The sequence below is a fragment of the Flavobacterium sp. Root186 genome (assembly GCF_001428525.1).
Classification (GTDB): Bacteria; Bacteroidota; Bacteroidia; order Flavobacteriales; family Flavobacteriaceae; genus Flavobacterium.
The window spans coordinates 461,371-519,041 of sequence record NZ_LMHW01000001.1 but is presented as its reverse complement, the minus strand read 5'-3'; the positions used below and the strand labels follow the sequence as shown (position 1 = coordinate 519,041).

49 protein-coding genes (1 of these 49 running past the window's edge) are annotated in these 57,671 nt (G+C 33.9%); 20 read left to right on the top strand and 29 right to left on the bottom strand.

Annotated elements, in window-relative coordinates:
* From ASD98_RS01885 to ASD98_RS01865, 5 genes are all read left to right on the top strand, one after another.
* Positions 1-1,298: the 3' portion of an AAA family ATPase gene (locus ASD98_RS01885; protein ID WP_056199354.1), read on the top strand. Its footprint begins 166 nt before the window's first position; 1,298 of the gene's 1,464 nt are visible here — the last part of the coding sequence; its start codon lies beyond the left edge, outside the window; its stop codon occupies positions 1,296-1,298.
* 155 nt (positions 1,299-1,453) lie between these two features.
* Positions 1,454-2,047, top strand: coding sequence for a 2OG-Fe(II) oxygenase family protein (locus ASD98_RS01880; RefSeq protein WP_056199352.1), 594 nt, complete (start codon positions 1,454-1,456; stop codon positions 2,045-2,047).
* 65 nt (positions 2,048-2,112) lie between these two features.
* The gene (locus ASD98_RS01875; RefSeq protein ID WP_056199350.1) at positions 2,113-2,964 is read left to right on the top strand and encodes a DMT family transporter; all 852 of its coding nucleotides are present in this window, start codon (positions 2,113-2,115) and stop codon (positions 2,962-2,964) included.
* Between the two features lie 439 nt (positions 2,965-3,403).
* Positions 3,404-4,690, top strand: coding sequence for a Glu/Leu/Phe/Val dehydrogenase (locus tag ASD98_RS01870; protein ID WP_242412054.1), 1,287 nt, complete (start codon positions 3,404-3,406; stop codon positions 4,688-4,690).
* Between the two features lie 142 nt (positions 4,691-4,832).
* On the top strand, positions 4,833-6,056 hold the full coding sequence (locus tag ASD98_RS01865; RefSeq protein WP_056199346.1) for a sterol desaturase family protein: 1,224 nt from the start codon (positions 4,833-4,835) through the stop codon (positions 6,054-6,056).
* A 244-nt stretch (positions 6,057-6,300) separates the two neighbouring features.
* On the opposite strand, the gene ASD98_RS01860 is transcribed toward ASD98_RS01865, so the two are convergent.
* A complete protein-coding gene (locus tag ASD98_RS01860) occupies positions 6,301-7,899 on the bottom strand; it encodes a DUF6377 domain-containing protein (RefSeq protein WP_056199344.1) in 1,599 nt (532 codons plus the stop codon).
* A 473-nt stretch (positions 7,900-8,372) separates the two neighbouring features.
* Here ASD98_RS01860 and ASD98_RS01855 point away from each other — a divergent pair, with 473 nt between their 5' ends.
* The 6 genes from ASD98_RS01855 (at position 8,373) to ASD98_RS01830 (ending at position 18,236) form a co-directional block, all read left to right on the top strand.
* On the top strand, positions 8,373-8,894 hold the full coding sequence (locus tag ASD98_RS01855) for a DUF5004 domain-containing protein (protein WP_056199341.1): 522 nt from the start codon (positions 8,373-8,375) through the stop codon (positions 8,892-8,894).
* A 7-nt stretch (positions 8,895-8,901) separates the two neighbouring features.
* Entirely contained in the window at positions 8,902-9,984 is a 1,083-nt protein-coding gene (locus ASD98_RS01850) for a hypothetical protein (protein ID WP_056199651.1), read from the top strand.
* 120 nt (positions 9,985-10,104) lie between these two features.
* Complete coding sequence (locus tag ASD98_RS01845) at positions 10,105-13,104, top strand: TonB-dependent receptor (RefSeq protein WP_082577768.1); 3,000 nt, start codon at positions 10,105-10,107, stop codon at positions 13,102-13,104.
* Positions 13,105-13,128: 24 nt separating this feature from the next.
* On the top strand, positions 13,129-14,643 hold the full coding sequence (locus tag ASD98_RS01840; protein WP_056199336.1) for a RagB/SusD family nutrient uptake outer membrane protein: 1,515 nt from the start codon (positions 13,129-13,131) through the stop codon (positions 14,641-14,643).
* A 298-nt stretch (positions 14,644-14,941) separates the two neighbouring features.
* On the top strand, positions 14,942-16,186 hold the full coding sequence (locus ASD98_RS01835; protein WP_056199649.1) for a glycoside hydrolase family 71/99-like protein: 1,245 nt from the start codon (positions 14,942-14,944) through the stop codon (positions 16,184-16,186).
* 25 nt (positions 16,187-16,211) lie between these two features.
* The gene (locus ASD98_RS01830; protein WP_056199333.1) at positions 16,212-18,236 is read left to right on the top strand and encodes a glycoside hydrolase family 97 protein; all 2,025 of its coding nucleotides are present in this window, start codon (positions 16,212-16,214) and stop codon (positions 18,234-18,236) included.
* Positions 18,237-18,556: 320 nt separating this feature from the next.
* Here ASD98_RS01830 and ASD98_RS01825 read toward each other — a convergent pair whose 3' ends face one another.
* Positions 18,557-19,471, bottom strand: a complete 915-nt coding sequence (locus ASD98_RS01825; protein WP_056199330.1) for a hypothetical protein — start codon at positions 19,469-19,471, stop codon at positions 18,557-18,559.
* 235 nt (positions 19,472-19,706) lie between these two features.
* Between ASD98_RS01825 and ASD98_RS01820 the strand changes: the two genes are divergently transcribed.
* Positions 19,707-20,885, top strand: coding sequence for a hypothetical protein (locus ASD98_RS01820; protein WP_056199328.1), 1,179 nt, complete (start codon positions 19,707-19,709; stop codon positions 20,883-20,885).
* A gap of 122 nt (positions 20,886-21,007) precedes the next feature.
* On the opposite strand, the gene ASD98_RS01815 is transcribed toward ASD98_RS01820, so the two are convergent.
* Together ASD98_RS01815 and ASD98_RS01810 are read right to left on the bottom strand one after the other, a co-directional pair.
* Positions 21,008-21,442 (bottom strand): DUF6526 family protein, encoded by a 435-nt coding sequence (locus ASD98_RS01815; protein ID WP_056199327.1) that lies wholly within the window; start codon positions 21,440-21,442, stop codon positions 21,008-21,010.
* 398 nt (positions 21,443-21,840) lie between these two features.
* On the bottom strand, positions 21,841-22,323 hold the full coding sequence (locus ASD98_RS01810; RefSeq protein WP_056199646.1) for a DNA-deoxyinosine glycosylase: 483 nt from the start codon (positions 22,321-22,323) through the stop codon (positions 21,841-21,843).
* A 183-nt stretch (positions 22,324-22,506) separates the two neighbouring features.
* Here ASD98_RS01810 and ASD98_RS01805 point away from each other — a divergent pair, with 183 nt between their 5' ends.
* The 3 genes from ASD98_RS01805 (at position 22,507) to ASD98_RS01795 (ending at position 25,259) form a co-directional block, all read left to right on the top strand.
* The gene (locus tag ASD98_RS01805) at positions 22,507-23,529 is read left to right on the top strand and encodes an AraC family transcriptional regulator (RefSeq protein WP_056199325.1); all 1,023 of its coding nucleotides are present in this window, start codon (positions 22,507-22,509) and stop codon (positions 23,527-23,529) included.
* A 452-nt stretch (positions 23,530-23,981) separates the two neighbouring features.
* Positions 23,982-24,935 carry a bifunctional helix-turn-helix transcriptional regulator/GNAT family N-acetyltransferase gene (locus ASD98_RS01800; RefSeq protein ID WP_056199323.1) on the top strand — a complete coding sequence of 318 codons (954 nt, stop codon included), beginning with the start codon at positions 23,982-23,984 and terminating at the stop codon, positions 24,933-24,935.
* Positions 24,936-25,259 (top strand): cupin domain-containing protein, encoded by a 324-nt coding sequence (locus ASD98_RS01795; RefSeq protein ID WP_056199320.1) that lies wholly within the window; start codon positions 24,936-24,938, stop codon positions 25,257-25,259.
* 81 nt (positions 25,260-25,340) lie between these two features.
* Here ASD98_RS01795 and ASD98_RS01790 read toward each other — a convergent pair whose 3' ends face one another.
* The 9 genes from ASD98_RS01790 to ASD98_RS01750 all read right to left on the bottom strand — a co-directional run bounded on the left by ASD98_RS01790 (position 25,341) and on the right by ASD98_RS01750 (position 37,118).
* Complete coding sequence (locus ASD98_RS01790) at positions 25,341-26,540, bottom strand: FAD-binding oxidoreductase (RefSeq protein ID WP_056199317.1); 1,200 nt, start codon at positions 26,538-26,540, stop codon at positions 25,341-25,343.
* Positions 26,537-27,028: a low affinity iron permease family protein gene (locus tag ASD98_RS01785; protein ID WP_056199313.1), complete on the bottom strand. Its 492-nt coding sequence runs from the start codon at positions 27,026-27,028 to the stop codon at positions 26,537-26,539. The genes ASD98_RS01790 and ASD98_RS01785 overlap by 4 nt, the downstream gene beginning before the upstream one ends.
* Positions 27,029-27,038: 10 nt before the next feature.
* The gene (locus ASD98_RS01780) at positions 27,039-29,858 is read right to left on the bottom strand and encodes an AsmA family protein (RefSeq protein WP_056199312.1); all 2,820 of its coding nucleotides are present in this window, start codon (positions 29,856-29,858) and stop codon (positions 27,039-27,041) included.
* 15 nt (positions 29,859-29,873) lie between these two features.
* The gene (locus ASD98_RS01775) at positions 29,874-30,737 is read right to left on the bottom strand and encodes an MlaD family protein (protein WP_056199309.1); all 864 of its coding nucleotides are present in this window, start codon (positions 30,735-30,737) and stop codon (positions 29,874-29,876) included.
* A gap of 24 nt (positions 30,738-30,761) precedes the next feature.
* Positions 30,762-31,541: an ABC transporter ATP-binding protein gene (locus tag ASD98_RS01770; RefSeq protein ID WP_056199306.1), complete on the bottom strand. Its 780-nt coding sequence runs from the start codon at positions 31,539-31,541 to the stop codon at positions 30,762-30,764.
* Positions 31,538-32,302 carry an ABC transporter permease gene (locus ASD98_RS01765; protein WP_056199303.1) on the bottom strand — a complete coding sequence of 255 codons (765 nt, stop codon included), beginning with the start codon at positions 32,300-32,302 and terminating at the stop codon, positions 31,538-31,540. Before ASD98_RS01765 ends, ASD98_RS01770 begins: the two co-directional genes overlap by 4 nt.
* 496 nt (positions 32,303-32,798) lie before the next feature.
* On the bottom strand, positions 32,799-34,043 hold the full coding sequence (gene fabF, locus ASD98_RS01760; RefSeq protein WP_056199300.1) for a beta-ketoacyl-ACP synthase II: 1,245 nt from the start codon (positions 34,041-34,043) through the stop codon (positions 32,799-32,801).
* On the bottom strand, positions 34,043-34,600 hold the full coding sequence (locus tag ASD98_RS01755; RefSeq protein ID WP_056199297.1) for a TetR/AcrR family transcriptional regulator: 558 nt from the start codon (positions 34,598-34,600) through the stop codon (positions 34,043-34,045). The genes fabF and ASD98_RS01755 overlap by 1 nt, the downstream gene beginning before the upstream one ends.
* A gap of 247 nt (positions 34,601-34,847) precedes the next feature.
* Entirely contained in the window at positions 34,848-37,118 is a 2,271-nt protein-coding gene (locus ASD98_RS01750) for a glycosyltransferase (RefSeq protein ID WP_056199642.1), read from the bottom strand.
* Between the two features lie 441 nt (positions 37,119-37,559).
* On the opposite strand from ASD98_RS01750, the gene ASD98_RS01745 reads away from it, so the two are divergent.
* Positions 37,560-37,721 carry a DUF1328 domain-containing protein gene (locus tag ASD98_RS01745; RefSeq protein ID WP_073417710.1) on the top strand — a complete coding sequence of 54 codons (162 nt, stop codon included), beginning with the start codon at positions 37,560-37,562 and terminating at the stop codon, positions 37,719-37,721.
* Between the two features lie 170 nt (positions 37,722-37,891).
* On the opposite strand, the gene ASD98_RS01740 is transcribed toward ASD98_RS01745, so the two are convergent.
* From ASD98_RS01740 to ASD98_RS01695, 10 genes are all read right to left on the bottom strand, one after another.
* Positions 37,892-38,359, bottom strand: a complete 468-nt coding sequence (locus ASD98_RS01740; protein WP_056199290.1) for a hypothetical protein — start codon at positions 38,357-38,359, stop codon at positions 37,892-37,894.
* A 4-nt stretch (positions 38,360-38,363) separates the two neighbouring features.
* Positions 38,364-38,873 (bottom strand): DinB family protein, encoded by a 510-nt coding sequence (locus ASD98_RS01735; RefSeq protein WP_056199286.1) that lies wholly within the window; start codon positions 38,871-38,873, stop codon positions 38,364-38,366.
* A gap of 21 nt (positions 38,874-38,894) precedes the next feature.
* The gene (locus tag ASD98_RS01730; protein ID WP_056199281.1) at positions 38,895-39,269 is read right to left on the bottom strand and encodes a VOC family protein; all 375 of its coding nucleotides are present in this window, start codon (positions 39,267-39,269) and stop codon (positions 38,895-38,897) included.
* Positions 39,270-39,345: 76 nt separating this feature from the next.
* Complete coding sequence (locus tag ASD98_RS01725; protein ID WP_056199278.1) at positions 39,346-39,555, bottom strand: hypothetical protein; 210 nt, start codon at positions 39,553-39,555, stop codon at positions 39,346-39,348.
* Positions 39,556-39,567: 12 nt separating this feature from the next.
* The gene (locus ASD98_RS01720) at positions 39,568-39,948 is read right to left on the bottom strand and encodes a DoxX family protein (protein ID WP_056199275.1); all 381 of its coding nucleotides are present in this window, start codon (positions 39,946-39,948) and stop codon (positions 39,568-39,570) included.
* A 521-nt stretch (positions 39,949-40,469) separates the two neighbouring features.
* The gene (locus ASD98_RS01715) at positions 40,470-41,888 is read right to left on the bottom strand and encodes a TolC family protein (RefSeq protein ID WP_056199271.1); all 1,419 of its coding nucleotides are present in this window, start codon (positions 41,886-41,888) and stop codon (positions 40,470-40,472) included.
* 125 nt (positions 41,889-42,013) lie between these two features.
* Positions 42,014-45,187: an efflux RND transporter permease subunit gene (locus ASD98_RS01710; RefSeq protein ID WP_056199268.1), complete on the bottom strand. Its 3,174-nt coding sequence runs from the start codon at positions 45,185-45,187 to the stop codon at positions 42,014-42,016.
* Positions 45,188-45,199: 12 nt separating this feature from the next.
* Complete coding sequence (locus ASD98_RS01705) at positions 45,200-46,420, bottom strand: efflux RND transporter periplasmic adaptor subunit (protein WP_056199266.1); 1,221 nt, start codon at positions 46,418-46,420, stop codon at positions 45,200-45,202.
* Between the two features lie 247 nt (positions 46,421-46,667).
* Complete coding sequence (locus ASD98_RS01700; protein WP_056199262.1) at positions 46,668-47,261, bottom strand: TetR/AcrR family transcriptional regulator; 594 nt, start codon at positions 47,259-47,261, stop codon at positions 46,668-46,670.
* Positions 47,262-47,711: 450 nt separating this feature from the next.
* Entirely contained in the window at positions 47,712-48,629 is a 918-nt protein-coding gene (locus ASD98_RS01695; protein ID WP_056199258.1) for an SMP-30/gluconolactonase/LRE family protein, read from the bottom strand.
* 358 nt (positions 48,630-48,987) lie between these two features.
* On the opposite strand from ASD98_RS01695, the gene ASD98_RS01690 reads away from it, so the two are divergent.
* The 3 genes from ASD98_RS01690 to ASD98_RS01675 all read left to right on the top strand — a co-directional run bounded on the left by ASD98_RS01690 (position 48,988) and on the right by ASD98_RS01675 (position 52,424).
* A complete protein-coding gene (locus tag ASD98_RS01690) occupies positions 48,988-50,307 on the top strand; it encodes a gluconate:H+ symporter (protein ID WP_056199254.1) in 1,320 nt (439 codons plus the stop codon).
* Positions 50,295-51,731, top strand: a complete 1,437-nt coding sequence (locus tag ASD98_RS01685) for a gluconokinase (protein WP_128414764.1) — start codon at positions 50,295-50,297, stop codon at positions 51,729-51,731. The genes ASD98_RS01690 and ASD98_RS01685 overlap by 13 nt, the downstream gene beginning before the upstream one ends.
* A 249-nt stretch (positions 51,732-51,980) precedes the next feature.
* Complete coding sequence (locus ASD98_RS01675) at positions 51,981-52,424, top strand: cupin domain-containing protein (protein ID WP_056199249.1); 444 nt, start codon at positions 51,981-51,983, stop codon at positions 52,422-52,424.
* A gap of 6 nt (positions 52,425-52,430) precedes the next feature.
* On the opposite strand, the gene ASD98_RS01670 is transcribed toward ASD98_RS01675, so the two are convergent.
* The 3 genes from ASD98_RS01670 to ASD98_RS01660 form a co-directional block, all read right to left on the bottom strand.
* Positions 52,431-52,772, bottom strand: a complete 342-nt coding sequence (locus tag ASD98_RS01670; protein WP_056199246.1) for a hypothetical protein — start codon at positions 52,770-52,772, stop codon at positions 52,431-52,433.
* A gap of 126 nt (positions 52,773-52,898) precedes the next feature.
* Positions 52,899-53,492, bottom strand: coding sequence for a hypothetical protein (locus ASD98_RS01665; protein WP_056199243.1), 594 nt, complete (start codon positions 53,490-53,492; stop codon positions 52,899-52,901).
* Positions 53,492-54,088 (bottom strand): hypothetical protein, encoded by a 597-nt coding sequence (locus tag ASD98_RS01660; RefSeq protein ID WP_056199240.1) that lies wholly within the window; start codon positions 54,086-54,088, stop codon positions 53,492-53,494. Before ASD98_RS01660 ends, ASD98_RS01665 begins: the two co-directional genes overlap by 1 nt.
* A gap of 150 nt (positions 54,089-54,238) precedes the next feature.
* On the opposite strand from ASD98_RS01660, the gene ASD98_RS01655 reads away from it, so the two are divergent.
* Positions 54,239-54,472: a hypothetical protein gene (locus ASD98_RS01655; protein ID WP_056199237.1), complete on the top strand. Its 234-nt coding sequence runs from the start codon at positions 54,239-54,241 to the stop codon at positions 54,470-54,472.
* Between the two features lie 91 nt (positions 54,473-54,563).
* Here the strand turns inward: ASD98_RS01655 and ASD98_RS01650 are convergent, their stop codons facing one another.
* The 3 genes from ASD98_RS01650 to ASD98_RS01645 form a co-directional block, all read right to left on the bottom strand.
* Positions 54,564-54,941, bottom strand: coding sequence for a DUF4359 domain-containing protein (locus tag ASD98_RS01650; protein WP_255357649.1), 378 nt, complete (start codon positions 54,939-54,941; stop codon positions 54,564-54,566).
* A 117-nt stretch (positions 54,942-55,058) separates the two neighbouring features.
* Entirely contained in the window at positions 55,059-55,226 is a 168-nt protein-coding gene (locus ASD98_RS23920) for a hypothetical protein (RefSeq protein WP_017495593.1), read from the bottom strand.
* Positions 55,227-55,510: 284 nt separating this feature from the next.
* The gene (locus ASD98_RS01645) at positions 55,511-57,670 is read right to left on the bottom strand and encodes a P-loop NTPase fold protein (protein WP_056199231.1); all 2,160 of its coding nucleotides are present in this window, start codon (positions 57,668-57,670) and stop codon (positions 55,511-55,513) included.
* Position 57,671 lies beyond the last annotated feature (1 nt).

The window sequence follows — 57,671 nt, the reverse complement described above, 5'->3', positions numbered from 1 at the left end:
AACGCGCGATTCTTTCACGTCATAATATCAATTTATTAGGACTTCGCGGACAGGCAAAAACACGTTTGGCCCGTAAAATGGTCGAATTGTTAGATGAATATATTCCGTTTGTAACGGGTTCAGAAATCAATGACGATCCGTTAAATCCGATTTCACGTTTTGCTAAAGATTTAATTGAAGGAAAAGGGGATGAAACCCCAATTTCCTGGTTACACAGAAACGAGCGTTTCTTCGAAAAATTAGCAACACCGGATGTAACTGTAGCCGATTTAATTGGAGATGTTGACCCAATTAAAGCTGCAAATTTAAAATTATCTTATGCAGATGATCGCGTAATTCATTTTGGAATGATTCCGAGAGCAAACCGCAGTATTTTTGTGATAAATGAATTGCCAGATTTACAAGCCAGAATTCAGGTGGCATTGTTTAATATTCTGCAGGAAGGTGATATTCAAATTCGTGGATTTAAATTGAGAATGCCTCTCGATATGCAGTTTATTTTTACAGCAAATCCGGAAGATTATACAAACAGAGGAAGTATTGTAACGCCTCTAAAAGATAGAATTGGTTCTCAAATTTTAACACATTATCCTGAAAATGTAACCATTGCAAGAACAATTACAGAACAGGAAGCAAAACTGGATGAAAACCAAAGCGACATAGTTTATGTTCCGAATTTAGCCAGAGATATTTTAGAACAAATTAGTTTTGAAGCCCGTGAAAGCGAATACATCGATAATAAAAGCGGTGTAAGTGCCAGAATGAGTATTACCGCTTTTGAAAACTTAATTAGTACAGCAGAACGCCGTGCTTTAAAAGCTGGAGTTGATAAAACAAATCTTCGTTTATCTGATTTTATCGGAATTATTCCGGCGATAACAGGAAAAGTAGAATTGGTTTATGAAGGAGAGCAGGAGGGAGCGGCTTTTGTAGCGCAGCATTTAATTGGTATGGCAATTCGAACTTTGTTTCCAACGCTGTTTCCTAAAATCGAAAAATTAGAAAAACCGGGAGAAAAAACGCCTTATTCTGATTTGATAGAATGGTTTTTTGCAGAAAGCGGTTTCGAATTATTAGACGACGCTTCTGATGCTGAATATCAGGCTATTTTAGACGAAGTTACACCTTTGGATGTTTTATTGAAAAAATACCAGCCGCAATTGGATAAAAAAGATCAATATTTTGTAAAAGAGTTTGTATTGTGGGCTTTAGTAGAATATAAAAAACTAAGTAAAGATCGTTTTGCACAAGGACATCAATTTAAAGATATGTACGGAAGTTATATTAGTAAATTATAAATTATTAGTTGTTAATTGTTAATTCAGCAATATAGTTCTTAAACCCGACAGGTTTTAAAACCTGTCGGGTTTATTATTTCTAAAAAGCCGCATTACCAGTTTCAAATAGTCTACCTTGCTCCGTTGGCTGTATTTGCAGTTCGCCTAAAAAAGCAATGGATGATAGTTTTGAGGATTTGGTAGCAAGTTATATAGAAAATAAAATCGGAATTTCAGAACGGTTTATAAGTGATGAATTATCCAATAATCTCAAGCAAAATTTAATTGATTTAAATGCTGCCAGTTTACTGTTGGCGGCGGGAATTGGAAATTCTGAAAAGCTTTCTTTTGATGGAAAAATTAGAAACGATGCTATTTATTGGCTCGATAAAAAACACAATAATGTTTTTGAAAATGAGTTTTTCGATAAAATTGATGCTTTTGTAGTTTACTTAAACGAAAGCTGTTTTGCCGGAATTACGGGTTATGAATTCCATTATTCGTTATATGAAAAAGGCGATTTTTATCTCAAACATTTAGATCAATTTAAAAACAATTCAAGTCGTAAATATTCGATGATCAGTTATTTGAATAGTAATTGGAAAGAAAGCGACGGCGGAGAATTAATGATTCACCAAAATAATATTCAGCAGAAAATTTCACCGGTTCAGGGTAAAACAGTTTTCTTTAAAAGTAATGAATTGGTTCACGAAGTTTTAGTTACGCAAAATACCAGGATGAGTATTACAGGATGGTTAAAAAGTGATTAATATGTTTTTTAATAACATTCATCATAAGGAGATAAACGTTATTTTTGTATTCAAAATTTAATCCTATGTTGTTTCTTATTTTAAGCATTTTATGCAGTGTTACGGTTGGTGTTATCTTCAAAATAACCCGTAAATACAATGCAAATCCAATTCAAATTATAGCGTTCAATTATATAATGGCAATATCACTTTGCTATTTTACTTTTAGCCCGGATTTAAATGTAGTTCATGCAGATGCACCGTGGAATATTTATGCTGCGGTTGGTGTTTTACTGCCTATAGTTTTTCTGTTTTTGTTTACTTCTATAAAACATATGGGAATTGCAAAAACGGATGCTGCACAGCGTTTATCGCTTTTTATCCCGATAATTGCTGCCTGGCTGATTTTTAAAGAAGAATTCAATTCATATAAAGTTATTGGACTGATAATAGGATTTATAGCGCTGTTATTCATCTTAAAAAAGCAATCAGGAAACGATCAAAACAAATGGATTTATCCAACAGCTGTTTTTATAGGTTTCGGGATTATCGATATACTTTTTAAACAAATTGCACTTTTTACCGCTTTACCTTATACAACTTCATTGTTTATTGTTTTTGATATTTCATTGGCTGTTTCTTTACTCGTTGTCGTTTATGATGTTGCTGTAAAAAAAGTAAAACTGAATTATAAAAATATTCTTTTTGGTGGTTTAGTCGGAATCTTCAACTTCGGAAATATATTGTTTTATTTAAAAGCACATAAGGCTTTCGCCGAAAATCCATCAACTGTTTTTGCCGGAATGAACATGGGCGTGATTGTTTTGGGAAGTCTTGTTGGAATGCTTTTCTTCAAAGAAAAATTATCTAAAATCAATATTTTAGGGCTTGTTTTAGCCTTAATTGCCATTGTTTTTATCGTAAAATCACAATTTTAGTACTTTTTTTAATTTCTTAAATCATTAATTTACAAGGGATTTAATGTTAAATTTATATTTTTCTAAAACAAACCCGACTAATTCTATAGGGTTTATAAATATATTTTATAAATTTGCAATGACAATGAAAAACTATAGTCTAAATATCATCCCGTTTATATGCAGCTTGACGATGTGCTGCATGTCAAACTATGCGATGAAATGGCGTTAATAGAGAAAGTACTTGTTAGTTATTTTTTTTTTAGCCTTTCATGCACCATGAAAGGCTTTTTTTAGGAACTATTAAAATAAATAAAATGAGATCGAATAGAAACATAAATAGTATGATGCATTGCTGCCAGATGAAAATTCCGTGTTGCATGTGCAATTACTGATTTTATTCAGAAGAAACATTTTATGAAGTCCAAATCGATAAACCAAAAAATTAAAAATAAACACTATGAGTGCAGAAATTATAAAACAGAACCCCTTTCAATCTATGATTGACAGGTTTAATATAGCTGCTAATATTCTTAAATTAGATGAATCATTAAGACAAAAGCTGCAGCGTCCGGAAAAACAAATTGTGGTCAATTTTTCTATAACATTAGATAATGGAACCGAACAAAATTTTGAAGGATATCGAGTCATTCACAATACAGCTTTAGGTCCATCAAAAGGCGGAATTCGTTACGACAATGCTGTTAATCTTGATGAAGTAAAAGCACTTGCCGCCTGGATGACCTGGAAATCTGCCGTAACCGGAATTCCGTTTGGAGGAGCAAAAGGCGGTATTATCTGCGACCCAAGAACACTTTCTAAAACAGAATTAGAAAGAATTACAAGAGCATATACAAAAGCATTAGCCGATATTTTTGGCCCTGAAAAAGATGTTCCTGCACCTGATATGGGAACAGGTCCGGACGAAATGGGCTGGCTGATGGATGAATTTTCATTGGTTCACGGAAAAACAATTCATGCCGTTGTAACCGGAAAACACCTGCATTCAGGAGGTTCATTAGGAAGAGTAGAAGCAACCGGAAGAGGAGTGAGCATAATTAGTCTGCTAGCACTTGAAAAATTAAAAATAAGACCGGCAAGATCTACTGCAGCTATTCAGGGATTTGGAAATGTAGGTTTGCATTCGGCTTTGTTTTTATATGAAAAAGGAGTTAAGATTGTGGCCATAAGCGATGTTTCAGAAGCGTTCTACAATCCTGAGGGTATTAATATTCCAGAGTTGATTTTGTATTACAATTTGAACAATAAAACGATTAAAGGTTATCCAAATTCAGTTGTAATCAAACATGAAGATTTATTGCTTTTAGATGTAGATGTTTTGATTCCGGCTGCAAAAGAAGATGTTATTACACAAAAGAATGCCAAAGATATTCGTGCCAAAATAATTATTGAAGCTGCAAATGGACCTGTTTCTTCTGATGCTGATAAAATTTTGCACGATAATAATGTTTTAGTAGTTCCGGATATTTTAGCAAATGCCGGAGGTGTAACGGTTTCTTATTTTGAGTGGCTTCAAAATTCACTGTTAGAATCATGGAGGATTCATCAAATTAATAAACGTTTAGAAGATATATTAGAAAAAGGTTTTGAAACTGTATTTAGAGTTGCTGCCAAACATAGTGTAACGCCGCGAATTGCTGCTTACATCATCGCTTTGAAAAAAGTGGCAGACACACAATCTGTTAAAGAAGTAACTTTAGAAGCTGATAAATACAAACAAAACTAGATTTTTTCTAAGAGAAATCGAAGACTATTTTCATCGGTTAATATCAATATATTTGTATCTGATATGGGTTGATGAAAATAGCTGTTTAGTTTAATTAATTGTAGTTTAGTTTCTTAAAATCGATAAAAAGTAATTTTTAAAAATGAAAAATATTAATTTTCTTGCCTTTGCAATGCCCGCTTTCTTTCTGTTTTTATTTCTCGAATATAAGCTGGCACAACGAAAAAAGAGATCTGAAATTTTTAATTATGAAAGTTCTGTTTCTAATATTAGTATTGGAATTGCAGAGCGATTGATTAATTTGTTTGTTGCCGCAAGCTTTTACCAATTGTATTATTTGATTTATGACAATTATCGCATTTTTGATGTTCCGAGTAATTTTTTAGTATGGATTGCCCTAATTCTCGCCACAGATTTTGTCTGGTATTGGTATCACAGATTAGGACATGAAGTCAATTTTTTCTGGGCAGCACACATTGTACATCATCATAGTGAAGAATTCAATTTTACGGCTGCAGCCAGAATTACCACTTTTCAGGCCATAGTCCGAACGGGATTTTGGTGTGTACTTCCTTTCGTTGGGTTTCATCCCACAATGGTAATTACCATGCTTATTGTTCACGGAGCTTATTCTTTCTTTACACATACACAGCTCGTTGGAAAAATTAAATGGCTCGAATATGTTTTTGTAACACCTTCTGTTCATGGCGTTCATCACGCCTCTGACGAAAAATATCTCGATAAAAATTACGGTGATATGTTTACTTTTTGGGACCGTCTTTTTGGAACTTTTCAGGAAGAAGAAGAAAAACCAAAATACGGATTAACACATCCGCTAAAAAGCTATAGTTTCCTTTGGCAGCACTTTCATTATTATTTTGAAATATATGAATTGTGGAGACGATCAAAAGGTTTTAAAGCGAGATGGAAAGCCATTTTCGGAAGTCCTGCGCATATGGATCAGGACATTCGTCCGACCTTAGAAAAGCGTTTTCTGCAAGACAAAAGCAATCCGCATCAAAGACTTCGATTTAGAAATTACCTTTATATTCAGCTGGGAGTCTGTACTTTACTGCTAACCGTTTTTACGTATTATTTTGATCATTTAGAGGCATACGATAAGATTTTTGTATTGTCGATTATAATTATCACTTTAATAAACTGCGGCGCTATTTTAGAACAGCGCAAATGGATTTATTATCTCGAATATTCCCGTATTTTTATGCTTACAACTTATTTCTTATACGAGAAAGATCTAACCATATTTTTCTTCGTTCCGCTGGCCGTTATGATTTTTGCCGAGCAATTATTCTCGTTGAGTAAATATTATCAAAATATGATTTTGCAGTTAGAATCTGCAGAGTAAAAATAAAAGAAAAATCGCCACGAATTCACAAATTATTTAAATACAAATTCGTGAATTCGTGGCGGCTTTTTATTTAAAAATTTAAGTATAGTTTGTCATTTCGACGGAGGAGAAATCTCCGCAAGTAACTCCGCAACAAGAATCCAATCTTTGTCGAGCTTCTCGCGGAGATTTCTCCTTTCAGTCGAAATGACAAGATTGTGTAAAAAAACTTAGTCTCTTAGCAACTTAGTATCTTAGCACCTTAGATAGTTTTAATAGCCATAATCTTCTCTTCAAAAGTATCTTTAAAGTCTGATTTACTTTTAATTCTGGTTTTATAAGTATAAATGGTAGCTACAGAAAGTTCCAGAAATTCAGCCATTTGACTACTGTCCTGAATTCCCAATCGATACAAAGCAAAAATGCGAAGTTCTGTATTTAAAAGCTCGCCTTTCTTTACAATACATTTATGATCATTCGGAAATAAATGATTAAAATCAGTCACGAAAGTTGGGAATAATTTCAGGAAAATTTCATCAAACTGATGGAACAAATTCTCTCTTTCTTCCTTTACATTATAACGTTTTAAGCTCGCAATAACTTCATCTGTTTTTTTGGTAATAATTTTATGAAGCGTACTTTTTTGGATATGATCAATCTTATTAATGAAAGCCGAAGTTGCTTTAATAAAATACGTAATATATTCCTCTTTAATTGCATTTGCTTCGCTCAAACTTATATTCATTTCCTGAAGCTGCGCGTATGACGAAGCCATTATCTTTCTCGCTTTATTTTTCTCTTTTAATTGTTTGAAAATAATAATCGAGAACAAAATAATTATCAAAGTTAGGATCGTCAATAAAATAATGATCTTTTCCAGTTTATCATTTTTATCTTTTACGTTGTTTAACTGCGCTTTTTCGATAATAGGTAATATGGACGAGATTTCAATTTTGCGGTGTCTGGCGTTGTAAAAAGTAGCGTCATCCATGGCGATATTAATATACTCGTTTGCTTTGTCCAGATAACCCATTTTAAAAAGTTCATTGGCCAGATTTCTGAGCGCGACAGTTTCTTTCGTCGCATTTTTAACATCGGCAATAGCGGCGAGTGCCAGATAATAAATTGCTTTTTTTGTATATCCTCTTTCAGAATAAATATAACCGAGACTCGAAGTAGCAATTCCGTAATAATCCGGCGGTAAATCGTAATTATTAATCCAGTAGCTAAACGCAAATTCGGCACCGCGCCAGTCTTGTTGTTTTAAACGTTTTAAACTTTCAGCAGCCCAATATTCATTTGAATTGGTTCCGATTAATTCTAAGGCCTTTTTAAGAAAATGATTTCCTTGTTGTACATAATGAATATTAAAACGCTGATCGCGGTTATAATCGGCTAAATCATAATAAGCACGGGCTTTGATATTGTAATATTCGAATTTATTTTTCTGATCCAGTTTTTGATCGTCAATAACATTCAGCGTATCAATAGCTTCTTTAAATAATCCAGAAGAAAGAAGTACAAAACCTTCCTTAATTCGGCTTTTAGCCAAATATTTAGGATCTTTTAAAACGATGGCCTTGATTTTAGCTTCTTCTAAATAATAATAAGCCGAGTCATATTTGAATGATTTGTATTCCTCAAACAATGACATATAGGTATTATACAATTGCTCGTTATTTTGGCTGACAGTAAATTTTGAAACATTCTTTTTTAAAGTTTCAATTTTGCGATATTTCTGTTTTAAGTAAACTTCTTTTTTTAGCAGTACATTGTCTAATTCTTCAAGAATTGGATTTGTCTCTTTCGCAGTTAGAGAAAAACCCGCAATGAAAAAATACAGTACAAATATTTTTTGCATGGTTTGGTTGTGGTTTTAGGATAATGTAATTTATGGTTGAGTTAATTCGTTTAAAAGCAAAATTAATTAAAAACTGATGATTAACAGTTTTAGAAATAGGAGAGTATCGTTTTAAGATTTTTTTAGAAATACCTTAGTGTGAGTCTCTAAAGGGTATTAAAATGTTAAAAGTACTCTAATAATTTGCAATTATACAATAAAAAGCGGTTATATATATGTATAGTGAAAAAATATTCACATAAAATTTCCATATTGTCATATTTACCATTATTCTACAGGTGCTTTACATCTAAACAAGACCTTGATTTTTATGTTTTTAGTAAAATTTTAAAACACTGATAATCAATTCTTTAATCACGAAAACGTTTGAATTATATCTTGATTTTTTACAGATATTTTTTTTTAGATTTATTTAACATCTAGCTTCGTACTGTCCTTTTTAAGGGATGAAAAACTAACAAAAACCAAAATTTATGAGAAGTAAAAGTTATTACTGGTTAGCTCTGTTTATTTGTTTTTTCGCAATTAGCTGCGATAGTACAGAAGATGGAAGCTACGTTGATCCAATTACGATTTATGAAAAAGTAAACGGAAATTGGGGATTAACAAATCTAAAAATGGTTGACGAATTTGCTAAGGCAAATAAGATCGAACCAAGCGAGGAAAACTTGAGTACTTTTTTTAACTACGAAGATTTTAAAATCAATTTTAGCGTAGACGAAAAAAACAAACCTACAAGTTATGAAGTGACGGGCAATGTTCCTCCTTTATTTGCTCCAAAAGGTTATTGGGAATTAAGCTCAGATTTTCAACAGACAAATGCAAGCGCAGTAAGAATCTACTTGTACAGCGACGCTGCAAAAACTCAAAAAACAGACGAACTTAGAGTAACATCTGTTCCTGGAAACAATGACGAAATGGAATTTCAGTTAGTGCATTCTTCAGGAGGAACTCCGTTTGTGACTTATGTATTTAAATTAAATGCTATTAATTAAAAGTAATATGAAAAAATTTCTATATACAATTTTACTTGCCCTTTTGATGGCTCCAACATTTACAAAGGCACAAGAAAACGCGGGAGCTGTGGGACCTATGTCATCATTTCCGGTTGTTTACAAATATGATGAGCAAGTTACATGGTACTTTGATCTTTCTGGAACTACGTTTGCAGAAAATCAGGATTTATACATCTGGATTTGGTCACCATCTGAACCAGATGCGGGAAATTGGGAGAATTCTTCTGATTTTGCAAAACTGCACTATGAAGGAAATAAAGTGTGGAGTTTTACTTTAACTCCAACAGTATATTTTTCTAAAACTCCGGCTGAAATTGCAGCAAGCGCAGGATTTTGGTTTCGTTTAAAAAACAAAAACGGATCTAAACAAAGCGACGTGGCGAATATGCCATACACTGATTTCTCCTCTTTTTATACTGCGAATGAGCTGATTAGAGCTTATCCGACAAAACCAACTTTGGATAAAGGAGTCAGTATTTTATTTAATGCCAATTTAGCTCCGGGATTTGCCGGCGCAACAAGCGTTCATATTCACAGTGGATTGAACAATTGGGATATTAAACAAGAATACCAATCATGGTTACCGGACATTGTTGAAAAAACCAAACTAAAAGATTTAGGAAACGGATTCTACAAAATGGATTTAGTTCCAAAAACATACTACAATGCGCCAGACGGTTACGTGATGGAAAATTTAGTTTTCCTGATGGTAAAAGACGACTGGGCAGGAACAATTCCGGATCAGGTTTTATATGCAGGAGCTTATGAGCCGCCGCCGCCGCCAGTATTTGGATTTTTCCCTTTACAAATCAGCCAGAAAGATTTTTTAGGAATTTACAGAAAAAACAATGAGCCGGGCGTAAACAAATTACTTTACACGATTACGGCTGGTGCAAAAACAATTTCCGGTGAGTTTAGCGGAGGAACTGCAGAGATAAAAGGATTTGTCAATTTGGTTACAGAACTTAAGGATTCTCCTGTTTTAAGTGAAATTCATGTTTTAGTTAAAGACAACAAAGACAAAACAATTTCAGACACGACGATTCCGCTTAAAACCTTAGACAAATAATTCACTATCAAATTAAAACATCATTCTAATGAAATGAGCATAATCCTAAAATTAGTCGTTGAACAAATAATGGATATGCAAATTACATATGACTGATAGAAAAACAATAAATAACTACATATGAATAGTAAAAATAAAAAAATAGTCCTGCATCAAATGTGGACTACTAAATCGCTGGTATTCATGATTTTCATGCTTTTTCTTTCGGCAGGAATGTTTGCTCAGGGAAAAAAGCTGGTAACGGGTACCGTTTATGACAATACAGGGACTGTATTACCGGGAGCATCGGTAATAGAGTCCGGAACAAGAAATGCAACAACGACAGATTTTGACGGAAAATTTAACTTAGAGGTAGCCGTAGGAGGTTCAATTGAAGTTTCATTTATCGGTTCAACCACTCAAAAAGTACAGATAACAGCCGCTTCTTCAAAATTAGAAGTTCGTCTTCAAAATGACGGTTATCAATTGGCTGAAGTTCAGGTTGTTTCTGTTGGATACGGAACACAAAAGAAATCTGATTTAACCGGAGCTATTTCAACTGTTACGGCAGATAATTTAGTAAAAGGAACAATTTCTTCAACAGAACAAGTTCTGCAGGGAAAAGTAGCCGGATTAAATATCATTCGTCCTTCTGGAGATCCAGCTGCAGGTGCAACACTTCGTTTACGTGGAGGGACTTCATTAACAGCAAGCAACAGTCCGCTTATTGTAGTTGACGGAATTGCTGGTGTTGATATCAATGTGGTTCAGCCGGCAGATATTAAATCGATTGACGTTCTTAAAGATGCTTCGGCGACAGCCATTTATGGTTCAAGAGGAGCAAACGGAGTTATTATTATTACCACAAAATCTGGAACAAAAGGAGTTTCTGTAGTATATAGCGGTTTATCAAGCGTAGGTTATGTTGCTGATAATTTAGATCTTTTATCTGCAAACCAATGGAGAGGTTATGTCCGTCAAACCGGAAACATGGACGCAGTTGATTACGGTGGAAATACAAACTGGCAAAAAGCAATCGAACAAACGGCTATTTCTCAATCTCATACTTTAAGTATTAATTCTGGAAAAGTCGACAGCGGGTTTAGAGCTTCAATCGCATACTTAAACAACGAAGGTGTTATTAAAAAATCCGGTTTAGAAAGAATCAGCGGAAATGTTAGTGCTTATCAATATCTTGGAGACAATAAAGATGTGAAATTTGATATGGGTTTATTTGCTAATATAGACAAATGGCACCCAATTGATTACAGAATTTTTGAGCGTGCTTACAACTTAAACCCAACAATTCCGGTTTATGATGCAAATGGAAACTTCACATCTGTAGGAGGAAACATCTACGAAAACCCGGTTGAGATTTTAACGAACAGAACGGTTGATAACGAAAGACACAGACTTTTAGGATACTTTAAAACAGAAGTTAAATTCTTAAACGATTTTCAGGCAGTTGCTAATATTTCATTAGAACATAATGCAGTAGCGGGTGGTACATACAAACCAACTTACGCGATTATGGAAGGAAGAACAGAGGTTGGATACGCACAAAGAACATACGCAGAATATACAAATGCACAAGGCGAACTTTATGTAAATTATTCTAAAGTATTTGGTAAACACAGCGTTAGCGCATTGGCAGGGTATTCTTACCTTGAAAATATTTACCAAGGTTTTGGAGCACAAAGAAGCGGTTTCGTGAGTGATGCTTTTGGCTACAATAACTTAGGGGCAGGTTATAACTATCGTTTAGGAGATGTTTATTCTTATAAAGGAAAATCAAACCTGGTTTCATTTTATGCTCGTGCCAACTACAATTATGACGGAAAATATCTGCTTACTGCAACAGTAAGACGTGATGGTTCAAGCCGTTTTGGAGAAAACAATAAATGGGGAACTTTCCCGTCTGCATCTGCAGCATGGAAGATTTCTAACGAAGATTTTATGAGCGGTACAAAAGACTGGTTAGGATCTTTAAAATTAAGAGTAGGTTATGGAGTTACAGGTAATCAGGACGGAATTGGTGAATACAAATCACTTTCAATTTTAGGAGTTGGAAACGATAGTTATTACGATCCGGTTACAGGAACATGGAGTTTAGCTTATTCTCCAAAACAAAACCCAAATCCTGATTTGAAATGGGAATCTACAAGACAAATAAACGTGGGTATCGATTTTGGTCTTTTTGACAGAATCACAGGTTCATTTGAATGGTACCAAAAAAACACAGATGATTTATTGTACACTTATGAAGTTCCTCAGCCTCCATATTTAGTGGGAACAATGTTAGCAAACGTGGGTGAAATGTCTAACAAAGGAGTTGAACTTACTTTGAATGCTGATATCGTAAGAGGAGATAAATTTACCTGGAATGCTAATTTAACACTTGGACACAACATCCAAAAAATTGAAAAATTATCAAACCCAACGTATAAAACAGATGTTATCTACAGCGGTTCATTGCACGGTTTAGCAGGTATGTCTGGTCAATATTCTCAGGTTATTGCAGAGGGATATCCAGTTGGAACTTTCTGGGGATTCAGAAATGCTGGTCTTGATGAAAATGGAAAAATTCAGTACTATAATGCAGCCGGAAATGTTGTGGCAGAAAGTGCTTTAGTTGATGCTGATAAAACAGATTTAGGAAATATTCAGCCAGATTTGACTATGGGTATCGGAATGAATTTTACTTACGGAAATTTTGATCTTGGTATTACAGGTTACGGAATGTTTGGACAAAAAGCTTTAAACGCTACAAACATGATGCTGAACGATCCAACAAGATTACCATCTTACAATGTACCGGATGATTTCTTAGGAAGCGGTATTACTTCTTCTCCAAAATATTCAGATTACTGGATCGAGGATGCGTCGTTCTTTAGATTACAGACACTTTCTGTTGGATACACAATGCCATTAGGTTTCAAAAATTCAAAATTGAGAATGTACATCATGGGAGAAAATCTTGCTGTATTTACAAAATACAAAGGAGTAGATCCGGAGATTGGTTTAAATGCGCAGGATGGTGTTGACCAAACAGGATTAGCATCGCCTGGTATCGATAAGTACAACAATTATCCTCGTCCGACAACTATTTCTGTAGGATTAAATTTCACGCTGAATAACTAAGCGATTAACTCAAAAATATAAAAAATGAAAATCAAAATAACAGCAGCAATATTAGTAAGCATGCTTTTTACGATATCATCATGTACCGATCTGGATGAGCAATTATATGATAGAGTAGAAGATGGAAATTTTGGAAATACTCCAAAAGAAATTGATGCATTAGTGGGCGGGGCGTATTCTTCGTTAAGAGGTTTTGCAGATGGAATTTCAAATAATTACCCAACCTGCGAATACGTATTCTTTTTGAACGAAACGGTTTCTGATGAAGCTACAATTCCTACCAGAGGAACAAACTGGTACGATGGCGGACAATATCAGGATGCGCAAAAACATACCTGGAAAGCAGACAACCGTATGATTCTTTCGGCTTGGCGTTACAACTATACCGGAATTGCAAAAATCAACTCAATCATTTATCAAATCGATAAATCGTCATTGACAGATAATGCAAAAGCACCAATTTATGCAGAATTAAAAGCGTTGAGAGCGTATTATTATTACAATCTTTTAGATTTATTCGGAAATGTGCCAATTGTTGTAGATTTTGCAGATACAGCACTTCCAACAAATTCTACAAGAAAACAAGTTTACGATTTTGTTGAAAAAGAATTAACAGATGCAATTCCACATTTAACTGGAAATGTCGTGTATTCAAAAATGACAAAAAATGTTGCCTATTCTCTTTTAGCAAGATTATATCTTAACTCAAAAGCTTTTATAGGAACAGAACGCTGGCAGGATTGTATCAACATGTGTCAAAAAGTTTCGGGTTATACATTAGCTCCGGATTTCTTTGCCAATTTTGCTACAGACAATCAAAAATCGCCAGAAATTATTTTCGCAATTCCTTACGATTCAAAAGCAGGAACAGTTGGAAATTATATGAGTTCAATGTCTTGTCATTACCTTCATAAACTGACAATTTCTCCAGTTGGTGATTATCCTTGGAGTGCTAACGGAATGTGCGCGCAGCCTGGAGTTTATTCTGCCTTTGCCGATACAGACAAAAGAAAAAAATGTATGGTGGCCGGAGATCAGATCAATTTAGCAACCGGAACTGTAATTACAATGGATAACGGAGAACCATTAACGTATACAGAAACAGTTACAAGTGTTGCTGATGCTAAAGAAAATGAAGGCGTTCGTTTAGGAAAATACGAAATGAAAGCCGGAGAAACTTGGGAACGTGATCATGATTTAGTTGTAATTCGTTATGCCGAAATTTTAATGATGCAGGCAGAATGTTACGTTCGTTTAGGATCTGCAGATTTAGCAAAACCTTTTGTACAACAAGTTACAGCACGTGCGGGAGAAGAAATGCCAGCAACAATTGATCTCAACTTTATAGATCAGGAATTGCTTAAGGAATTTACTTTTGAAGGAAGAAGAAGAACAGACAACATTCGTTTTGGAACATTCTTCCTGCCATGGTGGGAAAAAGGAGCAACGGAAGCATACAAAGCAATTTTTCCTATTCCAAGTACCGTTTTAACTACAAATAAAAACCTGAAACAAAATCCTGGGTATCCTTTGAATTAGGTTCTAAAATGTCAGTCTTCCATGTTGGTTAGTCGTGGAAGGCTGACCTATTTATAAGAATAATTTTTGCCAGAGATTAAAAGGATTAAAAAGATTTAAAAAAATGTTTCACGCAGATTTTGCAGATTAAAGCAGATCTAATTTTAATGTATAATAAATCTGCACAATCTGCTTAAATCTATTAAAATCTGCGTGAAATAATTTAATCACAGAGAGTGTGAGCAAATAAAATATAATAAAAAATCCTTTATCCCGATAGTTATCGGGAGTGGCAAAAAATAAAATAACAAACATCAATATGAAAAGATATATCACATTATTGTTTTTTGGGATACTGAACATTGTAGTCGTTTCCGGATGCAGCAGCGATGACAAAAGTCCCGAAGAACCAGTAAAACCAGAAGTGCTGGCACCGGTTGCAGTTGAAAAAACCAACAGCACCAAAATTTATGTGCATTATATGCCCTGGTTTGAAACCAATGAAAGCAGTGCCGATAAAAAATGGGGATACCACTGGACAATGGCAAACAAAAATCCGAATACTATAGGCGCAAACAATCGCAGGGAAATTGCTTCATACTATTATCCTCTTATTGGTCCGTATCATTCGGGAGATAAAAATGTGATTGAAAATCATTTATTATTGATGAAATATTCAGGAATTGATGGTGTTTTGATCGACTGGTACGGAACTTACGATGTTAACGATTACAGAATGGTAAAAGAAAATACAGAGCAGCTTATTGCCATGCTGGATAAAGTGGGCCTTGAATACGCCATTGTTTATGAAGACAGAGTTACGACAAATGTTGTCAATGCCGGAAAAGCAATATCTGTAACGAGTGCTGCAAAAACGGATTTAGCTTATATGGAGAAAAATTATTTTGATGATGCAAACTACATCAAAGTAAACGGAAAACCATTGTTATTAAATTTTGGACCAATTGTATTACAAACGCCTGCCGAATGGACAAACGTTTTCAATAGCATAACGACAAAACCAACTTTTTTAACGCTTTGGGATCAATCTGTAGAAGCGGGAGCAAATGCATCTGGAGAATATGCGTGGGTTTATAAAAACAGTACATATCTAACAAATTTTTATACCAATACAAAACCAAAACTTTCTGTAGCAATTGGAAGTGCTTATCCTGGTTTTAAAGATTTTTATGCCGAAGGCGGAGGCGGAGCAGCAATTGGATGGACAATTGACCACAACAATGGTGTAACGCTTGACGAAACACTTTCTCTGGCTAAAAATGCCAATTTAAATTACCTGCAGCTAATTACCTGGAACGACTTTGGAGAAGGAACTATGTTTGAACCAACAGTTGAATTTGGTTACACGTACATCGAAAAAGTAAAAGCATTTGCCGGGGTTAAAAATACCGAATCTGTATTTCCGGATATAAGCAAAATGTACAATCTACGAGTAGAAAAGAAAGGCAACGCCGATGCTCAGAATAAACTGGATCAGGCTTTTAATTATTTTGTTTCCATGCAGCCCGCAAAAGCAAAACAGTTAATAAACGAAATAAAATAAGAGTTGTAATTAATACAATTAAATAATGAAAAACATAAGATATAGATACTGTATAATTGCTTTAGCGTCAATATTAATTTACGCCTGCAGTGCTGGTACTAAAAAAACATACAATATTAGTTCTCCGGGGAAAAACGTCGCATTAGTTTTTGAATTAACTGCTTCAGGTGAGCCTAAATACAGTTTTACTTCTAACGGAAAATCGGTTATAGAACCTTCGTTGATGGGATTTGAATTTCAGGGAATTCAAAAAATGACAGAAGGTTTTGAAGTGGTTTCTACTGAAGAAAAATCTGCCGATGAAACTTGGGAACAGCCTTGGGGAGAATTCAAAAAAGTTCGTGATCACCATAACGAATTGGTTGTTCACTTAAAAGAATCAAAAGGAGAAGAACGTTTGGTAGATATTATTTTCAGGGTTTTTGATGATGGCGTAGGATTTAGATATGAATTTCCAAAACAGCCTCATTTAGGAAAAGTGAAAATTTCAAATGAAATCACTCAGTTTACCTTTAAATCAAATAATGATGTTTGGTGGATTCCCGTTCACCGCGAAAACAGTTATTATGAAAGTGAATACCGTAAAACGCCAATCAGCAAAACAGATACTATAAATACTCCTGCAACTTTTGAAACAAAAGAGAATTTATATGTTGCAATTCACGAAGCCAATTTAACTGATTTTGCTTCGATGACACTTTTAAAAACAAGTGATAAACAATACAAAAGCGATTTAGTACCTTGGGCTGATGGTGTAAAAGTATATGCCGAAACACCTTTTAAAACGCCATGGAGAACAGTTGTAGTTGGAAAAACTCCTGGTGATGTTGCCACTTCGACCATCATGCTGAATTTGAACGAGCCTTCAAAAATTGATGATCTTTCGTGGATTACGCCTTCAAAATACATCGGTATTTGGTGGGGAATGCATTTAGAGAAATTTACTTGGGGACAAGGACCAAAACACGGTGCTACAACAAAAAATACAAAAGAATATATTGATTTTGCTGCGAAAAACAATTTTGACGGCGTTCTGGTAGAAGGCTGGAACGAGGGCTGGGACGGCGACTGGACTGCCGATGGAAAAGCGTTTAGTTTTGTAAAAGCGTATCCGGATTTTAATTTGGAAGAAATTACAAAATATGCTGCCATAAAAAATGTTCGATTAATAGGACATCATGAAACTGCCGGTGCTTCTAAACATTATGAAGGCCAGCTTGAAGATGCCTTTAAATTGTATCAAAAAATGGGTGTGAACTCAGTTAAAACGGGTTATGTAAACAAATATTTGGATAAAAAAGAATGGCACGACAGCCAGTACGCATCTCGTCATTACAGAAAAGTAATCGAAACTGCTGCCAAATATCATATCATGATTGACAATCACGAACCGATAAAAGGAACAGGAATTCAGCGTACGTATCCAAACTTTATGTCACAAGAGGGCGGAAGAGGTCAGGAATATAACGCTTGGTCTGTAGACGGCGGAAACACGCCTCAGCATTTAACAACATTGCCGTTTACAAGAATGCTTTCCGGCCCGTTTGATTACACACCGGGGAATTTCAATTTTGATTATAAAACTCCTTCCGGAGCGAGAGTACAAACGACTTTGGCAAACCAATTGGCATTGTATGTAATTATTTTCAGTCCGTTGCAAATGGCTTCAGATTTACCGGAGAATTATGTTGATAAACCGGAATTTCAATTCATAAAAGACGTACCCTGCACGTGGTCAGATACGAAAGTTTTGGATTCTAAAATTGGAGAATACACGACAATTGTTCGTAAAGACTGGGATGAGAAAAACTGGTATTTAGGTTCAATCACAAACAAAGAGGCCAGAGATCTTAAAGTAACTTTATCTTTCTTAGACAAAGGAAAAGAATACGAAGCAGAAATTTATGCCGACGGAGCAGGAGCAAATTATAAAACAAATCCATATCCGGTTGCAATTTCAAAACAAAAGGTAAATAACCAAACCGTTTTAAATATCAAATTGGCAGCTGGTGGAGGAACAGCTATAAAATTTACTCCAATCGAGAAATAAGAAGTTTAGATTATTTTGAGTTAAGTTTGAGTGGATGAACCCGATATCTTGAAAAAGATGTCGGGTTTGTTTGTTAATTGAACCATATAAGTTATATAAGTTCATTTAAATGTATTTCGAATTTTTTAACGCAAAGTTCGCAAAGCTTTTTTTTGATACTTGCATTTAGAATGCACAAAGTTCGCAAAGCTTTGTGTTGATAAAGCTTTGCGAACTTTCCGTTTTTATAAGTTCTTCAATAACAAAAAATGCTTAGCGCACTTTGCGGTTAAATTTTTAGATCCTATAGGAACATGAAACTTTAAACCTGAAACAAAAACTTAATGTTTATAAAATTTTACATGATTTCCAAAGCTGTAAGTCGCTGCTAAAGTTGGGCCGTTGTAACCCCATTTAAAGAAACCATCGATTCTGGGTCTTGTTACATCAAGTCTGAAATTTAAACCTGTATAACCTGCTGTAAGACTGAAATCTTTATACACATTATATAAAACCGATAAATTATAACTAATAATTCGGCCATCGATATCGTCAACTTTAAGAGCAAAATAATTTACGTTAGCATACAGCCCGACTTTTTTCCCAAGGACAAATTCACCCCAGATTCCAACATCAGGTAAAGGAGCCGTAAAACCAACGTTGTCGTGATATCCCAGTTCTTGTGTGTTAGCTTCAAGCCTCAAACCTACGTCGGCAAGAAGAACGTGCGCACCAATTAGTAAGCCCAATTCATATTTAGGTTTAGAAATAACGGCATATCCATACGCAAATCGAATCATTTCGTTATTCATAAAAGCCGAAACCCGAGCATCAACAGGATAAGTGTGATCCTGAAATTCAATTTCTTTTTGAAGTGTTTTTTCTGAAGATCTTTTCAAATAAAAATATTCAAGATTAAAACGGGATCTTCTGGAAGCGCGCCATTCAAAAGCACCAAAAAAGGAAACCGTATTGGTTTCAAAACCTAAATCTTTTTCAAAATCAATATCAGTTCCAATTCTTCCATTCGTTCCATTAACTTCAACTTCGGTATTGTTTACCGGAAAGAATACACCGGCAGTCGCTTTAAACCGCCTTCCGTGCCAGGGAAGATCTTCTGCAGTGTAATTCTGAAATTCATCCGAATTATTTTTTGCAGTAGTTAAAGTATTTTCGTCTGTTATTTCGGCAGTCGTTTGTGCATTAGCCGAAAAAAAGGAAAGAGGAATTATCAAAAAATAAACTAATTTTTTCATGAGATTGATGTTTTAGGTTTATTGATGAAATTTTAATAATTAAAGTTAACAAAAAATATCATACAATTTAATTTTACATCTGTTTATTGTTTTGAAATTCAGATAGATAAGTTTTTGTTTTTTACACTAACATTATTTTATATGTTAATTTTATAAACTTTTATCCATTAAAAATCAACATTGAGCTTTGTCATTGCTGTTGCTATTACCTATATTTGAGTATAAACCTATTGATATGAACAAAACTTTAAAGCAATACTTCGTTAAGTCTTTTATTATTTTGGCAATCCTGCATTTAGCTTACTTTTTATATGGCTATTTTGCGTTTAAAGGAATTAAGAATATTAATATTTACTCAGAATTTTACAGGTTTAAGTTTATTGACGATGTTTCGATTTCACATTTTTTTATAAGCGGTTTGTTTTTACTTTTCTTTCTGATTTTTTTATTAAGAAATCATGCGAGACAACATTATTCTTTTGGAAAAGTATTTCAAACAGGTATTTTTTTACTGCTGATTTCGTTTGTGAGCTTGACATTTTTTATCAGTTTTAGTTTCGGACAAAATGCAAAGCTGAAAGGAGAATTATCGGAGAAAAGTTATAACAAAGACAAAGAACTGCTCAATGTTTTGAATCCGTTTTTATATAGCTGGAATTCTTATTATTCAGAAAAACTGTTCAATTACGAGAATGTCTTATATCCAAAACCGTATCCGGTTATTAAAGAGGAAAAACAGGTTTTGATTTATCACGATCAATTTGGCACTGAAACAACTTATTATAGTATTGATACGCTAAAAGTCTTAACCGAAACTTATAACAAAGTTTCTAAAAAAACAGATTCAATTTTTGATTTTGTTGGATTGGATGTAAACATTGTCAAAGACAGAATTATCAAACAAACAGCCATTGGAGATAGTACACAAATTGTATTTAAAGGGACTGAAGTAAGCCCGGAATATGATAAAGATATTTGTATTTTCCTTGAAAACAAATCGTTGTACAAGCCTATTAATGGTCAGCCAATTGAAAAACAGCAATATGTTTCGGCTGTAAAGCGATACAATTTGTTGTATAAATTCAAACAAGACTCGCTTACAAAACAATTTCAAAAGCTTGATACTTTATTTAAAAAATATAATATCGAGACTCATATTAAACCAAAGACTTTAAGTACAGATGTTTTTGTCTACGCCAAAAATCAGGAAAGAGATTTGCAAGGATTAGGAAATTACTTTGACAGAAAAGCTCTGAATGAAAAATTCCAGACTTTAGAACGTTATTTTTATCAGCCAAACTATCTTCATCCTAATATTTTACCCATATTTATTGTTGTAGTTTTGGTTGTTTGGTTAGGCTTGTTTTTATTTTATATTCCTTTTAATTATAGGAAAGTAAGGAGTAAAGAGTGATTAGTATAATAAATTATTAAGATAATTTAGTTTATTACGTTCCTGCAAGGTTTTCAAAACCTTGCAGGAAATGAAAAATTGTTTAATCAAGAAAATCTAAACTCTACAATCTAAAATCCCTCCTAAACTCTGTTATAATCTGCGCGCCAGTGTATAATTGCTTTTTTTATGGCATCTCCGCTGAGGTTATTTTTTAACGCATCTTCAAGTAACGGAAGGAATTCTTCATCTGGAGCAAATCGTAAAGCAAATATTTGATCATCGGTTAATTTGTGTTCAAATTCTTCCAGTCTTTTTCCGGTAAGTGTAAAGTAGCGGTAACGAAGTTCTAATCGCACAATTCGGTTTTGTAAAACAAGCGCATAATGCTGACGCAGCATATAGGCCAGAAAAAACAGAAACAAAAAAACAACACTTATAAAAGACCATATAAGACAATCGTTTGTAGTAAAAGCAAAGTAAATGCTAAAGACAAGAAATACCGTTAAAACTGGATAATACACAAAGTGGTGCGGAGTGTAAAATCGGATATGATTGTAGTAAGTTTGAATTTTCATAATTGGAAATTTATGTTAAATGTAGAAAAAAAGAAAGCTACCCTAATAATTTAGAATAGCTTTTTTCTCAAAAATAAACTAACATAACCAATGTTCTTTTTATAATCTAAACTTGTAAAAAGTTTGTCTTAGTAGTATCTATAATTTTAAAAAGCCTCTTCTTCATCAATCCTTTAACAGTGGCTTTGATTTCTTGATTGTAAAATTATTGCAGATTGAGAAATTTCGTGTTATATTTTAAAGTTCAAAATTTATATTATTTCAATATTTAGATTTTTTTTGGTCAGTTTTATTAGCCACGACTCGAGCGATAGCGAACAGGCGAGGCAATTCATAAATTAATTTTTAATAATCTATCTATACCAACTATAAAAATTCGTGAATTTGTGGCTATTCATTCATAGAGAGCCGATAATCTTCCATTCGTCTAATTTTGACTGAAAAGATTTACCTGCATTTGCCGGACTTGTTGATGGAAGTGTAATTAGCGTATATTCTTTTTTTAAATGAACATACTTTTTAAAGAATGCAGCAGCTTTTTGCCCATTAAATAATATGGTATTTATTTTTGAATGCTGCTTCAGGAATGTCTCAAAATCATTTGCAATTTCATTTTTAATGGCGCTGTCTAAACTTCCTACGCGATCGCAATATTGTAAAACATCCCAAAGCGCAACTTTGTTTTTAAGTAAAAGAGCTTTTTTGGTTTCGTAATCATTTGAGAAATCTTCGTTGAAAATTACAAATAAAAACTTCCAGAAATTATTCTGATTGTGTCCGTAATATTGATTTAGTTCTAATGATTTTGTTCCGGGCATTGTGCCTAAAATCAAAAGTTTAGAATCATTTGAACTTATAGGAGAGAAGGAATAGCTTTTCATTGATTGAATTAAGAAATATTTTATTTGAGTTAAACTTATATACATAAGTAATTATAAAACAATTGTAGAAAATTATATAACATTTTTGGTTTATGATTGAGCGAACTTTGAACATCTGCTTTTTAAACGTAATGATGTTGGTTTAAGAATCATTTAAAATTACAGAATTTAAATCGAAACAAAATGAAAATAGTTACTATACATACAGAGAAAATTCAAAATATATTTGAAGAATTGAATACGAACTTCGGCGGAAAAGTAACTTTTGACGTTGATGAATATACACTTGAAGTGAATAACAATTTTGTAAAAGGTTCAATAAGCGGTGCTTCTTTTAATGATAATATTTCATATGTTCAGTTTGATATGACTTTTTCAGTTGATTTAAAATTGAATGTTATTAACGGAATATCATCGCCATTATATTTTGCCTATTGCTCTAAAGGAAACCTTTCGCATAGTTTTGGAATTCACGGTGAAGAACATAAACTAAAAACATTTCAGACTGCGATTGTAACTTCAAAATTAAACCAGGACAATGTTTTGTTTTTTGAAAAAGATAAGAAAACAAAATTCACTTTAATAATTGTAGGGACACAGCCAGAAGGAAGTCAGGCAAATTCTTTGAGCCAAATGGTTAGAGAAACATTTTTTCAAGATAACCTTAACGAAGAGTTCTTTTATGCCGGATCATACAACTTAAAAATTGGTGAAAAAATAGAACAGTTAAACGCCGTAACCCAAACAGGAATTGTTAGGAATCTATTGAAAGAAGGTATTTTGAGAATTATTCTGGCAATGGAAATTCAGCAGCATGCAGATGATGTAAATTCTTTTTCAAAAGAAGCAAACTGCTTAACATTAAGAGAAATGGAAGAAATAAAAGAGCTTTCAGAAACCATAAAAGCAAATCCCGAAGAACCTTTTACGATTAAATCATTGAGTAAAAAATCAGGCTTGTCGCCAAATAAACTTCAGGAAGGTTTTAAAATGATTCATAACAGAACCGTAAACGATTATATAACTCATATGCGCGTTCTAAAAGCCGAAATCCTGATTAGAACTTCAGACTTAAATATTTCCGAAATTGTGTACTGTATCGGTTTTACAAGCAGAAGTTATTTTTCAAAGATCTTCAAACAAAAATTTAACTGCAGTCCAAAAGAATATAAATTCAATTTGAATCCGTTGGCTGTGACAGCTTGATTTAAGGTGCTGAGGTTCTAAGATACTAAGAAGCTAAGTTTTTTTCTTAGCAACTCAGAACCTTAGCTCCTTAGCCCCTAAAAAATAATGCCGTTAGCTATTAAGCAAGATATATACAAAAATGCTAAGATTCTGAGTCGCTGAGGTTTTAAGTTTTACTTAAAGGCTCCAAACTTAGAATCTTAGTTTTTTTTAAAGGTGCTGAGATTCTAAGGTTCTAAGATGCTAAGTTTTTTCTTAGCAACTCTAAAACTTAACACTTATCAGTTTAAAAAAATAATGTAGTTAACTATTAAAGCACCATATATAGTTACTAAGGTTTTAAAAACTAAATTAATCAGAAAAAAAACTTAGCATCTTAGAACCTTACCAACTTAGTACCTAAAAAAACTTTTTGTAAAAAAATATTTTTTTTATACATTTGCATAACTGGTTATATAATTAATTATGATATGGAATTTTTTAATAAAGTAGGTAAAGCGGCTTTAGGAAGCCGTTTACGTTTAATGACAGCGGTTATAACAGACGATGCTTCTAAAATTTATGAATTATACGGTGCAGATTTTGTTCCGAAGTGGTTTCCTGTGTTTTATACGCTGACAGAAGAAAGAGAATTAACGATTACAGAAATTGCAAATGAAATTGGACATTCGCAGCCTTCAGTAAGCAAAATTATTCAGGAAATGACTGCTGCCGGACTGGTTCAGGAAAGTTTAAAAACAGATGATAAACGAAAAAACAACGTTGTTTTGACTGCGAAAGGAATTTTACTTGCGAAAAATATTCAACAGCAGTTAAAAGATATTGATGTTGCAATAGATGGTTTAATTGCCGAATCTAAACATAATCTTTGGGCTGCACTTGAAGAATGGGAATTTTTACTGGAGCAAAAATCAATGTTAAAAAGAGTAAGCGATCAGAAAAAACTCCGCGAAAGCAAAGATGTAAAAATTGTAGAATACAAGCCTGAATATCAGGAAGCTTTTAGAGCATTGAATGTAGAATGGATTTCAACTTATTTTGAAATGGAAGAAGCGGACTATAAAGCACTCGACAATCCTGAAGAATATATTCTGAATAAAGGCGGAAAAATTCTCGTGGCTTTATATGAAAACGAACCAGTAGGAGTCTGCGCCCTTATCAAAATGAATAATCCTGAATACGATTTTGAAATGGCAAAAATGGCGGTTTCACCCAAAGCACAAGGTAAAAATATCGGCTGGTTATTAGGTCAGGCAATTGTTGCAAAAGCAAAAGAATTAGGTGCAAAAAAGATTTATCTGGAAAGCAACACGATCTTAAAACCTGCTATAAATTTGTATTATAAATTAGGCTTCCAGAAAGTTTTTGGTCTGGAAACACCATACAAGCGCTGTAACATCCAAATGGAATTAAAAATAGAATAAATGAAAAATATTGTAAAAAAAGAGAATGCTGTTTCAAGACAATTCTTAGGCGTTGATTTTGTGGTTTTATCAATTGGTAAAGATTCAATGGTAACGAAAATGCTGTACAAATCAACTGATTTTGTACCGTTTCATCAACATCCAAATGAACAAAGTGGTTATGTTATTTCAGGGAGTTATAAATTAAAACTTGACGGAGAAGAATTTTTATTAAATGAAGGAGATACTTATTCAATTCCCGCAAATATTGAGCATTCTATCGAAATTCTCGAAGCTGGTGAAGTCGTGGATGTTTTTACGCCGATAAGAGAGGATTATTTATAAATTAAGTTGCTAAGGTTTTAAGGTTGTGAGATTTTAAAAAAAACTTAGCAACTTAGAACCTTAGCATCTCAGAACCTTTTCTCAACGCCCAAACCTATAAAACTCTAAATCCGGATTTTTTTTGTTTTTAATAGAATCAACGATCGAGTTCATTCCGATGACGCTGAAAGTAATTCCGTTGCCTCCGAAGCCCAGAACGTAATGTATATTTTTTTTTGGGTCTGGTTTTCCAAAATAGGGAAGACCGTCTTTGGTTTCTCCAAAAGTTCCGGCCCAGGAATAATCGAGTTTGAAGTTTACATTTGGAAATCGTCTTTTAAACTGACGCATTAAAGAAGCCTCTTTTTTTGGAAGCAGTTTGTCACGTTTTTTGGCATCTCTAAATTCTTCATCACCGCCTCCCATGATGATTCTGTTGTCTGCGGTTGCACGGTAATAATAATACGGAGAAGAAGTATCCCAAATAACTGCATTTTTTAATATTGTAGGTAATTCAGGAACAACTTCAGAAGCCAGTGCATAGGTACTTTTTAAATCAACGATTTTTTCTTCAATAGTTTCGGTACTTTCATAACCGCTGCAGTATACAACATGATCTGCTGTTATCGTAAATTTATTCTCGGTGTGTGCAATGCATTTTCCTTTTGGAGTCTGGACAGAAGTAATATTCGTTCGGTCATAAATCTGCATTCCGTTTTGATGGCAGTAATGCAATAAATCGTTCGCCAGTTTAAACGGGTCCATAACCGCTGCAGTTTTCGATTCGATGGCTGCAATGGCATTTAGACCCATTTTTTCGAGATCATATTTATTGAGCCACGTTACATCAAAATCGCGCTGTTTTCGGGCTTTAAACTCGTTCTTTAAAAACGGAATATCTTTTTTATAGGATGTAAAATAAATGCTTTTTTTGAATTCAAATCCGCAGTCGCTTTCTACGGTATCAATTATATTTCGGAGGTCAAAAATAGCTTTCTTCCCGTTTCTGTAACTGTCGACAGCACATTTTTCCCCGCGAAGTTTAATCAGTTCGTGCAGCGGAACATCAATTTCATATTGAAGCAAAGCGGTACTTGCGGCCGTACTTCCGTTTGCTACGTCGCGGCGGTCAACTAATACTATTTTTTTTCCTGCTGTAATTAATTTATAAGCCATCAAAGCCCCAGTTATTCCTCCTCCAACAATCAAAATCTCAGTTTTAATATCAGAATCAATGGAAGGATAACTGGTATTCATGGCACTTATAAGAGGCCAAAAGGTTTCTGTAGAGCGTAATTTCATTTTTTTGTCGTATTTCGTGAAGCACGATGTTTAGTTCTGTTTTTATCTTTGTACTCATGCTGTGAATGCGCTTCGTTCAGCGAATGAGATGTTCTTATGCTTTCTTCTTTTTTTGCAAGTTCAGCCAGGTGACGGTAAAATTTCTGGACAATAATCATTTCTTCTTCGGTCATATTTTCAATATCAACCAGACTATTGCTTGAGTGTTCATTTGAAGCCACCAGTTCGTTTAATTTTAATTGAATTGCCAGTGAATCTTTATTTTGGGCTTTTTGAATTAAGAAAACCATCAAAAATGTTATGATTGTTGTTCCGGTATTAATAACTAGCTGCCAGGTTTCAGAATAATCGAAAATAGGCCCCGAAACTGCCCATGCCAATACAATAACAAAAGCACCAATAAAAGCAGTTGTACTTCCGGCAGCTTTTGAAGTTTTTGAAGCGAATTTTTCAAATGTGCTTCCGCCATTTTGTTTTTTCTTTTTCATTGCCTTATAATTATGTTTTCTTCTTGCTGACTTTTTCTTTTTTGATCACTTTATTATTCTTTTCATCATAAACAGCATCGTAAATCTTCTGACCTGTTTTACTGAAAATTTTAATTTTAGGATCTTCATGTGTTCCGGTTATTACAATTGGAAAACCAATAATACCGCCAGGCGGAAGTCCTAAACGCATTCGTAAATCAAGAAGACCGTCAAAACTGGTCGTTCCTTTAATAGTGGGTTTAAAACTTGCCACACTAAATGTAAAAGGCTCAATATGAATTAAATTATTATCAATATTCGATTTGATTTCGATTCCTTCCATTTTTGGATCATCCAATCCTTTTTGTCCCGTTTGAGAACTTACTCCTTCAAATAATTTTAAACCTTTAATTTTTACATCACGCAGGTTAATTGTTCCGCCTCCTTCAAGCGATTCATAAATAGGCCCCATATTTCCGTTTAAATCACCTTTTATTTTATAATCAACAGAAATAATTCCCTGTGCTTTTTCTGCCGCCGTAACCATATCATGAAACATCGGAATTTCTTTGTAAGCACGCTGAACGCTAAAATCTTTTGCATTGAAATGTGCATCAAAATGAGCTGTAGTCGGCGTTTCATCTTTGTATCCGGCATTAATCCCTACAATACAATCGATAATATTAAAAGTGGTATTTTCTAAAAATAAAGCCCCTTTTGTAATGCCCACTTTTCCGGAAAGTTTATTTAAGTTCAATCCGTTATATTCTACTTTATCAGCATTTGCTGTAAGCGAAACATTTAGGTTTTTAGGAACCAAAACAACACCACTCATTTTGGGATGATCTTCTTTTGCATATTCCACTTCCAGTTTTCGGTCTTTATTTTCACCTTTTTCAAGTGCCATAAATTCATCAACATTAATTAGTTTTGATTTTAGGTTGAAATCTCCACTTAAAGTTCCGTGCGATTCCAGAAAATAATTAATCGTATTTAAAAGATATCCGTTAATATCAAAATCAGATTTTCCGTAAGAAGCGTAGAATTTTTCAAACCACATTTTCTCATTTTGAAAACGGAAATTTCCCTGCTTGATAAAAAAAGATTTCGGAAACAATTCAGATGTTGCTTTGATGTTTTTCAACAAAATTGTTCCTCGATTATCCAGTTTACTATATTGTCCGGTTGTGGCGTAACTTTGTTTCCCTTTAAGAGATAAATCAGCTTTTGCATAGCCGGTAACATCAAGGCCCTTTTGAGAAAACACCTGATAGATTCGGCCCACATTCAGTTCTCCTTTAATTTTTGCATTATAAGCCAAATCACTAAAATCAGATAAAGTGGCGTTTATGTACATTGGATTTCCTTCAAAAACAAATGATGCAGGTGCGACGGCCACGATTAAATCTCCATAAGTTCCGGCTTTGTTCAAGACGTTAGCAACAAAAGTAATATCAGTAATTGGGTTAGGATAGGAGTCTGTTTTCAGCCAGCCGTTTCTAAGTGAAATACCGCCAATTGTTTTAGGAAATAATTTTTTTGAAGTACTAAAAAGCCCTTTTGCCTGAATATTGGTTTTTAAAAGTCCTTTTAATTCCAAGGTATTTAGACCTATTGCAGCATCGACAACAGCAAGATCAAGTGCGCCTTTTACGCTTGCGTTGATATTCATTTCGCTTAAACCTTTACTGTGCAGATAAGCATTGAAATAATCTTTTTCGCCCACTTTAAAACGTAAAGTTCTAAGATTTACCAACAATTGTTCTGTATCAAGCGAAGGCAGAATCGCGTTTAAATCCATTTGAAAATCAGTTAACGGAACAGGCGCATTTTGATAATTTATTGCTCCGTCTTTCACTTTTAGATTGAAAGCCAAATTGGGTTTCTGTTTTTTAGAAACATTATAATCTCCTTTAAAAGAAAGTACTAAATCACTTTTTCCGGAAATTTCGGTTTCATCTAACCAGGTTAAATATTCCGGAGGCATAACAGAAAGTAAATCTTTTACAGTTGTATTTTCTGAAGCCGCTTTGATATTGATTTTATAACCGTCTTTTAAAATGGTAAATAATCCGGTAAATGTTAAGGGAAGTTTATTAATCTGTAATTCATTTTTTTGAAGAATAAACGAAAGTGCATGTGTGTTTATTCTGGTAATTAAATCGGCATGTACGGCTTTTTTTCTAAGATAGGCCGTTCTGTTGTAATAAAAATCTAAAGTGTCAATCTCAGCATCTGTATTCAGGTCAAAAATATCTTCGCTTAGATTTCCTTTTCCGATATAATTAAAACCTTTTGCATCGACCAAAATTTTAGCCGAGCGGTCATTGTATTTTACATGACAGTTTTCTAAATCAATTCGCTCCAGTTTTATTGCAGTTCCTTCTTCGGGTGCATTTGGATCTTTTTTCTCGTCTTTTCTATCTTCTGGTGCAACATAAATATTGTAATTAGCTTGTCCTTTTTCGTTAACCATTACATTTATTAAAGCATTTGAGACATATAATTTGTTGATTTTAACTTCACTGTCAAAAATCAGTCTTTTCAAATTTATTCCAAACGCAACCTGATCTGCTTTTAATAAAGTATCATTGCTAAAAGGTTTGGAACCTGTCATCGATAAATCATCAAGTGAAACAGTCAGCGATGGAAAATGCGTAAAAAACGAAAGGTTAGACTTCGAAAACTCAAGGTTGGTGTCTAAACGTTCGTTGGCAATTTTTTTAACTTCTGAGGCTATTTTTCCGGGAAATAAAAGCGGAAGCAAAAAAAGTAACAGCAGGATTCCTGCTATTACTATTCCCGTCCATTTTAGTATTTTAAGGCTTATATTTTTATATGAAGTTTTCATGGCGTAGAGTTTTGATTATTTCTTTTCAGTGTCTTTCTTCTCAGCGTCTTTTTTTGCTTCTTCAGCTTTTTGTTTGTCTTGCTTTTCTTTCTCTTCTTTGGCTTTTTCCTGTTTTTCTTTTTCTTCTTTAGCTTTGGCTTCTTTTTCTTTGGCAACCTTTTCCTGCTGTTCTTCTTTTTTCTCTTTTATTTCTTCTTTCTGTTTTTCTTTTTCTTTCTCTTTTTTCTTAAAGTAACCTCTAAACAGGAAATTGCTTTTTGCAGCTTCCATATTTTCGCTGAAACCTTTTGTACCGCTTTCGAGATTTGAAAGCGTATTCGTAACGCTGTTTGCCATTTTATCATCACGGACTAATCGCGCCAAAGCACCGTTTCCGTTATTCATACTGTGGCTGAAAATGGCAAGTTCTTCAGAAATAACACCAACGTTGTCGACACTTTTCTTAACGCTTTTCATAATGTCATTCATTTCTATTCCGTTAATGGAAGCAATGGCTCCATTATCTTCGATGATTTTTGTTGATTTTACGCCGGGCGTAATAGTAAGGACTTTGTCACCCATTAATCCGTCAGAACCAATGCTGGCACGGGCGTCTGTTTTTATGAATTCGCGGACTTCATCTTTTATAACCATTGAAACCACTACCGAAGAATCATTTATTAATCGGATTTCTTCGACTGTACCAATGTTAATACCTGAAAAACGGACGTTGTTCCCCACTTCTAAACCGCTGACCGTTTTAAATTTTGATGTGATATGGAATGTCGAACCAAACAGGTTTTTTTGTTTTCCGATAAAATAAATGGCCATTATAAAAAGCAGCAGCCCAACTGTTACAAACATTCCTAATTTCCAAGTATATCCAGATTGCTTCTCCATGATTTCTAGTTTTATTTTTGCTGTTTATTCAAAAAATGAGCGTACCCATTCATCTTCGTCTTTTTCTAATTCTTCGTATGTTCCTTCAGCGTGAATTACGCCGTCTTTTAAAACCATAATTCTGTCTGCTGTTAATTTGGCACAGGCCATATCGTGCGTAATAATGATCGATGATGTTTTTTGTTTGTTTTTGATGTCCAGAATTAATTCGCTGATTTCTCTTGAAGTAATGGTATCTAAACCCGTTGTAGGTTCATCATACAAAATGATTTCAGGTTTTAAAATCAGGGTTCTTGCCAAGCCGATTCTCTTTCTCATTCCGCCTGATAATTCTGCCGGCATTTTGTCAATTGCATCGCCTAAACCAACACTTTCAAGAGCTTCAATAACTTCTTTCTCCACTTCATCTTCGGTTAAATCTCTTTTGTGTGCACGCAGTGTAAACGCCAGATTTTCTCTAACCGACATAGAGTCGTATAAGGCGCCGCTTTGAAATAAAAATCCAATTTTGACTCTCATTTTGTTTAATTCATCTTTAGAAAGAGCAAGTAAATCTTCGTCAAAAACTTTTATTTCACCTTTATCCGGTATAATTAACCCTACAATACACTTTATGGTTACCGATTTTCCAGAACCGGAACGACCTAAAATCACTAAATCTTCACCTTTATTTACGGTTAGGTTTATGCCTTTCAAAACGGTATTGTCTTTGCCAAAAGTTTTGTGCAGATCCTTAATTTCAATAATTGGAGTCAGTTTTTTGCTTTTTGCTTTTGGTTCGGTATTTTTTTCTTCTTTAATCATTTTAAATAAATTAAATCGGTTAATTGTACGGCAACCATATCAATAATAAATATGCTTAAAGAAGCTGTAACTACAGCTGAGTTTGCAGCGCGTCCTACACTTTCTGTTCCGTTTGCGGCATTAAATCCTTTATAACAGCCAATCATCCCTATGAAATAACCAAAGAAAAATGTTTTTACTGTTGCCGGAATCAGATCTGAGAATTCTAAAGACTGAATAATCTGTGTTAAATAGCGATAGAAATTGACATCGCCATGAATATTTATTCCGGCGTAACCGCCAATAATTCCAATCGCATCAGCAAAAATTACTAATATCGGAACCATTAACGTACACGCTAAAATTCTGGTTACAACCAAATAGTTATAAGGATTAATGGCAGAAACTTCCATGGCATCGATTTGTTCTGTTACTTTCATAGAACCTAGTTCAGCACCAATTCCTGACGAAATTTTTCCGGCACAGATTAAGGCTGTAATAACGGGCGCTATTTCTCTTATTAAAGAGAGTGCAACCATTCCGGGAAGCCAGCTTTCGGCACCAAATTTCACCAAAGTAGGCCTGGATTGAAGCGTGAGTACTAATCCCATAATAAAACCGGTAATTGCCACCAAGGGCAATGACTTGTAACCGATGATGTAACATTGTTTCAAAAACTCTTTTGCCTCATAAGGAGGAATAAAAACCTCCTTAAAAAACCTCTTGGCAAACAATGTTGCATCTCCAATTTGTGCGAATGTATTTTTTAGGCTGAGAATCAAAATGTTTTGTTTTTAGGTTAGGTGTAATTTGAAAATCAATTATTTAACAGTTTATGTCACTTTTTAAATTATATATGAAAGTTACTTCTATACTTGTTAAAATACTTTACACAACTTTTTTTGAGCCTTATATAATTTTCATAAAATCACAATATTTTTACGAATGCTGCGTTACACAATTTCTTTAAAAAATAAAAGAGCTGTCTCGATTTTAAGACAGCTCTTTTTGTATATCAAGTTATCATTCCATAAGAATGTTTTATTGGTAGAAAAAAATAAACACCAGTCATATTTACGTTCCGTAGGAACGTGTGATGTGTGGGATTATTAAAAAATGATGTCAAAATCAAACGTTCCTACGGAACGTAAAACGATGATAACACTATAATTTTCTACCGATGAAATGTTCCTACGGAACAAGGAAATATATAGAATAAAAAGGGGCAGCTCCAACTTTTGAAACTGCCCCTTTTAAAGTGAAGTACATTGTAATTGTTTATTCTGTAAATTTTTTAAAGATAGAACTGGCTACATGACCGCCAAAACCAAAAGTATTACTCATAGCATAATTAACTATTCTGGATTGTGCTTTTCCAAGTGTCAAATTAAATTTATCCGCGACTTCTGGTTCGACCTTTTGAGTGTTTATCGTTGGTGGAACAATATTTTCCTGAACCGCTTTTATACAGGCAATAGCTTCAATTGCTCCGGCACCGCCAAGTAAATGTCCTGTCATTGATTTTGTGGCGCTGATATTCGCATTCGGATTTATTCCAAATACTTTTTCTACAGCTTTAAGCTCACTTAAATCTCCGGTTGGAGTAGAAGTTGCATGGGCATTTATGTAATCAATTTGGTCGGGAGAAATTCCGGCTTCTTCAAGAGCAAGTTCCATTCCTAAAACAGCCCCTTCACCTTCAGGATGTGTTCCCGTTAAATGGTACGCATCTGCAGCTAGTCCGCCGCCCACAATTTCGGCCAAAATTACAGCGTTTCTTTTTATAGCATGTTCGTAACTTTCTAATATAACGACGCCGGCTCCTTCGCCTAAAACAAATCCATCTCTTGTCGCATCAAAAGGGCGTGAGGCTTTACTGTAATCGTCATTTAAGGTAGACAATGCTTTTGAAGCGTTAAAACCGCCAATGGAAGATTCTGTAACAGAGGCTTCAGAACCACCCGTGATCATCATATCAGCCTTGCCCCAGCGAATGTAATTGAAAGCATCTATGATTGCAGTATTGCTGGCAGAACAGGCTGCAGCAGTGGTATAGTTAATTCCACGAAGGCCGTATTTGATAGAAATAACTCCTGATGCTATATTCACAATTCTTTTCGGAATGAAAAACGGACTAAATCTTGGCGTGCCATTTCCTAATTTATATTCTCCAATTTGTTCTTCAAAAGTTGAAATACCGCCGTCGCCGCAGCCCCATATTACTCCAATTCGGTTTTTGTTTAAGGAATCAAAATCAATATTAGCATTTTTTACCGCTTCGTCTGCGGCATACAATGCGTATTGCGTGAAAAGGTCGTATTTTCTAATTTCGTTTTTCTCAAAAATAGGCGAAGCATCAAAATTTTTAACTTCGCATGCAAATTTAGTTTTGAATTGTGTGGTGTCAAATCTTGTTATTGGAGCCGCACCGCTGACTCCGTTAATTAATGAATTCCAATATTCCTGAACGTTATTTCCAATGGGAGTTACTGCTCCTAATCCTGTTACTACAACTCTTTTCATTATTTTTTAGGTCTTAATTCTGTTACTATTGTTTCTCTTACCAATTCAAAATCCTCATCGTTTGTAAGCCTTGAAAGCTGAACAATCGCAACCATATTCGTTATGATCATTATGGCTTTTGTTCTTGGTAACATTTCAAAATTAAATATGTTAAGTTTTTTTCCTTCAATTAAAATTTCAGTAAGCCAGCTGATTACGATTTGAGCAAATACTTGAAGTTCTGCTTTTATAGCATCATCTAAAGTGTTTAAATCGGTAGCTAATGAACCTACAATACAGACTTTATTTTCTTTTTTTATCTGAGCCTGAACTTCCAGGAAAGCTTCCAATTTTGTTAATGGCGATTCATTGGCAACTTTTTTCTTTAAAGCTTCACATCGGGTAATATGTTCTTTAATAGTTGCCACACCAAGATCTGATTTAGTAGGGAAGTGATAATGAATAGAAGCGGTTTTTATACCAATATCATTTGAAATATCTTTAAAACTAAAGCCATTATAACCTTTATTTCTAATATACTGATCTGCTTTATCTACAATTACTTCTCTTGTTGTCATGGTTATAGATTTTTCATGCAAATATACTACCTATTAGTAGATAGGCAAATTTATTTGTTTATTTTTTAACAAAACAAAAAATCCCTTTCATTAAGAAAGGGATTTTCCGGGTTTAATAGAATTTTGGTCAGTCTATTGCTTTTATAAAATTACAATATTTAAATTCCAAATTCAAAATTGATGTGTAAAATTGAATGTTCAAATTCTCAAAATTGGAATTTGGAATTTTAAAAAATTGAAATTTATTCTATAAGTTGATCGCTACACCGGTTCTGGATTTAATTAAGGGAATAACTTTAGACTCGGCTAAAGCATAATTTTCCATTATCAATCTTGCGGTTAAATAACACACAGTTGATTCTGCTCCCTGATTTAAGTTTACATTGTTTCTTTCAAGACCGTCGTAACCGCCTCCGCTTACCGGATTATACATAATTTGATTTAAATGATTTTTTCCTAAAAACCAGTTAAATGCAATTTTCATTTTCTTTCTATATTCAGGAGTTTCAAATGCGTTGTAAAAAGCATTTAAAGTCTGAATTGTATAGGTAACATCAATAGGCTGTTCACCATATTGCTGTGGTTCTGAACCTTTATGATACCAGCTTTGATTTGAAATGGCTTTAAAGTTTCCGTCTGCAAATGTTTTCGACAGCAAGAAATCTAAGGAATCTAACGCTACTTTTTTGTAAACGGGTTTGTTCGTAATTAAATAGGCGTATAACATAGATTCTGGCAGAATTCCGTTTCCGTACGTTAAATAATTTTCAAACCACTGCCAGTCTTCAGATGCTGTATCTTCGTAGTTTGCCAGCAGTTTGGCATTTAGTTTATTAATGATGGCCGCAACATATAAATTTGGAATTGCATTATGATATAAATATAATCCTTTTGTTGCAAAACCAATAGAACGCGGCGACTGAATATTTTCTGCCCATTTTAATGAATTAAGGAAACATTTTGCCGCTTTTTTAGAAATGTTTTCCGGAAGAATGTCCGAATTTGAAACTACAGTTCCTAAAGCCCAAATCGCTCTTGCATTTGAATCTTCTAAATTAACTTCGGCATTTTGTTCAATATGTTCACGGTTTTCCTGATCGACATAATTGATGAAATTTCCTTTTGGTTTTTGGCATCTTTCGATAAAATCCAAATAAATTAAAATATAAGGAAGATCGTCTTTGTCTCTGGTTAATTTATAGTGCATACAAAATGCAATCAAAGCACGGGCATTATCATCTAAAGTATAACCTGACTCCAAATCCGGAACCGAAATTTTACTAAACTGAATAATTCCCAAATCTGTAGTTAATCTTTTAATATGTCTTAATTGAATATCCGGATAACTGTATTTAATATCTGATGGATTTTCGATTAATTTTTTATAAGTATCCATGTGTGTTAATGCGGCATTTTCCCAAGATGAAGCTCTCATTTTAGTAAAGGCGTTGATTCCCATTTCACGTCTTAAATTTTCATCAGAAATTAATTTTAATGTTTCTTCTGCAAACTGATCCACATTTCCAATATCAACCAGAACGCCGCAGTCTGAAGTTAAAACTTCTTTTGTATGCGCAATTTTTGACGCAACCATAGGACAGGCGCAGCTCATAGCATAAGCAAAAGTGCCGCTTACAGCCTGGTTTGGATCTTTTGAAGTAAACAAATAAATATCTGTAGCTTTTAAATATTCTAAAAGTTCCTCTGTATCTAAATATTGATTGATGAAGCGAACATTGTTGTGTAAATTTAGTTCGTCAACAAGTGCTTCCAGTTTATCTCTATAAGTATCAACTCCGTCTTTAATTAAATTTGGATGTGTTTTGCCAATAATTAAATACAATACGTTTGGTTCTTTTTCGACAATTTTAGCCAAAGCCTGTAAACCGGTTTCGATATTTTTTCCTTCGCCTAAAAGTCCAAAAGTTGAAAGTACAATTTTGTTTTGAATATCGAATTTTGCTTTTGCTTGTGCCGGTTCTTCATAAATTACAATATGAGTTCCGTGTGGTACAGTTGTAATTATATCTTCATTAATATCGTAGTCTTTTATCAAAATTTCTTTTGACTGGTTTGTCATCACAAAAACAGAATTGCTATAGCTTAAAAGTAATTTTACAAAAGTTTTTAATTCATTATTCGGGTTTGGAATAACGCTGTGAAAAGTATAGGTTAAGGGTTTTTTTACTGCATTTAAAAAATCCAGTAAATGGTCTCCGTAGTTACCGCCAAATAAACCAAATTCATGTTGAATATGAACTAATTTTACATTTTTATCTTTGTTGATTTCCTCGGCAACTTTTGTGTATTCTGCTCTTTCTTTTGTATTTAATGTAAAGGCCTGTGTTGGATTTGTCTGCGGTTTATCGACCAATTCACAAATTTCACAAGTTATTGATTTACCAAAAACATCGGTAATTCCTTTAATTGTATCCTGAGTATAAGTTGCTATTCCACATTGAGTTGGTGGAAATGTAGAAAGAAAAACAATTTTCGATTTATTTGATATCTTCTTCATGGGATGCTGTTTTAGTTCTGTTAATAAGTCGTCAAGGTTCAGTGAGGCCACCGCAATCTTGTCATCGGCGGCACCGTAATAAATAATATATATTGGTATTAAAAAAATGGTTGCATATATGGAGAAAACCACATAATCTGCATACAGTGTCTTTAATAATATCAGCTAGTATGACCAGTTTTTAATTTTAAATAAAATTACCTTGGGAACGCAGCGGTAATTAACTCAATCGATCAAAAAATTAACTCTAAAGCTTTTGGATGGGAATTGTATAAGATTGAGGCTGAAATTCTAAAAGTACTGATAAAATTATGATTTATAATGGATTGCGATAAAAAATATACCATTTGAGTTAATGGTTTTTGTAAGTAAAATAGAACTTTGAGAGACAAACAAATCAGACTTGTAAAAAGTCACATTATTAACTTAAATTTTAATATTATGTTACGTTGGACAGTCACATTTATAATTCTAGCTATAGTAGCCGGAATTTTTGGTTTTGGTGGAATTGCTGCCGGAGCCGCTAGTATCGCAAAAATTTTATTCTTTATATTCTTAGTTTTATTTATTATCTCATTAATAAGCGGAAGAACAAGAGTTTAAATTTTTAAGTTTATTTAAAAAAAAGCGAAATCAGCTGTTGTGTTGATTTCGCTTTTTTTGTTTCAAGTTTCAGGTTTCAGGTTTGAAATTCCAAATCCAAAATCCAAAATCCAAAATCCAAAATCCAAAATCCAAAATTCCAAATTCTAAGATTCAGTTTACATCTCACATTATGAATGTTTATTGTAAAACTTTTTAGTTACAAAAGCAATTGGTAAACCAATGCAGAAAATCAAAATCAAAATTGAAAGCAGTAAAGGAAAATCAAATTGTTTAGGTGGAAGTTTTGGAAATACAATTGGCAGCACAATAAGATTCATTACAATCCAAACGAAAAGACCGTATAGAAATCCCGAAAGTAAAAAGCTCTTTTGTAAAAACGGGAAGTAAGGATATGCTTTAAAATAAAAATAAGCAAAAATCAATGCGATAGAATAATGCAGCAGTAAACCATAAAAGGCCATTTGAGATCCGCCGGCATAAGCATCTTGTTTAAAGATTCCACTTGCAATAGACTGTAGAATTTTTACAGCGGTTGTTTTATGTAATACAACTGCATAGATTAAAATTGCTGCCAGAATATCTAATGTACCTGATAATAAACCCGAATATAATATTGTTCTAGATTTTGATCTCATTAATTTAAAGTTTAGTGATGTACTGAAAAATGCTATTTAATTGATGCGTATGTCTTTGTGTATGAACTAATGCAAAATCAATCCATTCGTACATAGTAAATTTGTCAAAACCGGGAACCTGAAAATCTAAGCAGGTTAGGGTTAAATCGTATTTTTCGGCACAATCTAATAACTCAGATTCCAGCCTGAGTAATTCTATGTTTAAGGCATTTTTATTGTATTCTTTTTTCTCTGGTTTAAGAAATACCGGTGCATCCATTTTTATATTGAAGTTTAAAAACAGTCCTTCAATGTCTTTAATTTTTTCGTCAGGTTTTCTGGTTGTTTTTTCGGTATTTCCGGCAAATAATTCAGGAAATCCGGAACAAGCTAAAATAATATGCTGTACGACTTGTCCGGGAGTCCAGCTTCCCTGATACGGAATTTGATTTAATTCATTTTCAGAAAACTTAGAAAGGGTTTCATTTAATTTTTTGAATGTTTCAACAATATCTTTTTGAACATTTGTTTTCATATTATTGATTTTTTTAGTTGACTAATTTACAGATGTAATCCACCAGACATTACCAAAAGGATCTGTTACGCCGCAGGTTCTGCCATAATCCTGATCGCTCAGTCCCATTAAAGAAACGGCGCCGTTTTCTATGGCTTTTTTATACGTTTCATCGGCATTGGGAACATAGACAAATAAGTTTGAAGTTTGTTTCGCCCAGTCTGTTATTTCATCAGTAATCATTATGGTGCTTCCGTTTAGGGTAATTTCGGCGTGCATAATGGTTCCGTCTTCCCGAACCGACTTTGTATTGGTCTCTGATGCGCCAAATACTTTTTTGGTAAAATCTATGAATTTTGATGCGCCTTGTAAAATTAAATAAGGCATTATGGTTTGATGTTCTGCAGGAATATTCATATCGTTATATTTTAAAAATTGGAATTTAAAATTACGATTTTTATTTTAATTTTTTGTGAATCAGTAAATTATGGTTTTACAGGAGTACTTCGCAATGAAAACCATACGAATTAAGAAGTTCGATTATTTTATGATTTGAAATAAAAGCAGCGTGAACCCGCAGAATTTTGTCACAGTCTTCGAGATCAAAATTGATAGTGCTCGTTGGGAAATGTTCAAGAAGTTTCCCAACAATCATTGCAGATTGTTCGACTTCCTGAACATTGGTTTTAAAAACTTCTATCATCGCAGGAAAGTTTTACAAAGCGATATTTTTGTATCGCTCTATTTTATGATAATAGATATAAGAGATTGCCAAAATCACTAAAAAGATTAACGGAAAGAAGCTTTGAAAGTTAATGCCGTCAACTGCAAAATGACTTATGGAAGCAAATATAAAATCGAAACCAAATCCGGCGTAAGCCCATTCTTTTACATTTTTAGGAACCGATGGAATGACTAATACCAAAACTCCCAGAATTTTGAAAATGACCAGTGCATTTCCAAAATACTCAGGATAACCTAAATGTCTGATTCCTTCTTTTGCCATTTCAGACTGAGAAGTTAAAGCTGGCATAACACCTTCGAATAGAAAAATAATAATAGTTGTAATCCAAAAAATAATTTTTGCTTTTTTCATATGGTTTATTTTTAAATAGTTATTAGTTAACGTGTTACAAATATACTATTCTTGTTTTTTTCATGAAATACATATTTACGACTATTTTAGGGGCATTTGGGACAAGTTTGAGGATTTTAGATTTTAGAGGGTAGATTTTAGATTTTTTTTGATTGAATATAACTATGGTGAAATAAACCTATAGTTTGTCATCCTGAGCGAAGTCGAAGGATCGCAAAGAGGCTCTGCAAAGATTGTCGATTTTGATTGCGGGGCTTCGACTTCGCTCAGCCTGACAAAAAATGAGAATAAAAAAAGCTCTCGCAGATTTTGGAGATTAAGCAGATTTTTTTTTATGCCACAGATTACACAGATTAAAAGGATTTTTATCTGCTGAATCTGCAAAATCTGCGAGAGACTTAAAAAAAACTTAGCGCCTTAGTGCCTTAGTGGCAAAAAAAAACTAAAAAACGCCATGAAACCTAAGTCTCACAGCGTTTTCCTCTCAAAAAATAAATAATTAACGGGTAATGTAACAGGTATTATTTCCAGCCTCCGCCCAGTGCGCGGTACAATTCAGTATTGGCTGTAAGTTGTTGTCTTTTAACATCAGCAAGTTCAAGTTCGCTTTGCAATAAATTCGCTTGCGCAGTTAAAACTTCAAGATATTCTGCCATACCGTTTTTGAATAAAAGGTTGGCATTTTTAATTGCTTGTTGTAATGTTTTTACTTTTTCTTTCAGGAAAGTTTCCTGCTGCTGTAATTTCTCTACTTTAACCAAAGCATCAGAAACCTCGCTTACGGCAACCAAAACAGATTGTCTAAAACTTAAAACGGCTTTTTCTCTTTCTGCAACAGCGATATTATATTGAGTTCTCACTCTTTTGTTGTTCAAAAGCGGTTGTGTTAAACCTCCTGCAACAGTTCCGAATAAGGAAGCCGGAATGTTGAACCAATTGCTCGTCTCAAAAGAGTTTACGCCGCCTTGAGCAGTAATTCTTAGAGCTGGATATAAATCAGCTTTTGTGATTCCAACATTTGCATTTGCAGCTTTAAGGGCTAATTCGGCACTTTTTACATCAGGTCTTCTGCTTACTAATGAAGACGGAATTCCGATAGCAGTATTGTTTTTAACTTCAATTGCACTTAACTTAATTGTTCTTTCTTTAGAATTTGGAAAAGAACCTGTTAAAACACTTAAAGCATTTTCCTGAATCGCGATGTTTTGTTCCAATAACGGAATCAACTGTGCTGAGTTTAATTTCTGCGCTTCAGATTGTTGAATTGCCAATGTAGTTACCTGACCAGCATCGTATTTTAATTTGATAATATTCGTAGTACTATCATTTAATTTTAGATTTTGTCTGGCAATTTCCAATTGAGCATCCAGCATTAAAAGATTATAATATCCTCTGGAAACATTGGCAACAATGTTTGTCTGCAATGCTTTTTTAACTTCTGCAGATTGTAAATATCCTGCATAAGCACCTTTTTTCTGATTTCTGATTTTTCCCCAGATATCCGCTTCCCAAGAAAGTGAAGCTCCGGCAGAATAATCGTCGATATGTTTGGCACCAATTGCCTGGTTTAAGTTCAATCCTGTAAAACTATTGTCAGACGGATTGCTTGTACTTGCGGTTACAAATAAATTAACCTGAGGTACATTTCCCCATTTTGACTGCGTAAATCTGTATTGTGCAATTTCAATGTTCTTTTCGGCAATCTGCAAATCGTTGTTTCTCGCAACGGCACTGTCGATCAATTTGATAATATCTTTTTCGGTAAAGAAGTTTTTCCACTCCACATCGGCAATACTTGTTGTATCGCTTGAAACCGATGCATTCCTGAAATTCTCAGGAAATGCATCTTTTGGAGTTTCAATATCCTTCGAAACTTTACAGGATATTAATGTCGTGATCAGAATGGCGAAGGTCACGATTTTGGTTATATGATTTTTCATTCGTTCTTTTATTAAATTTCTGTACAAGTATCTTTTCTGGTTTCAAGATCTTTTGAGATTCTGTACGATATATAAGCGATGCCAATTATGATGGCTACTAAAGCTGTGGTTATATAGTTTTCCATTTATTCTTTTTCTTCATTATGGATTACGGCAACTGGTTTTCCAGAAACCTTTTCTTGTAAATGCTGGAAGATGATGAATAATACCGGAATGATAAACAAACCTAGAATTACTCCTGAAATCATACCTCCGGCGGCACCAATACTAATAGAGTGGTTACCTTGAGCTGATGGTCCTTTTGCGCTCATCATTGGTATTAAACCTACGATAAAGGCAAGAGACGTCATGATAATTGGTCGTAAACGTAATTTTGCAGCATCGATTGAAGCTCTTATTAACGCTTGTCCCGATTTTCTTTTCTGCACGGCAAATTCGACGATCAGGATGGCATTTTTGGCGAGAAGCCCAATCAGCATGACAAGGGCAACTTGTACATAAATGTTGTTTTCAATACCTGTTAAACCAATAGCTACGAATACTCCAAAAATACCTGCAGGGATTGATAAGATTACCGCCAAAGGCAAAATGTAACTTTCGTACTGTGCAGCAAGTAGGAAATAAACGAATATCAAACACAGTAAAAATATTGTTGCAGATTGTCCTCCAGATGAAATCTCCTCACGAGTCTGGCCCGAGAATTCAAACCCGTAACCTGCAGGTAATTGTTGTGCTGCTACTTCTTCAATTGCTTTAATGGCATCTCCTGAACTAAATCCTGGTTTCGGAATCGCATTAATAGAAATTGAGTTAAATAAATTGTATCGTGAAGCGGTTTCTGAACCATAAATACGTGTTAATTTTACTAAAGTATTTATCGGAACCATTTCACCTGTTCTGTTTTTTACAAATACACGGTCAATTGCTGATGGATCAGCTCTGTCGGCAATATCAGCCTGAACTACAACACGGTAATATTTACCAAATCGGTTGAAATCAGATGCCTGCGCACTACCAAAATAAGCCTGCATGGTTTGTAAAATGTCTTTTACATTTACACCCAATTGATTTGCTTTTTCGTCATTAACTTCCAGTTGTAATTGCGGATAATCTGCTTTGAAACTTGTAAAGGCAACTGCAATTTCCGGACGTTTCATTAATTCGCCGATAAAGTTTTGAGAAATACCACTGAATTTATCCAGTTTTCCTCCTGTTTTATCTTGTAAAACTAAATCTAAAGCCTCAACGTTACTAAATCCCGGAACAGTTGGGAAACTGAATACGAAGAAACTTCCGCCGGAAATAGCGCCCAGTTTACCACGAACCTGATTCATGATTTCGTCAATGTTTTTTACTTCGCCGCGTTCTTCGTTTGGTTTAAGCAATACGAATACAACTGCAGAAGATGGACTTGTAGAGTTGGTCAATAAGTTGAAACCTGAAATCGCTGTTACAAATCGAGAAGCGTCTAATGCTTTTAACGTATTTTCAGCTTCGGTCATTACTTTTTGAGTTCCGTCTAATGATGTTCCAGATGGCGTATTTACTGCAATTGCTATAAATCCTTGATCTTCTGTTGGGATAAATCCTGCAGGAGTTGTTTTTACCATTACGATAGTTGCCACAACAATTAAACCTAATCCACCTAAACTCAACCATTTTCTTCTGATTAAGAATTTAAGTCCGCCTACGTAACGATTCGTTAAAGATTCAAAACTGCTGTTGAAAGCGGTAAAGAATTTTTCTTTAAATCCTTTTTTCACATAAGGCGCATCGTGATCGTGATCGTGTGCTGCGTGATTATCCTTTAAGAATAATGCCGCAAGCGCCGGACTCAATGTTAAGGCATTAACAGCCGAAATTACAATTGCAATTGCCATAGTAAAGGCAAACTGACGATAGAAAACTCCTGTTGAGCCTTCCATAAAACCAACCGGCAGGAATACAGCAGCCATTACCAGCGTAATCGAGATAATAGCACCCGTTATTTCGTGCATTGCTTCATGGGTTGCGATTTTTGGAGACAAGCGTTTATGCTCCATTTTCGCATGCACCGCTTCGACTACCACAATGGCATCATCGACCACAATACCAATCGCCAGAATTAATGCGAAAAGTGTTAAAAGGTTGATCGAAAATCCGAATAACTGCATGAAGAAGAACGTTCCTAAAATTGCTACAGGTACAGCAATAGCCGGGATTAATGTTGATCTAAAATCTTGCAAGAAGATAAATACCACAATAAATACAAGTATAAAAGCTTCTAATAAAGTATGCTCAACTTGTTCGATAGATTGGTCAAGAGATACTTTTGTACTATAGAAAATATTGTGTTTTATGCCTTTTGGAAAATCTTTAGAAGCCTTTTCCATCATTTTGTTAATGGCAATCTGAATATCATTTGAGTTTGATCCCGCTAACTGGATAACCCCAATTACAATTCCTTTTTTACCATTTAAACGTGTTAAACTGTTATAAGAGTAAGCACCAAGTTCAACTCTCGCAACATCTTTTAAGCGAAGTACTGAACCATCTGCATTAGAACGTATAGCAATATTTTCATAATCCTCTGGTTTAGTTAATTTCCCTTTGTATTTAATAACGTATTCAAAAACTTCTTTGCTTCGCTCTCCAAATTTACCCGGAGCCGCTTCCAAACTTTTGTCCTGAATAGCGCCCATAACTTCACTTGGAGTCACTTTATAAGTTGACATTTGCGTTGGGTTTAACCAAACACGCATTGAGTAATCTTTTACACCACCAAAAATACTGGCAGAACCTACACCCGGAATACGTTTTAGCTCCGGAATAATATTAATCTGTGCATAGTTGGCAACAAAAGTCTGATCGTATTTTGCTTCATCATCGGTATACATACCAATCGCCATGATGAAACTGTTTTGCTGTTTCGCCGTAACAATACCTTGCTGTACAACCTCTGCAGGAAGCTGGCTCGTTGCCTGAGCAACTCTGTTTTGTACGTTTACTGCAGCCTGGTCAGCATCAGTACCCAGTTTAAAGAAAACAGTAATCGCTAAAGTACCGTCGTTACTTGCTGTAGAGCTCATGTAAGTCATGTTTTCTACACCATTTATAGATTCTTCGATTGAAGGTGCCACAGAACGTAAAACCGTTTCTGCGTTGGCTCCCGGATATACCGCCGTTACCAAAACCGATGGAGGCGCAATATCAGGAAACTGTTGTAAAGGCAGTTTAGTTAAACCCAATACCCCCAGAATTACCAATAAAATGGAAATTACGGTTGCCAGTACAGGTCTTTGTATAAATATTTTGAACATTGTCTTTTAGAATTATTTTTTATTAGTTACTTCGGCAACTTTAGTTGATTTTTCTGGCTGAATCGCTTGTCCATCCTGAAGTTTGTCAATACCGCTTAACACGATTTGGTCACCCGTTTTTACACCTTCTTTAATTAAATAATTAGTACCGCTTTTACCCACAATAGTAATAGGCGTTTTAGTTACTTTGTTGTCTTTACCTACACTGAAAACAAATACTTTATCCTGCATTTCAACTGTAGCCGACTGTGGAACTAAAATTGCATCGTCGTGCTGTAACCCTAAACGGATTCTTCCTGTGTTTCCAGAACGTAACGTTCCGTTTGCATTTGGGAAAGTCGCTCTAATCGTGATTGCTCCGGTAGTTTTATCAAACTGACCGTCAACCATATCGATTTTTCCGGTTTGAGGATAAGCATTATTATCAGCTAAAATCAAAGTAACAGGAGGTAATTTTTTGATTTTATCACCAAGAGAACTTCCAGCGTATTGTGCTTTAAAGTTGATGAAATCAGTTTCTCCTAAAGAGAAATAAGCAAATACTTCATGAACATCTGATAAAGTAGTTAAAGCTTCAACATCAGAAGCAGAAACTAAACTTCCTTGTTTTTTAGGTAATCTTCCAATGTATCCGCTCACTGGAGCTGTAACATTAGTGTATCCTAAATTGATTTTAGCAGAACCTACCATTGCTTTAGCCTGCTCGATATTCGCAGCAGCGATTTTTTGAGAAGCTTTAGCTGTTTTCAATTGGTAATCAGAAACTACTTTGTTTTGAACAAGCGGAGTCAGTTTATCAACTTCTAAATTAGCGTTAATCAAAGCCGCTTCTGCAGCATGAAGGCTTGCTAAAGCGTTGTTTAACTGCTCACGAAACGGACGCTCGTTTATTTTGAATAAAGTTTGTCCTTTGCTTACATAAGCACCTTCGTCAACAAAAATTCTGTCAAGGTTTCCGCTTACCTGAGGACGAATTTCAACATCAACAGTTCCTTGTATAGCAGCAGGATATTCAGCGTCAGTAGTTGTATTTGCACTTGTGATCGCTAAAACTGGTAAAACCGGTGGTGGTGGAGCAGTAGGCGCCTGATTTTTGTCGCCACAGTTGCTTAATACTAAAGCCAGAATAAAACTGGTTATAATTATTACATTTTTCATTTTCATATTGGTTTTAATTGGTTGAACATTTTCTCGGATTAAATTTTTAGGTATTCTGGAATTCTCGGGATTCATATCTAATTAAATTAAATTATCTAACGTTGTTAAGTAAAAGGGCGCAAATTTTCATACAGCAGTCCCATCCATATTCTCTCTCAAAATGGGAATTAAATTATTTATCACTGTTAAGTAAAGGAGTAAAAAAACTCGATATTACTTGTATTAAATTTTCTAACAGTGTTAAGTTATCGTTATAAAAAAAAGGATTTTGTATTATCCAATTAAATTATTTTACACTGTTAAGTAAAACGTGAAAAAAAAACTATTGTATTGATTTGATGATACCGCCAATGGCATCTTTCAAAATTTGAGCATTTATTGTTTCTAAAATATCACTTTTGTTAATGATGTTTATGGCGATTAAACCATGAATAACAGAAAAGAAAGTAAAATATTTTTGTTTAATGATATCTTCACTTGGGTTGCTGTCTTTCATTACTTCAGCAATAACTCCGGTGAATAATTTGTAAGGCCCCTCTTGAGCCGAACATCGTTGTGCGCAGCAGGTCATTTGAACACCAAACATTAACTGATACATTTCAGTATTTGTAAAAGCGAAGTCCCAGTAAGTCATCCACATGGCTTCTAATTGATCTTCCGGTTTTTCAAACTTATCTATTGCAACCTGTAGCTCCTTAGTCAGTTTAATAAAACCTTTGCCTGTCAATTCTTCCAATATTGCTTCCTTATTCGAAAAGTATTCATAAATAATAGGAGCAGTATATTCGATTCTGTCGGCAATTTTACGCATACTCAAACCATTCCAGCCTTCATCTTTTACGATATCATAAGCAGCGCCAAGAATGTTATTTCTTGTCTCTTCTTTTTGTCTTAAAATTCGATCTTTGCTAGCCATTATATTCGAGTATTAAATTGTTTAACACTGTTAGGCAAATGTATGGCGGTTTTTCTAATTATGAAATAAATTTGTCATAATATTTTCTTATTGTTCCATAGATGGATTAGGAAGCCTTGAATTTATTGAGGTTTTCGCTTTTAATATTTTTTAGAAGCAGGACATTTTTCGTTTTTAAGAACGTTTTGTCCCGCTCTACATTATATTTTTTGTGGTGAACCCCACCACAAAAAGATGCCATTTCGATCGGGGCTAGGAGAGAACATAAATTTTTTCATTAGAACTTTGTCAAAGTTTACCACAAAGTTTGTCATTTCGAGGAACGAGAAATCTTCGCAAGTAGCTCGACAAAGATTATCGATTTAGATTGTGGAGTTTCTTGCGAAGATTTCTCGTTCCTCGAAATGACAAGATTGTGAAAAATCGATAATAAAATCGATGATTTATTGATTACTTCATTCCCCGAACACTCATTTCTATTGTATAAACGCTTTTACCGGCAGTAATAAATAATGTTTTAAATTTTTTTCCTCCAAAACAAACATTAGCTGTCCATGGTTCAGGAACATCAATATGGGCTATTTTTTCTCCTTGTGGATTGAATACAGTAACCCCTTTTCCGGTTAAGTAAATGTTTCCGGACTCGTCTATTGTCATTCCATCTGAACCTGATTCAGTAAACAGCGTTTTTTTGCCTAAAGAGCCATTACTTTCGATTGTATAAGAGTACGTTTTATTTGCTCCTATATCCGCTACGTATAAGGTTTTTCCATCCGAAGTTCCAATAATGCCATTAGGTTTTACAAGATCATTCTCAACGTTGATAATTTTGGATTTATCCGGAGATAAATAGTAAACACATTCTTTCTCTATTTCTTTGGAGGTATGTTTCCAATAATCCCTTTGGTAAAAAGGATCTGTAAAATAGATACCGCCTTTTGGATCAACCCAAAGATCATTGGGACCATTCAGTCTTTTTCCTTCAAAGTTGTTTAATAGTACAGTATAATTTTTGTTTTGGTCTATTTTCCAAAGCTCATTTTTTTCATCGGCGCAGGCCAAAAGGTTGCCTGTGTGATCAAAGTACAAACCGTTAGCCCTTCCTGCATTTTCCATAAAAACAGAAAGTTCGCCATTAACCGACCATTTCATGATTCTATTATTAGGCTGATCCGTAAAATAAATATTTCCTTTCTTATCCGAAGCAGGTCCTTCTGTAAAACTGAATTGATCTGATAGTTTTGTGAGAACTGCGCCTTTTGCTATTAAGTTATAGCTTTTTTCTTTTGATGTCTGAGCGGATATAAAATTTGTAAAAATTAAAGTAATAACAAATATAAGTTGTGATTTTATTTTAAGTTGGAGCATTATAAAAAGGTTTAAAAGTTGCTTTTGAAGCGTTTTTAAAAGTAGTTTTTATTTCTGATATTCTGAAAAGTTGGGTTAAGATTCTTTTGAGGAGCAGAAATTCCGTTTTCAAAAGAACGTTTAGTCCCGCTCTCCACTATATTCCCGATAAACAAAAACTACGGCTAAAAAGCCTTGTTTTTCTAAATCGGGAGATGCTGTTTCGATCGGGGCTAGGCGAGAAGGTATCTTTTTTATAATTTTCCTAAGCAATTTTAAATGAAGTTATTTAACATATTAAATTTGAAATGGCGACTTTTTACGTGTAGAAAGTAATATTTTTACGAGACAAATTCAAAAAACACTTAATCAATAAATTATGTCGCTACTGATTCTAATTGCCGGTATTCTCTTATTATTGATTCTAATTTCCGTTGTAAAACTCAATGCCTTTATTTCCTTAATTGTTGCCGCTTTCTTTGTCGGCATTTTCAAGCAGATGCCTTTTCTGGATTTAATCAATTCGATACAGCAGGGAATAGGAAGTACGTTAGGTTCTTTAATTTTAATTATTGCTTTTGGCGTTATTTTAGGAAATTTGCTTTCCGATAGTGGCGCTGCACAGCGAATCAGTTCTGTCATGATTCGGTCCTTTGGTATTCAGCATATTAAATGGGCAATGGTCATAACCGGATTCTCTGTTGGAATTTCGATGTTCTACAATGCAGGGTTTATAATTTTGATTCCAATGGTTTTTGCCGTGGCCAAAAGCACTAAACAGCCTATCATTTATTTGGGAATTGCCATGGCATCGGCACTTTCTATTACGCATGGTTTTTTGCCTCCACATCCGGGACCAACAGCAATTGCAGTTATTTTTAAAGCCAACATTGGCAAAACACTTCTTTACGGACTTATAGTTGCGCTTCCGGCACTTTTCATGGCCGGAATCATCTTTCCTGAATTTATAAAAAAAATAAATGCTTTTCCCCCAAAAGGATTATTCGACAGTAAAACTTTCTCAGAATCAGAAATGCCTTCTTTTACAATTAGCATTGTAACGGCATTAGTTCCAATTTTTTTAATGGCGACAGCTACGTTCAGTGAATTACTATTGCCCAAAGAAAGTGCGTTATCTGCCGTATTGCTTTTTATTGGAAATCCGATGACTTCAATGTTAATTGCAATACTTTTTGCTGTATTTACCTTAGGCATTTTGCGCGGAAGAAAAATGCAGGATATTATGGGCAACTCAGGTAATGCTTTAAGCTCGGCTACGATGATCATTTTAATAATTGCTGCCGGCGGTGCTTTTAAACAAGTATTAATTGACAGCGGAATAGGAACAGATCTAAGTACTTTTTTTGAACAATCCTCTCTTTCACCTTTATTTTTAGGCTGGCTGATTGCGACTATTATTCGCATTGCTTTAGGATCTGCGACAGTCGCCGGATTAACCGCAGCCGGAATTGTACAGCCCTTAGTGATTGCATCTGGTGTGAGTCCGGAATTAATGGTTTTGTCTATTGGAGCTGGAAGTTTAATGTGTTCGCATGTAAACGATACCGGATTTTGGATGTTTAAAGAATATTTTGGCATTAGCGTGTCGGACACTTTTAAAACCTGGACGGTTATGGAAACAATTATAGGAGTAATGGGATTGATTGGGGTATTACTTTTAAATTTATGGATCAAATAAATAACATGGAAGCAATGTATATTGGTATTGACATTGGAACAACAGCTACAAAAGCCGTTTGTTTTGATAAACAGGGAAATGTGCTTCGACAAATTGTTAAGTCGTACAAAATGTATCATCCCAAGCCGGAATGGAGTGTTCAAAAACCGCATGAAATTTTGCGAACCGTAAAGGAATGTATTAACGAGATTACAAACGGAATTCAGCCTCAGTTTATCAGTTTTAGCTCGGCGATGCAAAGTGTTATTGCAATTGATGAAAACGGAAAACCACTGACAGATGCTATTTTATGGGCAGATAACAGAGCTGTGGGAATTGCCGAAAAACTTAAAAATTCAGATCAGGGAAAACACTTTTATCAAAAAACCGGAATACCAATTCATCCTTTTTCTCCCTTGACAAAAATTGCCTGGTTCAAAGAATTTGACTCTGAACTATTTTCCATAACCTATAAATTCATCAGTATTAAAGAATATGTCTGGCATCATTTGACCAATGAATATTATACAGACACTTCAATGGCGTCCGGAACCGGATTGTTAAACATTCATACTTTAGATTGGGATGAGGAAGTTTTGGATTTCTTGAACATAAAGCCACACCAACTATCTAAAGTTTGTGAAGTCACACACCGATGCAAAGGAATTTCAGATGATTTTCTTTATGTAATGGGTGGTGGCGACGGTGCGTTGGCCAATCTCGGAACAGGCGCCATGAACAAAAATTGTATTGCATTAACTATTGGCACGAGCGGAGCAGTTCGACTGCCTATTGACAAACCGTATCTTGACGACCAAATGCGCACTCAGTGTTATCATTTGATGGACAATCAATATCTTACTTTAGGTGCTGTCAATAATGGCGCGATAGTTTTACAATGGCTGAAAGAAACTTTGCTAAATACAACTCAATCTTTAGAGGTTCTTATTGAAGAAGCCGCAAAAATTCCTGCGGGTTCTGATGGACTGCTTTTTGTACCTTATTTATTGGGAGAACGAGCGCCAATTTGGGATGCCTCGGCTCAAGGAACCCTTTTAGGAATGCAGATTACACACACACAAGCGCACTTGGTACGAGCCACTTTAGAAGGAATTTTATTTGGATTGTTCCAAATCACAGAAATTTTAATTCCGGATCCCGAACATAGAAAAGAAACAAAAGTTATGGCCAGCGGCGGATTTGGTAAAAGCGAACTATGGCTCCAAATGGTTGCTGATATTTTTCAGATGCAGGTTGAAACCTCGCAAACTATCGAAGGATCTTCTTGGGGAGCTGTTCTTATAGGTTTAAAATCACTCGGCGAGAAGATCACAAATGATAACAAAACGGGACAAACCTATTTTCCTAATACGAAACATAAAAATGTATATGAAGCTGCGTTCAATAAGTTTAAAAAAGTATATCCTTTACTGAAGGATTTTTAAGAACCAATATGAATTTGCATCAGAAGCATTAAAACATAAAAATTAATTATTGCTGTTATTAAACTGGACTGAAGTCCATCTCTACAAAATACCTCGAGCCTTTGGCTCTTTTTTGGACGGAATAAAATTCCGAAGGAATGATTTATATTGTAGGGCTGGACTTCAGTCCAGTTTGAGTATGAAAAGAAGGAAAAAAATGAAGGCCCAAATTTGCGTCCCAAATTTTTTTGTAACATTACAAAAAAAATAATGAAACCAACAACCATCATAAAAACCACATTAGCTGTTCTATTTTTCCATCAAATTAGCTTTTCTCAAGAAGTAAAAAAGCAAACAACTTCAGAAGAACCCAAATACACAATCGAAAACTGTGTCAATCATTTTGAAATAGACAAAGCCACAAAAACAAAAGCAGGTTATCAATATTGGTTTGCCGATAAAGATTTTACGCTCGAAAACACACTTAAAATGAGTATCGTAGAACCAGGAAAATCAACACACGCTCCGCATAAACACATCGAAGAAGAATTTTTCTATATTCTTGAAGGCACTGCAGAATTCTATCTCGACGGAAAAACCAAAACTGCGGGTCCAAACACTAGTTTTTACTGTCCCTCAAATATGGAGCACGGAATTAAAAATGTTGGAAATACCGATTTGAAATATTTGGTGATCAAGAAAGATTTGAGGTAAACTAAATTAACTTATTGATACATGTTTACTGAAATAGGCAACTGCCATTTCTACAATTTCCTCTTTGGTAGTAAAACTGTATTTTATTCCGCTGTCTAAAGTATAATGGTCGCCAATGTTTGGAAAATATTCTTCTCCATTTGCCTGAAATGAATTTACAACTGTAAGCCAGCGATGGCGTTCATGATCTTTGAAGGAATAGATTAGATTATCTGAAATAATAAAGTTAGTTCCGTTATCAACATCTAGTATAGAGGTGTATTTACTTTTTGAGAAATTACCAAGAATGCAGATGTTTGAATTGAATTTTTGGAATAATAACTCATTGATTTTTTGGTTATTGTGCATATGAAAATCTTTTAAATTTTGGTGTAGTATTGTAAATGTAAGACAGCAATTTTCGTTTACTATACCCTTAAAAGTTTTTATTATATTAAAATAAGGTTTTTTACAACTTATCAAAAAGGAATATTTTCAATTCTCAATTATTCTATTTATTGCAAATTTTTTCATTTGACTTTTTACGAGATAATATATTCCAACAAAAAGCAAAAACACCATAATTTTAATCAATAATGCAAGAAAAAAATTAGAAGGATAAATATCTAAATCACGATACATTGTCCACGAGCTTGGTAAATAATCGCGATGGAAACTAGTAATAAATATTATAAATTGTTCTATTGAAACAATAAGCAAAAAGCTGAATACAATTCTCAATAAAGCATTTTTACTAACTTTTTTAAATCGCAGTAATTGTGTAAGAGCGAACCATAGAATAGGCTGAAACCAAATCCCAAACCAATATTTCCCGAACAATCTGTTGATCAAATCGTTTTGTTCTTCGGGATTACTTTCTGCATAAAAAACAAAAATTCCAATTATCCAGACTGCAAAATAAATTACGCCAGCCAAAGAAATAAATTTAACGGCTTCTTCGTCTATTTTATACAGGATTGGTTTCTTTATAAAAATTGAAACAATTAGATATAGAATTGAATATAACCCAAAGGCTGTAAAAAAGTCTATAGTTATTATTTGAAGAAGGAATAGAATGTTTTCTCTCATTATTTTTTCGCTCTGTCTTTTACCAAACGATTTTTGCTTTTCGAATAACCAACTTCTTCTACATTAAAAGAATCTAGAATTCTATTCATTCTGTCGGTATATTTTTTTTCTTTACTGGCTTCTGTCCATAACATGATTTGATAGTATCGGTCTTTTCCCTTTACAATTGCCAATCGATAAAAAACGTTAAAACCGTCGATGATTCCAGATACTGAAAAAACAATAGCACTTGAGGAATTAATTTTCTTTTTCTTTACATCGTAGAGCTTAAAATCTTTTAAACCGGATTTTTTTAAATTATTCAAAGTAGCATTGTAATATCCATCGAGATCTGGTGTTGTGTTTAATAAATTATTTTCAATAGCATTTACAAAATCAGTTTTTAATTCATCTATTACAATAACATAAAATTCGTCAAACTGATTCTGTAATTGTAAAGAAGCTTGACCATTTAATTCAGTCGTAACGCCAAGACTTTCCGGAACAGATAATGAATATTTATTTTCGACTGTTTTCTTTTCAAATTTTTCATTCGAATGATTCTGATCGCATGAAGAAAGAACTACAAGAAATAGTAAAGAAATAATTTTTTTCATAAGGTATTTTCTGGTTTTTAGCTGATGTAATATTAAGTTAAAATAGAATAATGTCCAACTCTTATTTTTAATATGTGGGATTCAACAATTGTGAACATTGGTGTATTTTAAACAACTAATTGTAAGCGTCAAATTATTGAATTTTAGGACATGAATACAAACACACTTTCCAGAGAAGCTGAAACAAGACTTCTAAATTTCTTCAACACTAAAATTGATCCGCAAGACATGGCCAAAGCAATAAGACAGGTAAATTATATCCTTGCTTTAGGTGTTATGCGAGAACATGAAACCCTTCAAAACGGAATTGATAACTTAGAAAACAGCTTTTTTTGGCTAAATGAATTGGCTGAAATTTTGAATTCATATTTGGAGAAGGAATAGAGTTTATAAAAAACCTCGATTTGAAAAAATTGAGGTTTTAGTTCTTTATTCACTACTTTGTTGGCACGGATTGCAAATCCGCGTTATTGGGCTATTCTGTAGCCATTGTGTCTACACTGACAGCCATAGTATCAACTGCTTCTAAAGTATTTTCATAGCTGTTTATTTCATCATTATTAAATGCTTTATTTACTTTTTCAGAAAGAAAAACATTTCCAAATAGACCATAGCCAATGCTTTTACTTTTGCCTTGCCATGTAATTTTAGTAATTGAAAATAGTATATAATTGTCTCTAGTTACAGAATTCTCAATTAACTTTTCTGCCAAAGAACTTCCAAACAAAATCCCTAATTTTTCCATATCAGACCCATTTTCTGAGATAGAATTCTGAACAACTTGATTTATTACTGATTTTACAGCTTGTTTATGTTCTTCACTACTTGGGTTAGTTAAAACTGCTACTAAAATGATAGAAGCAAAAACTAGAAGTATAATATTCGTTTTTTCATAATATTTTTATTTGGTTTTCATTTTCCAGTAAATAAGACTTCCATTTCTGGAAGTCTTAAAATAAACAATAAGCTGTTAAGCATATCGGATTAACTTCCATGTTACAGCTTTGTTGTTGTAAGGAGGAAATTGATTACCTTTTGCTAAAGGTATAGTTGTTGATGGAGATGATTGTGCCTCCCACACTCCTGATTCAGGACATGTTTCACCGGTTTTGCCAGTTGTTCCTAATGGTAATGCCATAATTTTAAATAATTAAGGTTAATAATTAGTAAACTTAAAACCAATCATTATCTAATTATTACGGAAAACCTTTTTTAGTTCTTTTTGTGTGATAATTTAATTTTTAGTTAGATTAGTTGTCGTTTTTGCTTTCAAGTGAGGCGCTCGTGTTAGCCGGAAGCAAGCAGGGATTAAAAGCTTATAAATGTAAAAACCTCGATTTTTTATGGTTGAGGTTTTTAGTTCTTAGAGAAAAAATGCATTCCTTACTTTGCGGACACGGATTGCAAATCCGCGCTATCGGGTTATAAAGGATTCAAATTAGAATCTATTGAAGATATGTCTTTTTCGAACCAATATCTGAATTGTCTAATGATATTAATATCATCCTGTTTATTTTCATGCATCCTTGTCCATCTTACTTCTTTAGAATCTAGTTCATTTTTACTAAATATTTTATTTACAATTTTGTCAATATAGTTTTTATCAAATAACGAAATGAAATAATTGTAATTATCTTCCGAAAAATCTGATTTGTAAGGTCCTTTCACAGCCGTACTTGTAGCGGTTGGAATATATATTTTAATAAGATCCAAGAGAGCTTTTGGATTTTTATCTAATATTTTTTTGATGTATTTATGTAGGTCTTTCTTTTCTTTATTTATCCAAATGAGAAATAAATCATTTGCATAATCTGGAAATTCTTCAAAAATAGAATTGTTTTTAGATTCTTCAAGTGCCTTGTCTAACAAGATATTCTCTAATTCAATTTTTTCATCATTTGTAAAGTATTTATAATCATCTTTTTCTTTTTCTTTTAGCCATTGGTATAAATCATATGCAAAATTAAATTTCGAATTTTCGGATAAAAGTTCTTTTGAAAATTGATACTGCTCTTCTTTATTATCATGTTTTCTAATAAGATGATATACAAAAAGTGCTGCCTGACTTTTTGGAGCACCAAAAGATAGAAACAAACTTTTTTGATAGGATGGAAAAAGATCAGAAATATCGGATATACTATTTGATATTTTCTTCGATTTTTCCCAATTTATTTCTTGTTCAATACTCCTTAGCTTATATAGAAGATTATCTGGACTGCTTTGTTCAATTAGAGTTTTTAAAGCATGATTAACTTCATCTCGGTTTAATGAAATAACTTCATCTATAAAATTCTGAAATACAATATCAGATATTTCTCCCTTCATAACGGAGTAGCTAAAGTATTTATTAAAATATTTTGGAGAAACAATATTCTTATTCTTAAACCATACATCAATAATATTTTTATCAAATGATGAAAATATTGTATCATCTTGCCTAATAGGGAATAATTGTTGTATTAATCTTAAAGCGCTTGCCTTTTGACTTGAAGTATAATCTTTTCCTAAGTCATTTAATTGTTGCTGTCTAGATTCTTGAATCTCTTTTCCTAAAGTTGTATTTGAAGCAGCAATAAATAAACTTGGATTACTTTTTATAAATGAATAAAATTCAGGATAAAATATCTTAATTGCTTCAATTAATAATAGATCTACAATATTTACTTCTTTATATAAAAGAGGCATTGTAAAAGAAATTGAATTTCCATATCTAACTGCCAGGCGAGGAGTATCTAAACGAACTAATATATTTGTTGTAAATTGATAAAAAAATTGACGTATTTCTTCTTGTGTAATTTCTATATTATTTGAATTGATAGCATTTTCTACTATTTCAAGGCAAAAATCTTTAAGTGATTCAGGTTGTGCAGATGGTATTTTTAAAGGTACTTGGATTATTTTTTCAAGAAAATTTTGCCCTGACCTTTGATCTCCTTGTCCAAAACGTTCTCCGATTGCAGCTGATACCATTTCCTCATCAAAAGATAATATATATGTCGTATTTGAAAAATCAGCAGTTAATTTAACTAATCTAAAAATAGAATGGATTTCAATTTTATCTAATCTATCAATATCATCTATAAAAATGACAATTTTACTTTTTGTTTTTTTTAGAATTTCCTCAAGGCGACCTTTCAGCACTTCCACATCTACGATATCTAAAACATCTCCAGTATTTGCTAATGTTTCACCAACGTTGCCAACTCCAGGTAATTCAAAATTAATTAACTTCCCATATTTTTTTAAGATTTCACCCGCTTTCTCTTTTTTAGTTTTTAGATTAGAATCTAAAGTGTCAGCTAGCTTTTGGAAGAACTGATTTAAAAGTGCATTTTCATCAGTGTATCGCCAAGGATTAAATTTAACGCAAAGTATGTTTTCATTTTTTAATAATTCTGATTCTATAAAATTTAGTAGAGAAGTTTTGCCTTCTCCCCAAGCTCCATATAATCCAATTACAATACAATCTTCATTCTTTCTGTTATTTATTGTAGTTGCAACTCTTTTTGCAAACTCAAAACGTTGAAATTTATCTTCGATTTGTTTTGAAATAGGTCTATCAGCGGAAAAATCTTGATTCATA

What these genes read in the sequence shown, in the direction of transcription:
- ASD98_RS01880 (WP_056199352.1), top strand. Translation starts at nt 1,454, where the DNA reads ATGGATGATAGTTTTGAGGATTTGGTAGCAAGTTATATAGAAAATAAA.
- ASD98_RS01875 (WP_056199350.1), top strand. Translation starts at nt 2,113, where the DNA reads ATGTTGTTTCTTATTTTAAGCATTTTATGCAGTGTTACGGTTGGTGTT.
- ASD98_RS01870 (WP_242412054.1), top strand. Translation starts at nt 3,404, where the DNA reads ATGAGTGCAGAAATTATAAAACAGAACCCCTTTCAATCTATGATTGAC.
- ASD98_RS01865 (WP_056199346.1), top strand. Translation starts at nt 4,833, where the DNA reads ATGAAAAATATTAATTTTCTTGCCTTTGCAATGCCCGCTTTCTTTCTG.
- ASD98_RS01860 (WP_056199344.1), bottom strand. Translation starts at nt 7,899, where the DNA reads ATGCAAAAAATATTTGTACTGTATTTTTTCATTGCGGGTTTTTCTCTA.
- ASD98_RS01855 (WP_056199341.1), top strand. Translation starts at nt 8,373, where the DNA reads ATGAGAAGTAAAAGTTATTACTGGTTAGCTCTGTTTATTTGTTTTTTC.
- ASD98_RS01850 (WP_056199651.1), top strand. Translation starts at nt 8,902, where the DNA reads ATGAAAAAATTTCTATATACAATTTTACTTGCCCTTTTGATGGCTCCA.
- ASD98_RS01845 (WP_082577768.1), top strand. Translation starts at nt 10,105, where the DNA reads ATGAATAGTAAAAATAAAAAAATAGTCCTGCATCAAATGTGGACTACT.
- ASD98_RS01840 (WP_056199336.1), top strand. Translation starts at nt 13,129, where the DNA reads ATGAAAATCAAAATAACAGCAGCAATATTAGTAAGCATGCTTTTTACG.
- ASD98_RS01835 (WP_056199649.1), top strand. Translation starts at nt 14,942, where the DNA reads ATGAAAAGATATATCACATTATTGTTTTTTGGGATACTGAACATTGTA.
- ASD98_RS01830 (WP_056199333.1), top strand. Translation starts at nt 16,212, where the DNA reads ATGAAAAACATAAGATATAGATACTGTATAATTGCTTTAGCGTCAATA.
- ASD98_RS01825 (WP_056199330.1), bottom strand. Translation starts at nt 19,471, where the DNA reads ATGAAAAAATTAGTTTATTTTTTGATAATTCCTCTTTCCTTTTTTTCG.
- ASD98_RS01820 (WP_056199328.1), top strand. Translation starts at nt 19,707, where the DNA reads ATGAACAAAACTTTAAAGCAATACTTCGTTAAGTCTTTTATTATTTTG.
- ASD98_RS01815 (WP_056199327.1), bottom strand. Translation starts at nt 21,442, where the DNA reads ATGAAAATTCAAACTTACTACAATCATATCCGATTTTACACTCCGCAC.
- ASD98_RS01810 (WP_056199646.1), bottom strand. Translation starts at nt 22,323, where the DNA reads ATGAAAAGCTATTCCTTCTCTCCTATAAGTTCAAATGATTCTAAACTT.
- ASD98_RS01805 (WP_056199325.1), top strand. Translation starts at nt 22,507, where the DNA reads ATGAAAATAGTTACTATACATACAGAGAAAATTCAAAATATATTTGAA.
- ASD98_RS01800 (WP_056199323.1), top strand. Translation starts at nt 23,982, where the DNA reads ATGGAATTTTTTAATAAAGTAGGTAAAGCGGCTTTAGGAAGCCGTTTA.
- ASD98_RS01795 (WP_056199320.1), top strand. Translation starts at nt 24,936, where the DNA reads ATGAAAAATATTGTAAAAAAAGAGAATGCTGTTTCAAGACAATTCTTA.
- ASD98_RS01790 (WP_056199317.1), bottom strand. Translation starts at nt 26,540, where the DNA reads ATGAAATTACGCTCTACAGAAACCTTTTGGCCTCTTATAAGTGCCATG.
- ASD98_RS01785 (WP_056199313.1), bottom strand. Translation starts at nt 27,028, where the DNA reads ATGAAAAAGAAAAAACAAAATGGCGGAAGCACATTTGAAAAATTCGCT.
- ASD98_RS01780 (WP_056199312.1), bottom strand. Translation starts at nt 29,858, where the DNA reads ATGAAAACTTCATATAAAAATATAAGCCTTAAAATACTAAAATGGACG.
- ASD98_RS01775 (WP_056199309.1), bottom strand. Translation starts at nt 30,737, where the DNA reads ATGGAGAAGCAATCTGGATATACTTGGAAATTAGGAATGTTTGTAACA.
- ASD98_RS01770 (WP_056199306.1), bottom strand. Translation starts at nt 31,541, where the DNA reads ATGATTAAAGAAGAAAAAAATACCGAACCAAAAGCAAAAAGCAAAAAA.
- fabF (WP_056199300.1), bottom strand. Translation starts at nt 34,043, where the DNA reads ATGAAAAGAGTTGTAGTAACAGGATTAGGAGCAGTAACTCCCATTGGA.
- ASD98_RS01755 (WP_056199297.1), bottom strand. Translation starts at nt 34,600, where the DNA reads ATGACAACAAGAGAAGTAATTGTAGATAAAGCAGATCAGTATATTAGA.
- ASD98_RS01750 (WP_056199642.1), bottom strand. Translation starts at nt 37,118, where the DNA reads ATGAAGAAGATATCAAATAAATCGAAAATTGTTTTTCTTTCTACATTT.
- ASD98_RS01745 (WP_073417710.1), top strand. Translation starts at nt 37,560, where the DNA reads ATGTTACGTTGGACAGTCACATTTATAATTCTAGCTATAGTAGCCGGA.
- ASD98_RS01740 (WP_056199290.1), bottom strand. Translation starts at nt 38,359, where the DNA reads ATGAGATCAAAATCTAGAACAATATTATATTCGGGTTTATTATCAGGT.
- ASD98_RS01735 (WP_056199286.1), bottom strand. Translation starts at nt 38,873, where the DNA reads ATGAAAACAAATGTTCAAAAAGATATTGTTGAAACATTCAAAAAATTA.
- ASD98_RS01730 (WP_056199281.1), bottom strand. Translation starts at nt 39,269, where the DNA reads ATGAATATTCCTGCAGAACATCAAACCATAATGCCTTATTTAATTTTA.
- ASD98_RS01725 (WP_056199278.1), bottom strand. Translation starts at nt 39,555, where the DNA reads ATGATAGAAGTTTTTAAAACCAATGTTCAGGAAGTCGAACAATCTGCA.
- ASD98_RS01720 (WP_056199275.1), bottom strand. Translation starts at nt 39,948, where the DNA reads ATGAAAAAAGCAAAAATTATTTTTTGGATTACAACTATTATTATTTTT.
- ASD98_RS01715 (WP_056199271.1), bottom strand. Translation starts at nt 41,888, where the DNA reads ATGAAAAATCATATAACCAAAATCGTGACCTTCGCCATTCTGATCACG.
- ASD98_RS01710 (WP_056199268.1), bottom strand. Translation starts at nt 45,187, where the DNA reads ATGTTCAAAATATTTATACAAAGACCTGTACTGGCAACCGTAATTTCC.
- ASD98_RS01705 (WP_056199266.1), bottom strand. Translation starts at nt 46,420, where the DNA reads ATGAATCCCGAGAATTCCAGAATACCTAAAAATTTAATCCGAGAAAAT.
- ASD98_RS01700 (WP_056199262.1), bottom strand. Translation starts at nt 47,261, where the DNA reads ATGGCTAGCAAAGATCGAATTTTAAGACAAAAAGAAGAGACAAGAAAT.
- ASD98_RS01695 (WP_056199258.1), bottom strand. Translation starts at nt 48,629, where the DNA reads ATGCTCCAACTTAAAATAAAATCACAACTTATATTTGTTATTACTTTA.
- ASD98_RS01690 (WP_056199254.1), top strand. Translation starts at nt 48,988, where the DNA reads ATGTCGCTACTGATTCTAATTGCCGGTATTCTCTTATTATTGATTCTA.
- ASD98_RS01685 (WP_128414764.1), top strand. Translation starts at nt 50,295, where the DNA reads ATGGATCAAATAAATAACATGGAAGCAATGTATATTGGTATTGACATT.
- ASD98_RS01675 (WP_056199249.1), top strand. Translation starts at nt 51,981, where the DNA reads ATGAAACCAACAACCATCATAAAAACCACATTAGCTGTTCTATTTTTC.
- ASD98_RS01670 (WP_056199246.1), bottom strand. Translation starts at nt 52,772, where the DNA reads ATGCACAATAACCAAAAAATCAATGAGTTATTATTCCAAAAATTCAAT.
- ASD98_RS01665 (WP_056199243.1), bottom strand. Translation starts at nt 53,492, where the DNA reads ATGAGAGAAAACATTCTATTCCTTCTTCAAATAATAACTATAGACTTT.
- ASD98_RS01660 (WP_056199240.1), bottom strand. Translation starts at nt 54,088, where the DNA reads ATGAAAAAAATTATTTCTTTACTATTTCTTGTAGTTCTTTCTTCATGC.
- ASD98_RS01655 (WP_056199237.1), top strand. Translation starts at nt 54,239, where the DNA reads ATGAATACAAACACACTTTCCAGAGAAGCTGAAACAAGACTTCTAAAT.
- ASD98_RS23920 (WP_017495593.1), bottom strand. Translation starts at nt 55,226, where the DNA reads ATGGCATTACCATTAGGAACAACTGGCAAAACCGGTGAAACATGTCCT.
- ASD98_RS01645 (WP_056199231.1), bottom strand. Translation starts at nt 57,670, where the DNA reads ATGAATCAAGATTTTTCCGCTGATAGACCTATTTCAAAACAAATCGAA.